Below are 40748 nucleotides of genomic sequence, written 5' to 3'. Positions count from 1 at the left end.
GCTCGCTCAAGGCATCACCCAATTCCGGCATGCCGGTGTGGCAGGACAAGCTGTTCATCGGGCTGGCTCGCACCGCTGCCGATGCGACGGAATATTTCCAGATCCCGACCGGGCGCGTGGTTGAAATTGGCACGCAGGTGGCGATCTGACACAAAAGGCCGTGCCCGAAGGCACGGCCTTTGACGTTTTGCGCTACGGCGTAGTTCTACCCAGCCAGTGCAGCCTTGTTCGTCTCCAGAAACTGCTTCAGCGGCACCGATTTGCGGCCGGAGAGTTTTTCGACGGCGTCCGTCACCATTTCGAGGTGACCGGCACGGGCGGCGGCGTCGAAGGATACCAGAACCTTGGCGAGGGGTTCGGGCAGGCCGGCCGACTTCATTCCCTCGGTCAAAGCTTCGTCGGAAAGCTGGATAATCTGGATCGGCTTGCTGGTGACTTCGGTGACGAACGCCGCGACCTAGGCAGCGGTGTGTGCCTTGGGGCCGGTCAGCGTGTAGGTGGTGCTTTCGCCTGTATCCGAAGCAAGTCCCGCAGCGATTGCCGCCGCGAAGTCGTCGCGTGAGCCATAGGAAATGGCGCCGTTGCCGGCGGATGTATACCACTGCCCCGATGCGAGGATCTGCGGCATCGCCATGAACAGGTTCTCGTCATACCAGCCGTTGCGGAAGATGGTGTAAGGGATGCCGCTCGCCTTGATCGCTTGCTCCGTGTCGTAGTGGTCGGGCGCGAAGACCACCGGGGAGCCCGGCTCCGGGTTGGGCATCGAGGTGTAGAGGAGGTGGCCGACGCCTGCCTGCCTGGCTGCGGCGACGGCTGCCAGCTGCTGTTCGCGCCGCTTCCCCCGAACCTCGACCTGGTTGGTCGAGATGATCAGCGCCCGGTCGGCGCCGGCGAAGGCCTTGGCAAGCGAGGCCTGATCGTCGAAGTCGGCCGCCCGGACGGTGACGCCGCGCGCCGCGAGATCGGCAAGGTTGTCAGGCGTGCGGGTGGTGGCGATGATCCGGTTCGCGGGAACCTTTTGCGTGTCCAGCAGGCGGTTGATGACGCTGCGGCCGAGCTGGCCGGAAGCGCCGGTGACGAGAAGGGTTGCGGTCATGGGGGATCCTGACGGTTGCGCCGGAATGGCGGGTGCTTTGGTAGTCTCAAAAAGAGACCAGCACTAAAATAGGAATTGACCCCATGCCGTAAAGAAGGCAGTTTTCCGGGAGGTAGGCACACGCAGGGAACCAGCGATGGACGGCAAGATCGTCAATCTGAAATCGAAGATCGAGATCTACAGAGCCATGACGGGCGGCGCCAATTTCTCCGATTGCCCGGTTCGTGGCGTCATCAAGGGCATCAACGGTAAATGGAGCCCATTGCTGGCGATGGCGCTGGCGGAGAAGCCGTATCGCTTCGGTGAATTGCGGCGGCTCGTGCCCGATATTTCTCAGCGTATGCTCACCCAGACACTGCTTGAGCTGCAGCGCGACGGCTATGTGCATCGCGAAGTTTTCCCGACCAAGCCGCCGAGCGTCGAATACAGCCTGACCGACCTCGGACGCTCGATGTTCGGCGCCTTGCATCAATTGATCCTGTGGGCCGAACTAAACCACGACGCGGTGCGCGAGGCGCGTGCCGGTTTTGATGCCGCCCAAGGCTGAACAGCCGAAGGGCCGCCGCGACTTGATTTCATCCGGTCGCTGAAGGATTGTCCCGGCCAGATCGGCTTGGGGGCACTGGCATTTCCTACGATATCGCAATTGCAGGCGCCGGCCCGGCGGGGCTGGCCACGGCGCTCTATCTCAAACGCGTCGGGCATAACGTCACCATCTTCGAACGCTTCAAAGAGCCGAAGCCGGTGGGCTCCGGCCTGATCCTGCAACCGACAGGGCTGAGCGTGCTCGCCGACCTCGGCCTGCTCGACGACATCTTGGCGCTGGGCAGCCGCATCGTGCGTTTGCACGGCGCCGATGCCACCACCGGCCGCACCGTGCTCGCTGTGCGTTACGATGCGCAGCCCGGCGGGCGCTTCGGGCTGGCGGTGCACCGGGCGGCGCTGTTCAATGTTTTGTTCCGCGCCGCGCAGCGCCAAGGCATCGCCATCGAAACCGGCGTCGAGATCGAGACGATGGGCGTGGGCGAGCGGGCGAACCTGGTCTTCGATACCGGGCGAGGGGCAGGGCCGTTCGACCTTGTCGTCGACGCCAGCGGGTCGCGCTCGAAGCTGCGCCGGTGCCTGAACGATCCGGCCGAGCCGCGGCCTCTTACCTACGGCGCGTTCTGGGCCTCGCTCGGCTGGCGCGACGGCTTCGACGAGAATGCGCTGCTGCAGCGCTACGACAAGGCCAGCGTGATGATCGGCGTGCTGCCGATCGGCCGGCCGCAGCCAGGCGCCGAGAAGATGGCGGCGTTCTTCTGGAGCCTGAAGCCGGCGGATGTCGAACAGGTCCGCGCGGCAGGGCTCGACGCCTGGAAGGCGAGGCTGGTCTCGCTATGGCCGGCGTGTGAGGCGTTCACCAACCAGATCGACAGTTTCGACCAGTTGTCGCTGGCCCGCTATGGCCACCACACGATGAAGCTGCCGGCGGGACGGCGCCTGGCGGTGATCGGCGACGCCGCGCATTCGACCAGCCCGCAGCTTGGCCAAGGGGCCAACATCGCGCTGCTCGATGCGGCAGCACTCAGCCATGCGCTGGCACAAGCGAGCAGCGTCGAGGCAGCGCTGGAAGCCTATGCCAAAGCGCGCCGTTGGCATGTCCGGATCTTCCAGTTGCTGTCGCTGGCCCTGACGCCGTTCTACCAGTCGGACGGAACGATGCTGCCCTTCTTCCGCGACAGGCTGGTGGCGACCATCGCGAAAGTCCCGCCCGTGCCAAGCGTGCTTGCCTCGATGGTGGCCGGAACGCTGATCGATCCGTTCAGGCGGATCGGGCTAGAGGAGGCGCACTGGCCAGATCATCCGGCGGGATCAGGGTCGACAGAAACGCCTTTTTCGAGCGCAGGAATTGACGCAGGCGCTGCGGATAGTCAGGCGCCACGGCGTCCCTGATCGAGGCGCGTTCGCTCAGCCTCTTGCGCCAGGCCTGGACCAGCGGCTTGCCGTCGAGAATGCCGAAATCGCCGATCTCATCGAAAGTGTCGAGATAGCGGAAGACCGGGCCGTAGACGGCGTCGACGAGACAGAAGCGCTCGCCGGCGAACCATGGCCCTGTCTGGTTGGCCAGTTCGTTCTCCATGCGGTCGAACATGGCCGACAGTGCGCTGGCTTCGGCAAGAAAACCCGCCTCTGTCGACGCCGAGTAGAACCGGCCTATGGTATTCAGCGTCGCCGAACCGAATTCGATACAGGCGCGATGGCGGGCGCGGGCGTAGGGATCGGCCGGGTGGAGCGGATTGGACTGCGTTTCCTCCAAAAATTCGAGGATAACGGCGGATTCGAAGATCACCGTCTCGGCGCCATTCGCCTGCACAATGAGCAAAGGCACCTTGCCCAGCGGCGAGACCGCCTTGAACCAGTCGGGCTTGTCGGCGAGGTCGATGGTGACGCGGTCGAACGGCACACCTTTTTCAGCCAGCGAGATCGCGGCGCGCTGGACATAGGGGCACAGATGATGGCTGACGAGAATGAGCTTGCCAGTCATTTCATTCTTCTCAGGCATGTCACTCACCCCAGACATAGTTCAACCCGCCGTCCTCGACGCGCGTCGACAGGAACATCAGGCGGGATGATTTTGGCGCCGGACCTTCGAGCCGCTCGCCTGATGCCATGTCGAAGGCGGCGCCGTGCCATTGGCAGACCAGCCTGCCGTCCTTGCAGTCGAGCGGCCCGCCGAAATGCAGACAGACATTGGCGGCGGCGCGGATGCGATCACCGCTGCGCCAGACATGGACCTCGCGGCCGAAGAACGGTGCGATCAGGCTGCCCGTCTGCGGGACGTCGGCGACTTTGCAGATTTCGTGTCTCATGGTTTTTCTCGGATTGATGCGATTGCATGTATATAGATGCAGGTGCATTGACTGTCAAGCTTGATGCAGTTGCATCTATCGTCTAAGATGCGGGGCATGATCGAGAAAGCCACGCCTTCACCCGAAGCCATCAAGGCCTGGGCGCGCCTGATGCGCGTTTCGCGCCAGCTCGTCGAACAGGCAGAACAGGCTTTGAAGGATAGTGGTTTGCCGCCGCTCGACTGGTACGACGTGCTGCATGAGCTGGCCGAGGCGGGCGAGGGCGGGCTGCGACCGTTCCAGCTGACCGAGCGGACCCTGTTTGCGCAGTACAACATCTCGCGCCTGCTGGCGCGGCTCGAGGCTGACGGACTGATCGAAAAGCTGAAGGTCGCCGATGATGGTCGCGGCCAGACCATCCGTATTTCTGCCAAGGGCCGCGAGACGCGCCGGCTGATGTGGTCGGTCTACGGACGCTCGATCACCGAGTTGGTCGGCGACAAGCTCTCCGGGGACGAGCTGAGCATGCTGTCGGCCTTGCTCGGCCGACTGCGCCACCCGCCGGTTAAGGACTGAGAGGACCGCGCTGCGAGCCTGACGACATTCGGCCGGCTATCAGGCCGAATGGCTGCCCCAGAGATAGGCCAGCGTCGACAGCACGCCCAATCCGGCGCGCACCAGGTGCATAGTGCCCCATTTGACGATCAGGGCTCTGGCTTGCGGATTGTCGGCGCTCGCGTCTATCGCTTCCAGCAGCTTGTTGGTCGGCATCATCACCATCAGCGTCCACGGCCAGGGCAGGATGATCAGAATCGCGCCAACGAGAAAGGCGAAACCGCCAGTCTGCCACCAGGCGATCAGGCCGAGAACGCAGGCGACAACGGCGATCGACGCCTGCATCGCCGCGCCGCGCTTGTAGGAAGGCTGCCATTCCCTGAGCAGCGCCTTGTCGTCGAGGCCAAGCCGCGCCGGCTGTTCGGCGACGCTGACATAGATAGCGGCGCCGGCAAATGCGGCGGTGACCGTCAAGGCGAGCAATCCGACCAGCATGTTCTTTCCCGAAATGAACCGTCCGAGCAGAAATAGGGCTTGCAAGGGCAAGAGCAATACGGCATAGAACGCCGAACCGTAACGTACGGTACGGCTTGGCCATTGCTGGCTAGGCCCTGACGCCGAGGAACGACTGTGTTGCAGGCAAGCGCCGACATTGACACCAGCGCGACGCTGACGGAGCGGCAGAAGGCCGTTCTGGACGCGGCCTTGCGCCTGCTGGTCGAGGAGGGCGATAATCTGACCATGACGGCGGTTGCGCGCCGCGCAAGCTGCTCCAAGGAAACGCTCTACAAATGGTTCGGCGACCGCGACGGGCTGTTGACGGCGACGGTTCAGTGGCAGGCCTCGAAAGTGCGCGTGGTGCCGGTCGACGGTGAAAAACTCGATCTTGCCTCGCTGACGGCAAGCCTCGAAGGTTTCGCCTCGGACTGGCTGAAGGTGATTTCGAGCGACACGTCGATCGCGCTGAACCGCGTCGCAGTCGGCCATGCCGGGCCAACCAAGCGTAAAGAGGGCAAGGACGATCTCGGCGCCATCGTGCTGGAGAATGGCCGCTTTGCGCTGGCCAGACGGCTGAAGCCGGTGCTGCTTGCCGGCAGGCAGGCAGGGCTGCTTGATTTCGCGGATGCCGAAACGGCGTTCCGCAGCTTTTTCGGGCTGGTCGCCCGCGACGTGCAGATCCGTCTCCTGCTCGGCGACCGGCTGGAATTGACTGAAGCGGCAATCGGCGGCGACGCCGTCCGGGCAACGCAACAGTTTCTCGCTCTTTTCGGAGCAAAAACCGGGCCGAAAGGCCTCTGATTCATAAAACGGGAAGGAAGACCAAAATGCGTGTCTATTACGATCGTGATGCCGATCTCAACCTGATCAAGGGCAAGAAGGTCGCCATCATCGGCTATGGCAGCCAGGGCCGCGCGCATGCGCTCAACCTCAAGGATTCCGGCGCCAAGGAAATCGCCATCGGTCTCAAGGCCGGCTCGCCGACCGCCAAGAAGGTCGAGGCCGACGGGCTCAAGGTGATGAGCGTGGCGGACGCCGCCAAATGGGCCGACCTGATGATGATGGCGACGCCCGACGAATTGCAGGCCGATATCTACAAGAACGAGATCGCGCCGAACATCCGCGATGGCGCCGCGATCGCCTTCGCGCACGGCCTCAACGTGCATTTCGGCCTGATCGAGCCGAAGTCGACGGTCGACGTCGTCATGATCGCGCCGAAGGGCCCCGGCCACACGGTGCGCGGCGAATACCAGAAGGGCGGCGGCGTGCCTTGCCTGGTCGCCGTCAACCAGGACGCTTCGGGCAATGCGCTCGATCTCGCTCTGTCCTACGCCTGCGGCGTCGGCGGCGGTCGTTCAGGCATCATCGAGACCAATTTCCGCGAGGAATGCGAGACCGATCTGTTCGGCGAGCAGGTCGTGCTGTGCGGCGGTCTGGTCGAGCTGATCCGTGCCGGTTTCGAGACGCTGGTGGAAGCCGGCTACGCGCCCGAAATGGCTTATTTCGAGTGCCTGCACGAGGTCAAGCTGATCGTCGATCTGATCTATGAAGGCGGCATCGCCAACATGAACTACTCGATCTCGAACACCGCCGAATGGGGCGAATACGTCTCGGGTCCGCGGATCATCACCGCCGAGACCAAGGCCGAGATGAAGCGCGTGCTGAAGGACATCCAGACCGGCAAGTTCACTTCGGAATGGATGCAGGAGTACCGCGCCGGCATGTCGCGCTTCAAGGGCATCCGCCGCAACAATGACAGCCACCAGATCGAGGAAGTCGGCGCCAAGCTGCGCGCCATGATGCCGTGGATCTCGAAGAACAAGCTGGTCGACAAGGCCAAGAACTGATCTGCGATTTCATCGTTGAACAGGAAAAGCCGGCGGAGCGACCCGCCGGTTTTTTCATGCCTGTTATCGATCAAGGCTTGTTATCGATCAGGGCCTGTTATCGATCAGGGTAAGAACGCTCAGCCATAGTGCCAGTGCGGCTTTGGTTCGGTGCCGATGAACTCGACGCCGATGCGGTCTTCTCTGCGCCAGCGCACGATGGACTTGTAGCCGATGCCGTCGACCGGCACGTACAGCAGGAATTCGTCCGGCACGCGCGCGTCGATCGGCACCTTCAGCTCGGCGCCGCCGGCATGCATGTTGCGCACCGTGCATGTGACCTCGGAATTGTTGAGGCCGGTCAGGATCGTCGCGCCTTTCAGCACGCGCTGCCGGTATTTGTTTCTCAATTCGTTGTCGGCCATGACGGCACGTCCTTCGCTGCCGGATTGGGCGCGATCGTCAGATGGGGGCACCGTATCATGGATAGACCGAGCCGATAAACAGACGGTTAGCGGCAAGAGATCCAACGCTCTCGCCCAAAAACGGAACGGCGCCGCGATGGGCGGCGCCGTCATGCATTGTCGCTTACAGCTCAGCTATAGGGCGACCAGCATTGCTGGCGCGGGCCATTATACGGCTGGAACGTGTTGTCCCAGGACCGGTAAGACCGGTAGCGGTCGTAGCACCACTGAACATGGGCGCTGGAAAGACGCTGCGTACGATAATAGCGCCGGGGCGCCGGCTGCACGTAGTAGCCGTTGTTGTAATAGCCGTTGTTATAGATGCTGCCGAGGCCGAGGCCGAGACCCAGGCCGAGAACCGCGGCGGCGCCGGTATCAAAATCGCGGCTGTGACGATGGCGATGATGGCGCCAGCGCCAGTTGTCGTCGCCATTCCAGTTGTCGTTGTTCCAGTTGCCCGACCGGGCATAGCGACGGCCGTCGTGGCGACGCCACTGCCAATCGTTGAAGGACCGGCGGTCATTGCCGCCCGCCCATTCGTCGCGAACCGGCGTGATCGTCGGGGCTGCGGTGCTTGACGGAATCGACAGGACTGGCTGCAGGATCGGGCCGGCGGCGGACGGCGCCGTGAGACCCGAGACGAGACCGAGCGCTATCAGCCCGGATTTGACCGTGGAAGAAAAGAGCGAGTTCATTGCACTCTCCAAGCGATACAGGCCCCACGCCCAGAATACCCCAGGGAAGAGGCCTATTGATGGAACTTTCCATCTGAACGGAGGATGAACAGAAAGGTTCCATCAACCGTGGCGAGCAAGGGCGAGACCCTTGTTTTCGACACCGCTTGCAGGCAAAGGTCACGGCCATGTCGCTGCGCCTCGCCACCTTCAATGTCGAAAACCTGATGAACAGGTTCGATTTCTCCGGCTACCGCAACCAGCTCAACGAAGACCGCACGCTGGCGCTTTTCGACATCCAGAGCGAGGCCGAATACAGGATGCTGGAGCAGGCGCGTGCGATCGCGCAGTCCGACGATACGCGCCAGCTGACGGCGCTGGCCATAGCCGCCACGCGCGCGGACATCATCTGTATGCAGGAGGTCGACAATATCGAGGCGCTGAAGGCCTTCGAATACGGCTATCTCTTCAAGATGGTGGGCGAGGGCTACCGGCAGAAATACACCACCGCCGGCAATGATTCGCGCGGCATCGACGTTGCCGTGATGATGCGCAACGAGACGGCGCAGGGGCAGCCGATCGAGTTCGTGCGCATGACCAGCCATGCCTATGTCACCTTCGAGCAGTTCGGCCTGTTCACGCCGGAGCTGGAGGCACTCGGAAACCAGGCCAATGAGCGGATATTCCGGCGCGACTGCCTGGAGATCGACCTCAAGGTCGGCGGCGTGCCGCTGACGCTCTATCTCGTGCATTTCAAATCGATGGGCTCGCCGCGCAACGGGCTCGACGGGCGCGAAGCGACGATGCCGATGCGCGTCGCCGAGGCGCAGGCCGTACGACACATCATCGAGGAGCGCTTCAGCAAGGATCACGCGGCCGACAAGCGCTGGGCGATCTGCGGCGACATGAACGACTACCGGCAACGGGTGAAGATCGAGGGCGACGCCGTCGACGGCTACCGCTTCCAGGTGATCGACGAGAGCCAGTCCTGCATCAACGTGCTGACCGCTGGCGGCTTTTGCGAGAACGTCGTCGAGCGTCGGCCGGAGATGGACCGCTGGAGCTTCTATCACACGCGCGGGCCGAAGGAGCGGCATCTGTGCCAGCTCGACTACATCCTGTTGTCGAAGGGGTTGGCGGCAAAGAATGCCACAGCGGTTCCCGACATCATCCGCAACGGGCAGCCCTGGCGCACCATCTTTCCGGCTGGCCAGGCGGTGGAGCGTTTTCCGCGCGCCGGCTGGGACCGGCCGAAAGCCTCGGACCATTGTCCGGTGGCGATCACGCTGGACATGGCCTGAACGTGAGCTTCGACCTGCCGCGCAACGTCATCCTGCCGGTCGACGAAATCGACGTGCGGCTCGACCCTGGCCCGCATGCGTTCGAGCGCGACAATCAGGTGGCGATCGAGGAGAATTGGCGCCGGGAAATCGCTGCCAAGCCGGCACTGTTCGACGGCACCGTGGTGCTGCTCTCGGCGCTCGCCTGGGGCGACAACCGTCTCGTCGGGCGCTGTCACGCGGTGAAGTACTCGACCTTCATGCTGTGGCGACAGAACCGGCAGGGGACTGGCGCGGAGCATGCCTATGGCCACGCCATGCTGGTCGCCGGCGACAATGCGCTGGTGGCGATCCGCATGGGGCCGCACACGGTCATGGCTGGTCGTGTCTATTTCGCCGCCGGCTCGTTCGAGCCAATCGATTTTCGCGACGGCCGCGTCGATGTCGATTTCAACATGATCCGCGAAGTGCGCGAGGAGACCGGGCTTGACCTGACGACAGCTGCGCGCGGCAGGCGCTACCACGCGCTGTCGACTTCGACCGGCACGGTTCTCTTCCGCCGCTACCACGTCGATGAGCCGGCCAGTGAGATTGCGCGGCGCATCAGCGCCTTCGTCGCCACCGAGGCCGATCCGGAGATCGAAGGACCGGTGATCATCCGCCATGCCGCGGACCTGCCGGAGGGGCTGGCGCCGCATATGAAGCCCCTGGTCGAGTGGCATTTTGCCCGCAGCGGTGAGGACCCGTGATCAGGGGAAGAGCGGCGGCAGTGTCTCCGGCGCTGTGCTTTCCCGTTCAGAGCTTGCTGCCGGTAGCGGCCGGGTCCGGGCGCCATCGTCCTTGTAGTAATAGCTGTAGCCGTTGATCGCCGGCGCGCCGCCGAGGTGTGCGTAGAGAATTCTCGACCCCTCGGGGAAGAAACCTTTGCGGGTCAGGTCGATCAGTCCCTGCATGGACTTTCCCTCATAGACCGGATCGGTGATCATCGCCTCGGTGCGGGCCGCCAGCCGGATCGCGTCGTTGGTCTCATCCGAGGGGACGCCATAGGCCGGATAGGCATAGTCGGGATTGATGACGATCTCGTCGTCGCGCACGGTGCGGCCGAGCCCGACAAGGGCGGCGGTGTCGTCGACGATGCGGCGCACCTGGGCGCGGGTCTGGTCGAGCGTGCCGGAGGCGTCAATGCCGATCACCCGGTCGGCGCGGTCTTGCGCGGCGAAGCCGACGATCATGCCGGCCTGCGTCGACCCGGTCACCACGCAGACAATGATGTAGTCGAAGGTGAAGCCGAGCTCGGCTTCCTGGCTCGCCACCTCCTCAGCGAAGCCGACATAGCCCAGCCCGCCGAACTTGTGCACCGAGGCGCCGGCCGGGATCGGGTAGGGCTTGCCGCCGGCGTCCTTCACCGACTGGATAGCGTCCTCCCAGCTCTTGCGGATGCCGATGTCGAAACCGTCATCGACCAGGCGGCTGTCCGCGCCCATCAGCCGCGTCATCAGAATGTTTCCGACCCGGTCGTAAACCGAGTCGTAGTGGGGCACCCATTTCTCCTGGATCACCACGCACTTCATGCCGATCTTGGCGGCGGTCGCAGCGACCATGCGCGTATGGTTCGACTGGACGCCGCCGATCGACACCAGCGTGTCGGCGCCGGAGGCAATGGCGTCCGGGACGATATATTCGAGCTTGCGCAATTTGTTGCCGCCCATGGCGAGACCGGAATTGCAGTCGTCGCGCTTGGCGTAGACCTGCACCTTTCCGCCCAGCGCCGCGCTCAGCCGCGGCAGATGCTCGATCGGCGTCGTGCCGAAGGTCAGAGGGTAACGTTCGAATTTTGCGAGGAGTGACATCGATCTGTCTCCGCCGTGATCGTTTTCGATCGGCGGAAGATAGGCGCAATTGTGCGAAAGGTGCTTTCGAACTTGCGCCAACGATTCTTGCATGCTTCACAGATGGGCGATCCGATTGCCAAGATCATCCATGAAAGATCATCAAAATGGAAGAAGCTTCCACGTCGGCCCTTGACCGCATCGACATGAAAATCCTGCGTGCGCTCCAGGCTGAGGGACGGCTGACCAATGCGGAGCTGGCGGCCCGCGTCAATGTCAGCGCCGCCACCTGCCATCGGCGTACGCAGCGCCTGTTTGAAGAGGGCTACATTACCGGGGTGAGGGCAGAGATCGCGCCCGTTGCGGTCGGCCTTGGCGCGCTGGTCATGGTCGGCGTCGTGCTCGACCGTTCGACACCGGAAAGCTTCGCGGCTTTCGAAGAGGCCGTGCTCGAACTCAAGGAGGTGCTGGACTGCAATCTGGTGGCCGGCGACTTCGACTATCTCCTGAAGATCAGGGTCCGCGACATGGCGGATTTCAACAAGCTGCATGGGCAGAAACTGATCGCGCTGCCGGGCGTTCGGCAAACCCGGACCTTCTTCGTCATGAAGGAGGTCAAGGAGAATGCGAGACTGCCGTTCTGACAGGTCTCAAAGCGCAAAGTCAGCGTGGCGTCTTTTGCTGCGCCGCCTTGCGGTCGCTGCGGGCTGCGGCGACAAACAGGATGACGCCGAGACCCAGCAACCCGCCCATCGCCGTCCCCATCGTCTGGCCGACTACGCCCTGAAAATCGGCTGTGACGCGATCAGGATTGGCCATGCCGTAGCGGGCCAGATACCACCAGATGCCGGCAAGGGCGCCTTCGATGATGACCATCGCCAGGATCAGCCGTGCTTTCTTGCTCATTGCCACTCCTCGACCAGAGATGCTTTGCCCTAGCATCGCAGACCGGACGACAACAGTGTTGTCGGCGTCGGCAAGCACCCAAGTTGTGGATAGCAGATTACTCGTGCCGCAGCGCGTCGATCGGATCGAGCCTGGCGCCGCGCAGCGCCGGGAAGAAGCCGAACACCATGCCGATCAGCGCCGAAAAGCCGACGGCGAGCAGAATGACCGCCGGGCTCGGCGCAAACGGTATGGCCAGCGTCGCCGAGGCGAGGCCGGCCAGCGCCAAGCCGATCAGGATGCCGATGATGCCGCCGAGCAGCGACAGCACCGTCGCCTCGACCAGGAACTGGATGAGGATGTGCTTTTCATGCGCGCCGATGGCCAGCCTGATGCCGATCTCGCGGGTGCGCTCGGTGACCGAGACCAGCATGATGTTCATGATGCCGATGCCGCCGACCAGCAGGCTGACGCCGGCGACCGCGCCCAGCATGCCGGTCATGGTGGTGGTGGCGCTGGCCATGGCGTCGGCGATCTGGGTCATGTCGCGGATCGAGAAATCGTCTTCGCGGTCGGGCGTGATGCGCCTTGTATCGCGCAAGATGTCCTCGACGCGCGGCTGCAGTTCGGTGGTCGGCGTGCGGTCGTCGGCGGCGACGTAGATGTTGTCGATGTCGCGGTTGCCGGCGATGCGGCGCTGATAGGCGGCGAGCGGCATCAGGACGACATTGTCCTGGTCCTGGCCGAAGCCGGTATAACCCTTGGGTTCGAGCAGGCCGATGATCTTGCACGAGGTGCGGTTGACGCGGATGATCTCGCCCTCGGGATCGCCGGCGCCGAAGAATTGCTGGCGCACCGTCTCGCCTATCAGGCACACGCCGGTGCCGGAGCGTGTCTCCGAATCCGAGAATGGCCGTCCCGAAACCAGCTTCCAGTCGCGCGCGTCGAGATAGGCGCTGTCGGTGCCGGTGACGCCCGAGGTCAGGCTCTCGGTGCCGAAGATGACGCGCACCTGTTTTTGCGAGGCCGGGGCAATGGCGCGCGCCCCAATGAGATGCGCGACGAGTGCCGCGACATCCTTGTCGGCCAGCGGCCGCACCGCCTGGTCGAGCCCACCCGGTCCGCCAGTCCCGGCCGGACGGCCGGAACGGACGACGAGCAGGTTGGAGCCGAGCTTGGCGATATCGGATTTGACCTTGGCCGTGGTGCCCGAGCCGATGGTCAGCATGGCGATGACGGCGGCGACGCCGATGACGATGCCGAGCAGCGTCAGGAACGAGCGCAAGACATTGCGGCGGATGGAGCGCAGGGACAGGCGGACGGTTTCCCAGATCATTGGGCTACCTCGAGATCCTTCGAATCGGAAGCGACGTGGCCGTCGAGGAAGCGGATGGTGCGTTCGGCATAATCAGCGACGTCGGCCTCGTGGGTGACCATGGCGATGGTCAGGCCAAGCTCGCGGTTCAGCCGCGTCAACAGCTCCATGATCTCATGAGTGCGGGCAGTGTCGAGATTGCCGGTCGGTTCGTCGGCAACGAGCAGCGTCGGCCGGGTGACGATTGCGCGCGCGATCGCCACGCGTTGCTGCTGGCCGCCGGAGAGTTCGGCCGGCGTGTGGTGCTCGCGGCCGACAAGGCCGACCTCGGCCAGGGCCTGCATGGCGAGGTCGCGGCGCTCGCGGGCCGGGGCGCCGCGATAGATCAGCGGCAGCTCGACATTCTCCGCCGCCGTGGTGCGCGGCAGCAGATTGTAGCCCTGGAAGACGAAGCCGATGTAAAGATTGCGCAGAAGCGCGCGGCGGTTGCGGTCGAGCCGGCCGGCATCGATGCCCATGAAGGAGTAGGTTCCAGCGGTCGGCGTGTCGAGGCAGCCGATGATGTTCATCGCCGTCGACTTGCCCGAACCGGACGGACCCATGATGGCGACGAATTCGCCACGCTGGATGGCAAGATCGACGCCGGCCAGCGCATGCACCTTGGCTTCGCCCTGGCCATAACTCTTCCAGACCGTGTCGAAGCCGATGAGGGTCGCGCCCGCGGCCACGGCGTCAGCTCCGCAGCTGCGAGGCGGTGATAACCTCTGCGCCTTCGTCGAGGCCGGACGTGATCTCGGTCAACTCGCCGTCGGTGGAGCCGATCTTGACGTTGACCGGATGTGGCCGGCCATTCTCCAACACATACAGCGTGCGCGAGCCGTCGGGGGGCGCCTTCGCCGCGTCGCGCTGCCGGTTGGGGCGGCCCATGCGGCCGGTGAACAGGTCGCTCAGGCTCCAGCTGCGGGCCGCCTGCTGTGCCGGCCGGTAGCGGAAGGCGGTGGAGGGCACGGTGAGCACGCTTTTGGCTTGCCTGGTGACGACCGAAACCGTGGCGGTCATGCCGGGCCGCAGCAGCAGCTCATTGTTGTCTACCTCGAGCCGCGCATTGTAGGTGACGACGCCGTCGGTGGTGACCGAGGCGTAGGAGATGTCGCGGATCTCGGCGTCGAACGGCCGCTCCGGAAAGGCATCGACGGTGAAGCGCGCATGCTGGCCTGATTTGACTGCGCCGATATCGGCTTCGTCGACAGCCGCCACCAGTTCCATGTTTCTCAAATCGGCGGCGATGATGAACAGCACCGGCGCCTGCAGCGAGGAGGCGACCGTCTGGCCGGGGTCGACCGAGCGCGTCAGCACGATGCCGTCGATCGGCGCATAGATGGTGCTCTTGGCAAGGTCGGTCTGCTGCGCCTTGAGGTCGGCCTGGGCGATCGCGAGATTGGCTTGCGCGCTGTCGAGCGCCGCCCTGGCGCGGTCGCGCGTGGCGGTTGCGGCTTCGAGCGACTGGTCGGTCGCCATGCCGCGTTTGGTGAGGGCTGCCGCGCGCGTCAGGGCGCTTTCGTTTTCCTGCAGTGTCACCTTGGCAGTCTCGACGGCTGCCGCAGCCGCCTTGGCCGAGGCCTCGGCGCGTTCGATCTGGACCTCGAGTTTCACCGTGTCGAGTGTCGCCAGAACGTCACCCTTCTTGACCTGCTGGTTCTCCTCGGCCGAGACCGAGCGGATGATGCCGGACAGCTCGCTCGATATATCGACCTGGGTGAGGGGCTGCAGCGTGCCGGTCGCCGACACCGCGACGGTGAGGTCGGCAATTGTGGCCGGCGTGGAGGTGTAGTCGATCTTGGCGGGAGAGCCGGCATACCATTGGTAGCCCGCGAGGCCCCCGGCAAAGGCGATCAGCGCCAGCAGGGCGTAAAGCCAGAAGCGGCGGCGCGTCTTGCGCACGCCGCTTCGGTCCAGTCCAAGCGCCGCCTCGATGGCGGAATCCGATTCCGTCTTTGGCAGATTGACAAGCTGGTCCACGCCGGACCCCTATGAAAGCGCAATGTCCCTATATGTGCACAGATCAGGCTTGGTGGTTCGAATATCAAATTAAATTTCGGCCATGTTCGGATTGAGGCGGAAGGTTTTCCAAGATGCAGACGCGCAATTACTTGCTCTACGATGTGTTTACGACCGAACGGCTGGCCGGAAATCCGCTGGCTGTCGTGCTCGACAGCAAGGGGCTGGACACAGCGGCCATGCAGGCCATCGCCCGCGAGTTCAACCTCTCCGAATCGGTTTTCGTGCTGCCGCCGGACGATCCAAAACATCGCAACCGTATCCGCATCTTCACGCCCGACTATGAAATGCCGTTTGCCGGTCACCCGACCGTCGGCGCGGCGATTGCGCTGGCCGAACTCTCAGGCGAGGGCGACGCCGGAATCTTCGTGCTGGAGGAGAACATCGGCCCGGTGCGCTGCGCGGTCAGCAAGCATGATGGCGCCACCTTTGCCGAGTTCGACCTGGCCAAGTTGCCGGAGCCGTTGAAGCTGGAGGCCGACCCGCATGCGATTGGTGCTGCCCTTGGCCTGGCGCCGCACGAAATCGGCTTCGAGAATCACCTGGTATCGTTCTGGTCCGCCGGCGTGCCCTACGTCACCATTCCCGTCGCCAACCTGGAGGTGGCGGGCCGGATCAAGCTGGACAACCAGGCCTGGTCCGAACTGGCGCCGCGCAAGAGCGAATGGGCTTTCGCCAGCCCGTATGCCTATTGCCGCCAGACGGTGAACCACGACAGCGCCTTCCACGTCCGCATGATCGTGCCGGGCACGCCTTCCTATGAAGACCCGGCAACTGGTTCGGCGGCAGCCGCCTTTGCCGGCGCCATCATGCATTTCGATGGCCCGACCGACGGCATTTCACAGCTGTGGATCGAGCAGGGACTGGAGATGGGCCGCTCGTCGCGCATCCGGCTCGAACTCACTGTCGAGGCCGGAAAACTGGCCTCCGCGCGCATCGGTGGCCATGCCATCAAGGTGGCGGAAGGCAAGCTGTTCGTTTGACCATCTGCGGCACTTCGGCGTTTTGTCGGGAAATGATTCCGGCAGGGCTGGACAGGACCGGTATCGGCGGCTATATGCCCGCCAACACCGGTTTTGCCGGTCGAGTGGGTGCGTAGCTCAGTTGGTAGAGCAGCTGACTCTTAATCAGCGGGTCCACAGTTCAATCCTGTGCGCACCCACCAAATTCCTCAAGGAATTCAGTGGGATATTATTTCGGAGCCGAAACGTTCGGTTGTCCGAAAAGCCATTTGGGCACGTTTTCGGGCACGAAGCCGGTCAAGGTGTTCCGCCCGTTCGTCGCCGGTCGATACCGGCATAGTCAGGAATGCAGGTGAAGAACACGGGCCACTGATCCCGGCCGGCCGATTTGCGTCGCAATCCCTAGATGCGCGTAGCGCTATTTTCCCGGCTACCAAAATGTCGCGTCGGCGCCGGCCGATCGGCGCTTCGCTCTTGGTCTGATCGGCCGCCCACCTCAATGATTCCGACCAGTGCGCGAACAAACTGAACCATATCGTTTGCCGTGATGGCTGCCTCGTCAGGACTTTGCCCAATGTGCTCGGCGGCTGCGCAACATGACAGGCGGATGAGATCGTAGTGTGAATCCCTTTCATCCTCCGGAAACGCCGCTATTTTAAGGGCTCGGCGATGAATCAACCGCAGCAATTGTTCGAGAGCTGCTCCGACGACACTCATGCGTTTGCTCCGCATTGGTCGAGCGTTTTCCGGCGCTCCAGGGCGCGCGTTGTAACGTCGATGAGGGAGGTGGTTTCCCGTCCCCGTGATGTGGAGGGTGCGTCACAGCCGTTAATATATCGTTTCCTTCTAATATAAGACGCATCGCACAAGCCGCCCTGCAACTAGGCTGGGGCCGGGCGCCTCCTCAGAAATCGTTCGTGCAAGCATCATTGTAAAGCAGGCGCCGGCTCACAAAAAAAGAGCCCGGAAGCCGTAGCCGCCGGGCCAATTCATTGGCGCGCTCATCATGGAAGCCACCCGGCAGTAGCAGCTGAGACGACGATGGCGAAGCCGGTGAGGCGCAGGTACGTCAAAGGTTGAAGTCGGTTCGCCCTATGGCGATCTCGCTGGGGCAAGCGATCTGAGCGACGCTTAATGTCAGCACCACCGAGTTTTGAGTTGCTGTTATGCGTTTTGAATCTCTGACCATTGGAGACAGCCGTTCCGAGCTTCATCGACTTGTGCGTCTTCGCTTTCGGATTATGCGGCGCCTTGATGAGGTCGACCGCTCGGCAGACCTTGTCCTGTCGGCTGCGGCCGAGTTGATCGAAGCTGTCAAAGTTGAGCAGGCCAAGAAGGTCAGGGAAGCCTTGCCGGAAAGCTGGACTTTGGGGCTGTGACGCAGGAGCAAGAGCACCGACGTTGGTTCTTGGCACCTCTTTCCTCCGAAGCCCTCTTGCGGCGTTGGTGACGTTCTCGACGTTTCGCGATTTTGACGGTCTAAAATCTCCTTTGCGGTAAAAAGTGTCGGTGACGGTCTCTTCTCTGTCTCCGTCTCCGTAGTAAGAAACTGTTCGGGAACTGTCCAACAACAGTTCCGAGTCATGATGCCGAACGCCTTGTCATGAAGTTCGTCCCGACGAGGCGCGAACCTCCCGCGTTCAAGGTTTCGATAGTGCTGGGGGTAGCCGTTGCGGTTATCTCCGAGCCGCACTGACAAAACGGGGCGGCCCGGATCTGGTTGCGGTGAGCGGTGTCTACTTCTCCGACACACCGGCCTCAGCAAAGCTCGCCATCCTGGCATGGCATTCCAGCGCCGAGCGCACGATGTTGACGGCAAGACAGGCGCCTGAGCCTTCGCCGAGCCGCATGCCGAGATCGAGCAGCGGCGGCAGGCCGAGCGCTTCCAGCAGGCGGCGATGGCCGGATTCGGCCGAGACATGGGCGGCGATGGTGTGGGCGAGGCCGCTTGGGTGCAGCCGTGCCAGGGGCGCTGCGGCAGCGGTGCAGACGAAGCCGTCGAGCAGCACAGGCACATTGTTGCGGCGCGCGGCGAGTGTGGCGCCGAAAATGGCGGCGAGTTCGCGGCCACCAAGGGCTGCGGCGATCTTCAGAGGGTCGGACAGTGCAGCGGCATGGCGCTCGAGGCCGGCTTCTATTGCGGTGACCTTGCGCTTCAGCCCGGCATCGTCGACGCCGGTGCCTCTGCCCGTCCATTTTTCCGCGCCGCCGCCGAACAGAGCGGTTGAAATGGCGGCCGCCGGCGTCGTGTTGCCGATGCCCATCTCGCCGAAGCAGACGAGGTCGATATCGCCGGTCACAGCGTCGTAGCCGGCGGAGACAGCGGCAAGGAAGGCTTTTTCCTCCATCGCAGGGGTTTGCGTGAAGTCGCCGGTCGGGTGGTCGAGGTCGAGCGGGATGACGTCGAGTTCCGCACCGGCGATGCGGGCAAGCTGGTTGATGGCGGCACCGCCGCCGGCGAAATTCGCCACCATCTGCACGGTCACCTCAGACGGGAAGGCCGATACGCCCTGCGCGGTCACGCCATGGTTGCCGGCGAAGACGAAGACTTTGACGCGGTCGAGCTTCGGCATGTCGCGGCCCTGCCAGCGCGCCAGCCAGGCGGCGATGGTCTCCAGCCGGCCAAGGCTGCCTTGCGGCTTGGTCAGCGTGTCCTGACGGCGGGCGACGGCATTGGCCGCCGTGTCGCTGCCGGTGGGCAAATCGAGGCAGGCTGCGCGCAGTTCATCGAGCGATTTGAAGGGCATGGGGGCAGGATCTCCAAAGATGATTCAGGAAAGGGAAACGGAAGCGACGAGCAGGACGGTGATCTCGCCAAGCTGCTGCAGGGCGCCGATCGTATCGCCGGTCTGGCCGCCGATCTGGTTGAGGCAGAGCGCGCGCAAGGCGCTGAAGACGAGGGCAAGCAGGATGAGCGCGGCAAGTCCGCCGCCGAGGCCCAGAGCCAGCAGGGCGACGGCGCCGATGGCGGCGCCGAGTACTGCGGTTTGCAGGGAGATATCGCCGGCGCCGGCCGACAGGCCGTCATGGCGCGCCGGCGCCGCCAGATGCATGAACGCGCCCAGCAGGCCGCGCGAGGCGGCATGGGCGGCAATGAGCGCAAACAGCACGCTGGTTGGATTGGCTATCTGCGACAACGCGCTCCAGCGGATGAGCAGCGACAGGCCAAGCGCCGAAGCGCCATAGGCGCCGATTCGGCTGTCGCGCATGATCTCCAGTTTTTTATCGCGGGTCTTGCCGCCACCAAAGCCGTCGGCGACATCCGACAGCCCGTCCTCGTGCAGGCAGCCAGTGGCGAGCAGCGTTGCGGCAAGGGCAAGGGCGGCCGCCGGTCCTGCGGCAAGGCCGAGCTTTACACCGATGGCGTAGACAACGGCGCCAACCAGCGCCACGGCGAGGCCGGCGATTGGCGCGGCCCAGATCGCATCGGCAAGGCTACGGCCGCGAAAGTCGAAGAGCGGGAGCGGCAGCCGTGTGAAGAAGACGAGGCAGAGCGTGACGTCGTCGAGTGCCTGCCGGGGTGAGGGGACTGTGCTCATCCGCTCCTCGCGATGGCATGGAAGAAGGTGCCGCTGACATGGCCGCGCCGGTAGCCGGAAGCGCCGAGCGGATTGCCCTGGCCGTCGGCGAGGTCGGCCAGCGGCTCGTCACTGCCGGTGGCAGTCATCTGCGCATAGTGGAATTCGTGGCCGCGGATCAGCGTGCCTTCCGCGCCCAGCGGGCAAGCGGCGCGCAGCCGCGCCTCGCGGTAGCCGAGGTTCATCTTGCGCTTGGCGAAGCTGGTGGAGTGGCCGAGCAGGCCGAGCATTTTGTGCGTTTCGCCGGACGCATCCTCCAGCGCTTCGCCCAGCACCATGAAGCCGCCGCACTCGCCATGGACTGGCTTGCTCGCAGAGAAGCGCACCATGCCTGCGTGGAAATTTACTGCCGCCGCAAGGCGGCCGGCGTGAAGTTCGGGATAGCCGCCGGGCAGCCAGCAGACATCGCAATCCTGCGCCGGCGCTTCGTCTGCAAGTGGCGAGAACGGCACGATCTCCGCGCCGGCCTTGCGCCAGTGGACGGCGACATGCGGGTAGAGGAAGGTGAAGGCGGCGTCTTCCGCCAGCGCAATGCGCTGGCCCGGCGGCGGCAACGCGTCGCCGAAACTGCCCTGCGCTGGCGAAAACGGCGCCGCCAGCGCCATGATGGCGTCGAGGTCGAGCGATTTTTCGACCATGTCGGCCAGCCGATCGAGATGTGCCATCAGGTCGGCGTATTCGCCGGCCTGGACGAGGCCGAGGTGGCGCTCCGGCAGGTTCAGCGTGGGATCGCGCAATATGCTGCCGACGACCGGCAGGCCGAGTGCTTCGATGGCTTCGCTGCACAGCTTGCGGTGACGTTCGCTGCCGAAGCGGTTGAGCACGACGCCGGCCATGCGCACGGCGGGGTCGTAGGTTGCAAAACCCTTGGCCACGGCCGCCGCCGTCGTCGACTGGCCGGAGACGTCGAGCACCAGCAGCACCGGCAAATGATAGAGCCGCGCCAGGTCGGCGGCCGATCCGGTGCGGCCTTTGGCAGCCGGTATGCCGTCGAACAGGCCCATGGCGCTTTCGAGAAAAATGAAATCGGCGTCCTCGGTGGCGTTCCCCGCCAACGCGTTGAGCAGATCGGGCGACATTGCCCAGCTGTCGAGATTGACGCCGGACAGGCCGGTCGCCGCGGTGTGAAAACCGGGATCGATGTAGTCGGGACCGGATTTGGCGCCGCGCACCTTGATGCCGCGCCGGGCGAGCGCCCGCAAGATGCCGATGGTGACGCTGGTCTTGCCGGAGCCGGAGCGCGGCGCGCCGATGATGATGGCGCGGGTCATGCGTCACCCGCCAGTGCCGCGCGCATGGCGACGATGCCACCGACGACGATGAGCGCCGGTGAGGCAAGCCCGGCGGCAGCGGCCGCTTCGGCGATGGTGGCAAGTGTCGCGACGACGGTGCGCTCCTGCGGTGTCGTCGCCGAAACGATGACCGCCGCCGGCGTCGATGGCGCCAGCCCGCCTTCGAGCAGCGACGCGGCGATCACGGGCAGGTTGGCCATGCCCATATAGATGACCACAGGCTGGCCGGTGCGGGCGATTGCCGCCCAGTCGAGGTCATCATCGGTGCCGGCGGCGTGTCCGGTCGCCAGGATGACCGCCTTGTTGATGCCGCGCATGGTGGCCGGGATTCCGGTGGCGGCCAGCGCACTCAGGCCCGATGTCAGGCCGGGCAGCACGCGGAACGGGATGCCTTCCCGCGCCAGCGCCAGAGCTTCTTCGCCGCCACGGCCGAAAATATAGGGATCGCCGCCCTTCAGCCGGACGACACAGCGGCCTTCGCGCGCCAGCCGCACCAGGAGGGCGGTGATGTCGTCCTGCTTCATCGACGGTTTGCCGCCGCGTTTTCCCGCGAAGAACAACTCGGCATTCTCCGCAACGGCCACGACATCCGGCGAGACGAGCGCATCATAGACGAGGGCATCGCATTGGCCGAGCGCGGCCAGCACTTCCAGCGTCAGGCAGCCGGGATCGCCGGGGCCGGCGCCGGCCAGCCAGACATGGCCGGGCTCGAGCCGGCGCGGCTTGAACTTCAGCCGGGCGAGCGCCCGGTCGAGCGTGGCGCCGTTATCCTTGGTCTTGCCGCTCACAGTCCGTCCCGTCCGCGAAAACGCCGCTGGTAGTGGGCGTCGTACAATGAACTCTCGCCAAACCCTTGCGCTGCCAGCGAGCGGCCGACGAAGATGATCGCCGTGCGCTCCATCGGGTCGGCGGCAAGCAGCGCCTCGATGGTGGCCAGCGTGCCGGTCAGCACGCGCTCATCCGGCCACGAGGCGCGAAAGACGATCGCCACCGGGCAATCGCCGCCATAATGCGGCGTCAGCTCGGCGACGACGCGGTCGATGGCGTGGATGGCGAGATGTATGGCGAGCGTAGCGCCGGTGCGGCCAAAGCCGGCAAGCGTTTCGCCCGGCGGCATTTTCGAGGCACGACCGGAGACGCGGGTCAGCACCAGGCTTTGCGCGACTTCGGGAATGGTCAACTCGCGACGCAGGGCTGCGGCAGCAGCGGCGAAAGACGGGACGCCCGGCGTCAGCGTGTAGGGAATGCCGTGCTTTTCCAGCCGGCGGATCTGCTCGGCAACCGCGCTCCACACCGATAGGTCGCCGGAATGCAGGCGGGCGACATCGTGGCCGGCCTTGTGGGCTTCGAGGTAGGCGGCCTCGATCTCGTCGAGCGACATCGGCGCGGTGTCGATCAGTTTCGTTCCCGGCGCGCAGTGCTGCAGCAATTCGGGCGCGACGATGGAGCCGGCATGCAGGCAGACGGGGCAGCTCGCCAGCAGTCGCGCGCCGCGCAGCGTGATGAGGTCGGCGGCACCCGGACCGGCGCCGATGAAATGGACGGTCATGGCGCGTCTCCGCTGATGGCGATAGCGCAGGTGACCGGGCCGAGCACCGTGCGGGGCCCGAGCAGTTTTGCACCGGCGCCGGCGACGGCAAGGGCTGATGCCTCGGAGACGGAAGGCGTGCCGGCGCGTTCTTGCGAAACGTCGGAACGGCTGAGCACCGCCGACGAGGCGGACTGAAGGGCTGCGTCATCGACGATTATGACCGGAAGATTGAGCGTGCGGCCGGCGGCGGCGATCGCTTCTTCATCCTTCTTGAGTGCGGCTGTGGCTAGTGCGGACAGCGCCGTCATCGTCAGGCCGTGCGCTTCAACAGCGGTTTCGATCGCCGCCAGCACATCTTCGACGCTCACGCCCTTCCGGCTGCCGATGCCCGCGACCATCATGGTTTCATCCAGCTCCATTGGGTGACCGGCATGGCCGGCCGCCAGGCCTGCATCGAGCCGACAGGGGAAGCGCGGGAAATGGCGATGCGGGTGAGATCGCCGCCCCGCTTTGTGTGCTGGGCCAGTAGCAGGGCCTCCATTTCCAGCGTCACGGCATTGGCGACGAGACGGCCGCCGGATGGCAGCGCCTTGATGGCGGCATTCAGCACGCCGATGTCACTGCCGCCCCCGCCGATGAAGATCGCGTCCGGCGTGGCCAGTTTGTGAAGCGCCTTGGGTGCCGACCCTTCCACCACGACAAGGCCGGGAACGCCGCAATGCGCGGCGTTGCGGGCGATGCGGGCCGCACGGTCTTTGTCAGCCTCGATGGCGATGGCGCGCATCGAAGGGTGGGCCAGCATCCATTCGATGCCTATGGAGCCGGAGCCGGCGCCGATATCCCACAGCAATTCGCCACCCCGCGGCGCCAAAGCTGCAAGCGTCATGGCGCGGATATCGTGCTTGGTGATCTGGCCGTCATGCTCGAACAGATGATCGGCGCGGCCAGCGGTCAACGGCAGGATCCGCGCTTCCGGTGTCGATTCAAATTCGAGCGCCAGCACGTTGAGCGGATTGATATCTCCAAGATCGAAAGCATCGGCACGAGCCGAGCGCTGCTTCTCGTTTGGCCCGCCGAGCGCTTCCAGGACCGTCAGCCGCGAGGCGCCGAAATCGAGCTCAACGAGCAGGCGCGCGATCGCCGCGGGCGCGTCGCCGTCCGATGTCAGCGCCAGGATGCGCGCGTTGGGCTGCAGCAATGGCCGGATCAGGTCGAGCGGCCGGCCATGCAGCGAGATGGTCTCGATGTCCTGCAAGGGCCAGCCGAGCCGCGCCGCCGCCAGCGAAATGGCCGAGGGTGCAGGGATGACATGCATCTGCTCAGGCTTCACCTTGCGGGCCAGGGTGGCGCCGACGCCATGGAAGAATGGGTCGCCGGAGGCGAGCACGCAGACGCGCCGGCCGGCGAGCGCCAGCACGTCCGCCATGCCCGGATCGAAGGGAACCGGCCAGGAACGCGGCTCGCCCTTGGCGAGCGAAGCGACCAGTGCCAGATGCCGCTTGCCGCCGAAGATGATCTCGGCCTCCACGATCAGCCGCTTGGCCTCGTCGCCGAGACCCGCTAAACCGTCCTCGCCGATGCCGACGATGGAGAGCCATCTGGCGTCGCGCGGACCCTTAGCAGGCATGATGACCCACCGCATTCTGATCCTTGGCGGCACCAGCGAAGCCCGGCAACTCGCGGGAAAGCTGGCCGCGCGGAGCGATCTGTCTATTACCCTGTCGCTGGCAGGCCGTACCGAAAGCCCGGTGGCGCAAGGCGTGCCGGTGCGCAGCGGCGGATTTGGCGGCGCCGACGGGCTGGCCGCCTATCTCAGGGAGACGGGCACCGACCTGCTGATCGACGCGACGCATCCCTATGCCGCGCAAATCTCCGCCAATGCAGCGCAGGCCGCGCAAATGACCGGCGTGTCGATCCTGGCGCTGCGACGCCCGGGCTGGGAGCCTGTCGACGGCGACCGATGGACGCTGGTCGATACGGTGGGCGATGCGGTGCTGGCGCTGGGACTGGAGCCGTGTCGCGTCTTCCTGGCGCTCGGCCGGCAAGAGGTGGCGGCTTTCGAGGCCGCACCGCAGCACCATTATCTCATCCGCAGCGTCGATCCGGTCGAGCCGAAACTGGCGGTGCCGGATGCCACCTACCTTCTGGCGCGCGGGCCGTTTCGCGAGGCGGACGAACGCGCATTGCTCAAGGAGCACCGCATCGATGTCGTCGTGTCCAAGAACAGCGGCGGCGAAGCCACGTACGGCAAGATCGCCGCAGCGCGGACGCTTGGCATCGAGGTGGTCATGGTGCGCAGGCCCACCCTGCCTGACGTGCACTCGGCCGGAACCGTTGAAGCGTTGGCCGCGATGCTCGATCATGGTCTTGAGCCCGTCGCGGAACGCGGCGTATAGACCAGCGCCGGCTTGTCGCCGCGCTTGATGATCCTTGTTTCCGGCGAACCGATAATGATGCAGGTCGCCATATCGGCCTTTTCGGCCTCGACATCGGCCAGCAGAAACACCTCGATACGCTCATCCGGCCTGCCGGCGGCGCGGCCGAAGATCACCGGCGTGGTGCCGGGCAGGATCGCGGTGAGGCATTCGAAGGCGCGGCCAAGCTGCCACGGTCGCGCCTTGCTGATCGGGTTGTAGAGCGCGATGACGAAGCCGGCGCCGGCCGCTGCCAAAAGGCGCAGTTCGATCAGGTCCCAGGGCTTGAGATTATCGGACAGCGAGATGGCGCAGAAATCGTGACCGAGCGGGGCGCCGATCCGGGCGGCAACCGCCAGCATGGCGGTGACGCCGGGCACGACGGCGACATCGACGGCGCGCCATTCGGCCGGACCGGCCTCGATGGCCTCGCAGACGGCAGCCGCCATGGCGAACACGCCGGGATCGCCGCCGGAGACGACGGCGACATCATGGCCCTCGGCGGCCTTTGCCAGCGCGTCCCTGGAGCGGGCGAGTTCCTCACGATTGTCGGAAGCGACGCGGGTCTGGTCCGGGCGCAAGTCCAGCCGGTCGAGATAGGGTTTGTAGCCATAGAAGAACTTTGCCTCGGCGACGGCACTGCTGGCTTCCGGCGTGACCTGATCGGCATTGCCGGGCCCGAGGCCGATGACGGTCAGGCGGCCACTCATGGCTTGGCTCCCATTCCCATAACGCCAGGCCGGCCGGACCAGCCGGCGACCAGCACGATGGCGAAATAGGGCGCCTTGTCGTCAGGCTTGTCGGCGAGCTTCATCGAGACGCTGCCGGCCATGGTGCCGCGCTCGACATAGACGGCGCGGGCGAGCTTGCCGGTCGCCTCCAGCGCGCGCCTGATCTTGGGCAGGTTGCGGCCGACCTTCATGATCACGGCAGCGTCGGTATCGGCGAGACGGCGAGTCAGCTCGAACTCGCTCATCGTGCCCGGCAAGACCGTCAGCACATCGTCGCCCTGAACGATCGGCACACCGGTCTGCGACCAGCAGCCGGACATTGCGGTGACGCCGGGGACGACTTCGGTCGGAAAGCGGTGCGCGAGGCGCACATGCAGGTGCATGTAGGAGCCGTAGAACAGCGGGTCGCCTTCCGACAGCACGGCCACCATCCGGCCGGCTTCGAGGTGCTCGGCGACTTGCTCGGCCGACTGCTCGTAGAAATCGGTGATCTGTGAGCGGTAGTCGTCGTGATCCTTGTCGATCTCGGTGGTGACGGGATAGAGCAGCGGCAGTTCCAGCATGTCGGCCCGAAAGCGCGCCTCGACGATGGCGCGGGCGTTGCTGTTGTTGCCGCGCTTGGCGAAATACGCCACGACATCGGCCTCAGCCAGGACGCGCGCGGCCTTCAGCGTCAACAGTTCGGGGTCGCCGGGACCGGTGCCGACGCCGACGAGGCGGCCTTTGGGCGACCCTTCTTGGACAAGCGCGTTCACAGGCCCGGCCTCGCCAGCGAGTTCAGCGCGGCGGCGGTCATGGCGCTGCCGCCAAGCCTGCCGCGCACGATGGCACAAGGCACGCCGTAGGAATTCTCGGCCAGCGCATCCTTGGATTCGGCCGCACCGACGAAACCCACCGGCATGCCGATGATGGCAGCCGGCTTGGGCGCACCGTCGCGCAGTTTTTCCAGGAGATAGAACAGTGCCGTCGGGGCGTTGCCGATGGCAACGACCGAACCCGCCATGCGCTCGCCCCACAGGTCTATTGCCGCGGCCGAGCGGGTGTTGCCGATCTTCCTGGCGATGTCGTGCGTGCGTGCGTCGCGCAGCGTGCAAATCACCTCATTGCCGGCCGGCAGCCGGGCGCGGGTAACGCCGTGGGAAACCATTTCCGCGTCGCAGAAGATCGGCGCGCCGGCTGAAAGCGCGGTGCGGGCGGCGGCGACGAAATCGCTGGAGAAGACGAAATGGCTGGCGGCTTCGACCTGGCCGCAGGCGTGGATCATGCGGATGGCGACATCGGCTTCGGCGTCCGAAAAGCGCGACAGGTCCGCCTCGGCGCGGATGATGGCGAAGGAGCGCTCGTAGATCGCGTTGCCGTCATGGATGTAGTCGTAGGCGGCCATGCTCATTTCCGTTTTTTAGTTTGGGCCTGTCGGTAAGCCTCGGCGATTGCCGCCGGCCCGAGCCTTGTCAGGCAGGCGGCGGCGGTTTCGCCTTGATATCGTGCGCTGCGGACCATTGCGGCGATGCGACCGATGCCGCGCGCGGCGTCATAGCCCGGCCTGTAGCCCGCAGGAAGGGGCTTTGCCGTCGCGTTCACGACAAGTCCGGCTCCGTTTTCGCCGCCGACCAACGTTAGCGCAGCCGGGCCGGGGTGCGCGCAGCCCTTGGCGCAACCGGAAATGTGCAAGGTGAAGTCGAGGATGTCAGCGTTTTGCGCGGCGATCGTCTCGGCGATGTCGCGGGTGGCGATGCGGCCGGAGGCGCAGGCCGGCGTGCCGGGGCAAGCGGCGATGCGGATGCGCGGGTCGGTGGCGGTGGTGACGAAGCCGAGGGATTTTGCTTTGGCTTCGAGGAGGTGGTTGGCGGCGGCTGGCTGGCCGAGGAAGAGGAGAGCACGACCCGGGGCGAGGCGGATTGCTGATGTGCCGAGGGTGAGGGCCTGTTGGGCAAGCGCGATGAGCTTGTCGGCCGGCATGCTGCCGTAGGGGAGGCCGAGGCCGAGGGCGGTGGCGTTTGCGGTCAGGTCGAAAGTTCCGATAGGTCGGCGATCCTGCACACCCCCCTCTGTCCTGCCGGACATCTCCCCCGCAAGGGGGGAGATTGAGCTGTCGTTGCCGCGTTCGCCAATCACAAGCGTGGCGTCATTTCTAGCTGAGAGGGAGGCGCCAGCGGCGGAGCTGCCGATCTCCCCCCTTGTGGGGGAGATGTCCGGCAGGACAGAGGGGGGCGCGACAGAGTGCCAACCCGCGAGAGAAGCCAATTGCCTCTCTAGCAAGTCCCTCGCGTGAGCTTCACGCCCTTTCTCGGCGACCATCCGAAGCACCGCGACGGCAATGTCGCGTGCGGCATCTTCCTCGACCGTTGCAAGTCGCTTCGCGCTTTGGCCGTCGCCAGCAACCGACATGGCCCACACGACTCCAGCGCCGCCTCGCACCGCACTCAGCCTGACATCCGCCGTCACCGCATCCAGCGCCAACTGCCCGCCGCCATCGACAACCACCGAAACCTTCGGCCCCAGCCGCGGCGTCAATCCCGCTTCCTCAACCGCCGCCCTGATCCGCTCGGCCAGAGCCCGCGGATCGGCGATCTCATGCGGATCGATGCCGGCCAGCGGCCCGGTCTCGACCGGCACGCCGGTGCGCACGGCAATCCCCAGCGCATCGACCTCAGCCGCCAGCAGCGCCGCACTTTCCGCCGTGAGCCCGCGTATCTGCAAACTGCCGCGCGCGGTGACTTCCATGATGCCGTTGCCGTGCCGCAGAGCGGTTTCGCAGAGTCCGATCAACGATTTGGGGGAAAGTCCTCCAGCAACCGGGTTGAGCCGCACCAGCAGGCCGTCACCGGTTTGCATCGGCGCCGACAAAGCCGGGCAGGCGCCGCGCCTTGAGAAGGCGTTCATGCGGCGACCCCGTGCGCCTCGGCCTCAGCGATCAGCGCGGCGAGATCGTCGTCGACGGAATTGCGCAGGGGATGCCAGAGACCGCGCCGGCGCGCCGACAGGAAGCGCTCGGCGATAGCCTTCGCGGCGGCGGGGTTTTCCCGCAGGATGAAGGCGCGCACCAGGGGATCGCCGACATAGGCGTCGTGCACCGCCTCGATCAGCGCGCCTGAAATGGCGTGCGTGGTTTCGGCGAAGCCGATGAGACGGTCCACCGTCTCGGCGAATTCCGATGCGCCGCGCGGGCCGTGCCGCATCTGGCCAGCGATGAAACGGGCGTTCACGGCACGCGCCCGCACCACCCGCGACACGGCTTCGCCGACCGAACGCGGCTTGGGCTTTTGCGGATCCGTGGTGTCGAGCACGATCACATCGGCATTTCGGCCCAGCGTCGCCAGGGCCGCCGAAAAGCCGCCGATGAAGGCGACATCGGCGGAACCTTCGAGAATGTCGCGGCCGGGGTCGTCGCCGGTGTGGACGAGAAGATCGGCCTCGGCGATGCGGGTCTCGAAGGCGCCGGGGGAGGCGATGCCTTCGCCGTCGGCGCCGCCATAGGCATGCGATGTGGCATCGAGATAGGCGCGGCCGATCTCTTCGCGCGCCCCCCAGTCGCCGCTCGACAACAGGTCCTCGACGCCGGCGCCATAGGTGCCGGGCGAGGTGCCGAAGATGCGCGGGCTGATCCGGCCATCGGCGCGGGTTTTTGCCGCGAGCGGGTTTTCCGAATCCTCCTCATCGCGGGCGGCGACAGCGTTGGCGGCGGCATCGATCAGTGCGATCTGGGTCGGGAACATGTCGCGGAACAGGCCCGATATACGCCACGTCACGTCGACGCGCGGGCGGCCGAGCGTGGCCGGGGGCAGCACCTCGATGCCGGTGATGCGGCCAGTGGCGGTGTCCCATAGCGGCCGGCAGCCCATCAACGCCAGGCCCTGCGCTATCTCTTCGCCGCCGGTGCGCAGCGAGGCCGAACCCCAGAGATCGATGACCAGCGAGCGCGGCCAGTCGCCATGCGACTGCATGTAGGCGCGCACGACTTCCTCTGCCGCTGCCTTGCCGAGTTCGCAGGCGGTCGGCGTCGGCATGGTGCGCGGGTCGGAGGTGAAAAGGTTGCGGCCGGTGGGGAGCACGTCGGAGCGGCCGCGCGCGGGCGCGCCGGCGGGGCCGGCCTTGACGTGGCGGCCGTCGAGGGCCGCCAGCAGCGCCGACTTCTCGGCTTGCGCGCTTTGGCGGCGCATGGCGTCGGGTTCGTCGTCGGGCGCGCGGCCATAGATGTGAAGGCCGTCCTTGACGGCGAAATCCTTGAGGTCGCAGAGCCAGGCGTCGATGCGGCGCAGCGCCTCGTCGGGTGCATCGGTCCTGGCGACACCGGCTTCGGAGGCGAGGCCGGTTTTTTGGGCGGTGTCGACGATCAGTTTTGCCAGCCGATCGCGGCGGCGGCGGTCGAGGCCGTCGGCCTGGGCATACTCGTCGACCAGCCGTTCCAGTCTGTGCTGCTCCTCGTCGAGGCCCGCGCCGGCCAGCGGCGGTGGCAGATGGCCAAGCGTGACAGCGGCGATGCGCCGCTTCGCTTGTGCGGCCTCGCCCGGGTTGGAGACGATGAAGGGATAGATGACCGGCAACGGGCCGGTGACGATTTCGGGAAAGCAGGCTTGCGACAGCGCAACTGTTTTGCCCGGCAGCCATTCCAGCGTGCCGTGCGCGCCGACATGGATGATGGCATGAACGCCGAGCGATTTGCGCAGCCACAGGCCGAAGGCGATGAGGTCGTGGCGCGGGGGCAGCGTGGGGTCGTGGTAGTCGGCGCGGCGGTCGGCGGAACGGCCGCGATCTGGGGCCAGCGCCACGGTGATGTTGCCGAAGGTCGCGGCGCGGAAGGGGAAATGTGGCGAGGTTGGCGCGTGAGCACCCCCCTCTGTCCTGCCGGACATCTCCCCCGCAAGGGGGGAGATTGTGCTGTCACCGCCGGTTTCGCCAATCTCCAACTTCGGAAGTGACGCATCGACGGCAAAGCTGCTGATCTCCCCCCTTGCGGGGGAGATGTCCGGCAGGACAGAGGGGGGTGCCTCGCGCGAACTTCTCTCTTCGGCCTTTCCCCATGCCGCCTCTACCGCAGCAATAGCTTTAACCGGCAGACCCTTCGAGAAGTGGCGATACTCCTCCACCTCCAGCCCGTCGCCACTCCGCTCCAGCAAATCCAGCAACCCTCGCGGCGTTTGTGGAATCCCTTCAACCGCATAGCCCTGCTCCTTCAGGTCATGCAGCATGGCGAGCACGCTCGACGGCACATCCAAGCCCACGGCATAGCCGGTGCGGCCGGGCGCGCTTGGATAGTCCGGAATCAGGATCGCCAGCTTGCGCTCGGCGAGAGCTGTCTCCTGCAACCGGATGAAGGCCGCTATCCTGTCCGCGACCTGCGCCACGCGATCCGGCTCCGGCCGGTTGGCGAAGGCGCGGTGGCCAAGTGCGGGATCGGTCTCGCTCTCGCCCTTGAAGGAAATCGCGCCGGCGAGGATGCGGCCGTCGAGTTCGGGCAGCACGACATGCATGGCGAGGTCGGCGGGCGCCAAGCCGCGCTGGTTCCTGTCCCAGACGTCGCGGCGTGTGGTGGCGACGATCACCTGGAAGACCGGCACGCCGGCACGGTCGAACAGGGTTTCGACGCCGGGTTCGGCGCCGGAAGCGAAGGCGGTCGCGGTGATGATGGCGGCGGGGTTTAGCGAGGCCAGTGCGGTTTCGACGAAGGCCAGCGACGTCGGGTCTTTCAGGCTTGAGACGAAGATCGGGACGGGGAGGATGCCGCGCTGGCGGAGCGCCTCATAAAGCGCGTCGATGGGCGCGACATCGGCAGCCAGCAGCATCGAGCGGTAGAAGAGGATGGGGATGATGGCGATATTGTCAGCGCCGCGTTCCCGCCCACCCCCCTCTGTCCTGCCGGACATCTCCCCCGCAGGGGGGGAGATTGAGCTCGCATCAATGGCTTCGCCTATCTCAGACGAAATAGCGCCTGCATTCGTGACGGCCGATCTCCCCCCTTGCGGGGGAGATGTCCGGCAGGACAGAGGGGGGTGTGCAGGATTGCCAATCTCAATAACCCCACGCCCCGGCTGATAATACCCCGCCTTCGGCACGCTGACCGGCTCGGCCGCCGCCACATTCGACCCAGCCAACCCCGCCAGCCGCTGCACCAGCCCGCTCATATTCGCCGGGCCGCCCTCGCGGAAATAGCCGAGCAAGGCGTCCAGCTCCGCGCGCGGCAGCGTCGAGGCTTCGATCAGCCTGAGATCCTCGTCATGGCTTTCGCCGGGCAGCAGCGCCAAGTTTATGCCCCGCTCACGAGCAGTCGCGGCAAGCTGGTCGCAGCCATAGCGCCACCAGTCATAGCCGCCGAGGATGCGCACCAAGATCACCTTGGCGTGGCGGGCGACGCTGTCGACCCAGAGGTCGACGGACATGGGGTGGCGCAGGTCGCGGAGCGCCGCCAGCCGCATCGAGGGCAGGCGGGCGGTATCGGCCTTCCATGCCGCAGCAAGGCCGGCGAGGTCGCTGTCGGTGAAGGACAGCGCCACGATATCCGCCGGCGTTTGCCTGAGATCAACTGGCTCGGCGAGATCGTCGAGCGAGGTGGATGTGGTCGTGAGTATATGCATCGCTGCCTGTGTTTTCGCGTCAGCCGGCCAGTATAGCCTCGATCGCCGGGCGGTTCAGCCCCTTCAGCCCGATGACAACGAGGCGCGAGCGGCGGTCGTCCTCGGCGGTCCAGGCGCGGTCATAGTAGTGGTTGACGCGCGGGCCGACGGCCTGCAGCAAAAGCCGCATCGGCTTGCCGCCGACATCGACGAAACCTTTGACGCGCAACACATTCTCTTCCTCGGCAACGGTGGCGACACGCTTTGCCAGGTCATCCGGATTGGCGATCGAGGGAATGTCGACAATGAAGGTGTCGAAATCGTCATGCTCGTGGTCGAAGGCGCCGTCATGATGCGACTTGCGGTTCTCGATGTCGTCCTCGACGCCGAGGCCGAGGCCGAGCAGCACCGAGGGGTCGACCTTGCCATGCGCGGTCGGCACGATTTTTACGGCACGGGCGGAGTGCTCATTGATGATGGCGTTGGCGCGGGTTGAACCGGCCGAGTCCATCAAATCGCTCTTCGACAGGATGATCAGGTCGGCGCAGGCGATCTGGTCCTCGAAGACTTCCTCGACCGGGTCGTCGTGATCGAGCGTCTCGTCAGCCACGCGCTGCGCCTGAAGCGCGTCCATGTCGTTGGCAACGCGGCCTTCGGCCAGCGCCGGGCCGTCGACCACGGCGATGACGCCATCGACGGTCACGCGGCTTTTCACCGTCGGCCATTGAAAGGCCTGGACCAGCGGCTTGGGCAGGGCCAGGCCCGATGTCTCGATCAGGATGTGGTCTACCTTCGGCGTCAACGCGAGGATCTGGTTGAGCGCCGGCACGAAATCGTCGGCGACGGTGCAACAGATGCAGCCATTGGCCAGTTCGACGATGTTTTCCTCGGGGCAGGTGTCGATGCCGCAGCCTTTCAGGATCTCGCCGTCGATGCCGATGTCGCCGAACTCGTTGACGATGATGGCAATGCGCTTGCCCCCCGCGTTTTCGAGGAGATGGCGGACCAGCGTCGTCTTGCCGGCGCCGAGGAAGCCGGTGACGACAGTGCAAGGAACACGGGAAACGGAAGCGTTCATGGTCAGTCCTTCAGCAGGTCGAGGGGTGGAATGCGGGCAACGAGGCCGCGCTTGAGGCTATCGGGCCGGCCGCGCCAGGGGATGAGGCCATCGGTGGAGGTGGCGAAGAGCTTTGCGCCGGTGACGAGGTCGGCACCACTGGCTGTGGTCAGATCGCCGAAGACATAGCTCCAGCAGCCATCGCGCAGGATGGCGGCGCTCAGTCGGCGCTTGCAATTGCCGAGGCATTCGACGGTGCGGACGCGGATGTCGTCATCGGATGCGGCGCGGCGCGTGTCGCCGGCCAGCAGTTCGCCGGCGCGGGGATGGGCGTCGGAGCCGGTCTCGTCGCGGCAGGAGGCGCAGACGACGACGGTGACGCCCGACAAGGCATCGCTATCGGCGGACGAAACATCCGCTGTGCCAGCCGAAAAACTGCTGTTCTGGTCCAAAACCGGGCTCCTTGCCCGGAAACCCGCCGGGCGATCGGATTATATAGTCGCAGACGGCAGGTCTCCTGGCTCGCGAGTCGTCGCCTTGGTTAGCCGCCTTCCCGGTGTTACCCAGTGGCTTTCGGCCCAGGCTCATCGCTTACAGTTGCGGGGACAGCCGCGGATTTGGGATTTTGTCCCGCACCGCATTCCCTCTTGGCCCTTGCCGTTGCGGGCAAGGGACCGTCTGGAGCGGATTTAGGCTTTTGCGGGCAGCGGTGTCAACGCACGGCTACGACACGGCGATGTCGGCCAGCGCCGGCCCCAGATCGCCGGCCGGCGCGATTTGCATGCTTTCCAGTTCAAGCCAGCCCTGCATCTGCTTCAATTCCTCGAAGAGCTGAGCGGCGGTGTCAGGCGGCGCGCCGCGCTCGGCGTAGGCGGCGTGGACACGCAGCACGCCTGCCGGACGATCGGCCTTGAGGTCGACGCGGGCGACGATGCGGTCGCCAAGGAGGAACGGCAGGACGTAGTAGCCATACTGCCGCTTGTCGGCCGGGGTGTAGATCTCGATCCGGTAGTGGAAATCGAACAGGCGCTCCGAGCGTGAGCGCTCGAAGACGACGGGGTCGAACGGCGCCAGCAGCGCGCGGGCCTCGATTTTTCGGGGGATGCGGGCGTCCCGGTGGAAGTAAGCCGGCTTGTCCCAGCCTTCGACGCGAACCGGCAGCAGTTCACCCAGCTCGACCAGTTCCTCCAGTCGGCCCTTCATGTCGGCCGGCGACAGGCGGAAATAGTCGCGCAGGTCGCCGGAGGTCGCGATGCCGTGGGCGCGGGCGGAAATGCGCAGCAATTCGCGATGTGCGTCCTCGGCGGCCGGCACCGGCAGATCGAGGATCGCCTGCGGCAGCACGCGCTCGGGCAGGTCGTAGAAGCGCTCAAAGCCACGGCGGTGCGCTGTGGTGATGCGGCCGGCCCAGAACAGCCATTCGAAGGCATGCTTGGCATGGCTCCAGCCCCACCAGCCGCCCGAGCCTTTTTGGCCTTCCAGGGCCGAAGCGGCGATCGGTCCGCGCTCGACGACCGCGCGATAGATCTCCTCGATATAGGCGGCGTGCTCGCGGCCCCATTTGGCCAGCCCCAGATACATTTCGTCGCCGCTCTCGGCTCGCTGCATGCGCCAGCGCATCAAAGGCCAGGTCTCGACCGGCAGGAAGGAGGCCTCATGCGCCCAGTATTCGAACACCGTGCGCTTGCGGGTGACGGCGGCATTGTCGAGCAGGGATAAGGGGTAGGACCCAAGGCGCGAATAGAGCGGCATATAGTGGGCGCGCACCACGGCGCTGACGGAATCGATCTGCAAGAGGCCGGTGCGCGAGAGCACGCGGGCGAGGTGGCGGCGGTCCGGTGTACCGCTCGGCCGCGGGTCGGTAAAACCCTGCGCGCCAAGGGCGATCCGCCTGGCCATGGCGAGCGATATTTTGTCCTTCATCAAGATACCTTTGCCCCTGGTCCTGTTGCCGTATTTTTAGCCGGTGATTCCGGCCATGCTAGCAGGCTTGTGGCGGGAGACATGTCAGGAGACAAAAGTGGAGTAGAAAGTGAAGGAAATCAAACAAGAGCGGATCGGACCAGTTTTTCCCGACCTGCCGTCCAGCACTGCGTTTTGAACAAGGTTTGACTTGCTTCGCCGAAAGCCCTGCGCTAACCCTCGCCGCGTTGCAGCATAGGCACCTAAAACGGTTCAGCGGTTAAACTGTCACGCTTCCGCATTAGGGTTGGTTGCTGTAATCAACGTGGATTGGCCGCCAAGGGAAAGCCGCAGCATGAACGCACTGCTCAGTTCGTACCTGCCCATCGTCCTCTTCATCGCCGTGGCGGCGGTCATTGGCCTGGTGCTTATCATAGCGCCGTTCCTGGTGGCCTACCGCAGTCCCGATCCCGAAAAGCTTTCCGCCTATGAGTGCGGCTTCAACTCGTTCGACGATGCCCGCATGAAGTTCGACATCCGCTTCTACCTGGTGTCGATCCTGTTCATCATCTTCGACCTGGAAGTGGCCTTCCTGTTTCCGTGGGCGGTGTCGTTTTCGAAGATCGGCATGCTCGGTTTCTGGTCGATGATGGTGTTTTTGGCGGTGCTGACCATCGGCTTTGCCTATGAATGGAAAAAAGGAGCGCTGGAATGGGATTGAACGACAGTTCCGGTACGCTCGTTGCGCCGAAGCCCAAAGGCCTGATCGACCCCAATACCGGTCGTCCGGTCGGTTCTGACGATCCGTTCTTCCTCGAGATCAACAATGAACTCGCCGACAAGGGCTTTCTGGTCACCTCGACCGAGGCGCTGATCACCTGGGCACGCAGCGGTTCGCTGATGTTCATGACCTTCGGTCTGGCGTGCTGCGCGGTCGAGATGATCCACACCTCGATGCCGCGCTACGATTCGGAGCGGTTCGGTGTTGCGCCGCGCGCGTCTCCGCGCCAGTCCGACATCATGATCGTCGCCGGCACGCTGACCAACAAGATGGCGCCGGCGCTGCGCAAGGTCTACGACCAGATGCCGGAGCCGCGCTACGTCATCTCGATGGGCTCCTGCGCCAATGGCGGCGGCTATTACCACTATTCCTATTCGGTGGTGCGCGGCTGCGACCGCGTCGTGCCGGTCGACATCTATGTCCCCGGCTGCCCGCCGAGCGCCGAAGCGCTGCTCTACGGCATTCTTCTGCTGCAGAAGAAGATCCGCCGCACCGGCACGATCGAACGGTAAATCCATGGCCGCATCCCTTAGCGAACTGTCGACCTATCTCGGCGAAAAGCTGCCGCATCGCGTCCATGACCCGGTGCTGGCCTATGGCGAACTGACGATCTCGGTCGAGCCCGGCGACCTGACCGACGTGGCGACCTTCCTGCGCGACGATGCGGGCTGTCAGTTCATTTCGATCATCGATGTCTGCGGCGCCGACTACCCGTCGCGCGCCAAGCGCTTCGACGTTGTCTATCACTTGCTGTCGCCGAAGCAGAATTTGCGCATCCGCATCAAGGTCCAGGCCGACGAAGAGGCGCTGGTGCCGTCGCTGACATCAGTTTATCCCGGCGCCGACTGGTTCGAGCGCGAGACCTACGATCTCTACGGCGTGCTGTTCTCGGGCCATCCGGATCTGCGCCGCATCCTCACCGACTACGGTTTCGAGGGTCATCCGCTGCGCAAGGATTTCCCGCTGACCGGGTTTGTCGAAGTGCGCTACGACGACGAAGCCAAGCGCGTGATCTATGAGCCTGTCGAGCTGAAGCAGGAATTCCGCAATTTCGATTTTCTTTCCCCGTGGGAAGGCACCGACTACGTGCTGCCCGGGGACGAAAAAGCCAAGACGAATTGAGGCGCCAGAATGGCTGAAACCTCCGTCCGCAATTTTAACATCAACTTTGGACCTCAACACCCTGCGGCGCATGGTGTTTTGAGGTTGGTGCTTGAGTTGGACGGCGAAGTGGTCGACCGCGTCGATCCGCATATCGGCTTGCTCCACCGCGGCACCGAAAAGCTGATCGAGCACAAGACCTATCTGCAGGCGGTGCCCTATCTCGACCGGCTCGATTATTGCGCGCCGATGAACCAGGAGCATGCCTTCGCGCTTGCCGCCGAGCGGCTGCTCGGCATCGAGGTGCCGAAGCGCGGCCAGCTGATCCGCGTGCTCTATTGCGAGATCGGCCGCATCATGTCGCACATCCTCAATGTGACGACGCAGGCGCTTGATATCGGCGCGCTGACGCCGCCGCTATGGGGCTTCGTCGAACGCGAAAAGCTGATGGTTTTCTATGAGCGCGCCTCCGGTTCGCGCATGCATGCGGCCTATTTCCGCCCCGGCGGCGTCCATCAGGACTTGCCGGCGAAGCTGGTCGAGGACATCGGGAAGTGGATCGATCCGTTCCTGAAGTCGCTTGACGATCTCGACAAGCTCTTGACTGGCAACCGCATCTTCAAGCAGCGCAATGTCGACATCGGCACGGTGTCCCTGGCCGATGCCTGGGCCTGGGGTTTCTCCGGCGTCATGGTGCGCGGCTCGGGTGCGGCCTGGGATCTGCGCAAGTCGCAGCCTTATGAATGCTATTCCGAGATGGATTTCGATATCCCGATCGGCAAGAACGGCGACTGCTACGACCGTTATCTCGTGCGCATGGAAGAGATGCGCCAGTCGGCCAAGATCATGCGCCAGTGCGTCGACCTCTTGCTTGGCAAGGAGAGCACCGGCCCGGTGTCGAACCTCGACGGCAAGGTGGTGCCACCGAAGCGCCAGGCCATGAAGCGCTCGATGGAAGCGCTGATCCACCACTTCAAGCTCTACACCGAGGGCTATCGCGTGCCGGCCGGCGAGGTCTATGCGGCCGTCGAGGCGCCGAAGGGCGAGTTCGGCGTCTATCTCGTCTCCGACGGCACCAACAAGCCGTATCGCTGCAAGCTGCGCGCCCCCGGTTTCGCGCATCTGCAAGCCATGGATTTCCTCTGCCGCGGCCACATGCTGGCCGACGTCACCGCCGTGTTGGGTTCACTCGATATCGTGTTCGGGGAGGTCGATCGGTAGCAATGAATGCTCTTGTCACTGCAGCCGTTCTGGCAATGGCGGCCCAAGTTCCCGCATGGGGTCCGGATGGTCGACTTCTGTCGAGAGACTTGGTCAAAATCGGATTTGAGCTGGTCGCTGAAGGTGACTTGTTGATGGGGCGCACGTACGAGAGGCACGCGCCGATGGATCAGGATTTTGTTATTCATTCCCATCCGGCATGCCCGATTGAGACGTTCGTAGCCCAAGTGCCCGGCCGGCCGAGGCCTTATTGTGTCTCTTGGGTTGGTGATCGGTATGATGAATATGTCCGCCTGAAACGCGGCAAAGAAGAGTTTGTGTGCGTGTTAGGGCAATCTGAGAACTGCTATCGAGTCTCCAGTTCGGTTCAATAAGAAAACATAAAAGCGAAAATCCATGTCAGTCCGCCGTCTCGCAGAAGCCAGCGTCCAGCCAGCCTCCTTCGCCTTCAACCGGGCGAATGCGGCGGCCGCCAAGCAATGGATCAAGAAATATCCGAAGGGCCGCGAACAGTCGGCGATCATTCCCCTGCTGATGATCGCGCAGGAGCAGGAGGGCTGGGTCACCAAGGCGGCGATCGAGACGATTTCCGACATGCTCGGCATGCCGCGCATTCGCGGGCTCGAGGTCGCGACCTTCTACACGCAGTACCAGCTCAATCCGGTCGGCACCCGTGCCCATATCCAGGTCTGCGGCACCACACCCTGCATGCTGCGCGGCTCGGAAGCGCTGATGGACGTGTGCCGCTCCAAAATCCATCACGACCAGTTCCACACCAATGACAAGGGCACACTGTCGTGGGAGGAGGTCGAGTGCCTTGGCGCCTGCGTCAACGCACCGATGGTCATGGTCTTCAAGGACACGTTCGAGGATCTGACGCCGGAACGGCTGGCCGAAATCATCGATCTCTACGATGCCGGCAAGGGTGCCACGGTCCCCACAGGACCGCAGAACGGTCGAACCGGCTCCGAGCCGGCGCCTGGCCTGACGACGCTGACGAGCGAAAAGGCGATCCTCAAGGCGACGCGCGACAAGGAAGCCAAAGCGGCGACCAAGGCTGCCAAAGCGGCGCCAGCGGCAGTTGCGCCGGCCGCTACGGTTTCGCAGGCGCCGGCCGCAGCGCCAGTTGCGCCGTCCAAGGCCGGCAAGCCAAAGACCGATGCTCCAGAGACCAGTCCGGCTCTGAAGTCGCCATCGCCGGTCAAGGTCGCGCCCGAGGTGGAAAAAGCAGCGAGCGTTGCCGCACCGTTGCATTCGGCTGCCAATGCCAATCTGGCTGCGCCGGAAGTCGAGGAGGTCTCGAAACAGCGTAGCGGCCCCAGGAACAAGGCCGAGCCGGCGGCTGCCTTCAAGGCGCCGGAAGTCAAGATACCAGCCGCCAAGCCGGCAAAACCGTCGCTGGAAGACAAGAACCGTCCGGCCGGCATCGACAGGCCCGCAGCGGTCGACGATCTCAAGCTGATCTCGGGCGTCGGCCCGAAGATCGAGGGCATCCTGCATACGCTGGGCATCTTCACCTTCGCGCAGGTCGCTTCCTGGAAGAAGGCCGAGCGCGACTGGGTGGACGGCTATCTCGCCTTCCAAGGGCGTATCGACCGCGACGACTGGGTCGGTCAGGCCAAGGTGCTCGCCAAGGGCGGCGTCGCCGAATACATCCGCGTCTTCGGCAAGAAGCCGGTCTGAGGGACGAACAATGCTTCAGGATAAAGACCGCATCTTCAACAACATCTACGGCCTCTTCGACAAGTCGTTGGCCGGCGCCATGGCGCGCGGCGCCTGGGACAACACGCCGGGCATAATCGCCAAGGGGCGCGAGTGGATCGTCAACGAGATGAAGGCGTCGGGTCTGCGCGGCCGCGGCGGCGCCGGCTTCCCGACCGGGCTGAAATGGTCGTTCATGCCCAAGCAGAGCGACGGCCGGCCGAGTTATCTCGTTGTCAACGCCGACGAATCCGAGCCCGGCACGTGCAAGGATCGAGACATTCTACGCAACGATCCGCACACGCTGGTCGAGGGGTCGTTCATTGCCGGCTTCGCCATGGGCGCGGTCGCCGCCTACATCTATGTGCGCGGCGAGTTTGTCCGCGAGCGCGAGGCGCTGCAGCGCGCCATCGACGAAGCCTATGAGGCCAAGCTGATCGGCAAGAACAACACGTCGGGCTACGATTTCGACATCTACATGCATCACGGCGCCGGCGCCTACATCTGCGGCGAGGAGACCGCGCTGCTCGAAAGCCTGGAAGGCAAGAAGGGCCAGCCGCGCCTGAAGCCGCCATTCCCGGCCAATGTCGGCTTGTACGGTTGTCCGACAACGGT

The 40748-nt window shown here is 64.8% G+C and carries 43 protein-coding genes, 1 tRNA gene, 2 pseudogenes and 1 riboswitch (1 of these 47 cut by a window edge); of the genes and pseudogenes, 19 read left to right on the top strand and 27 right to left on the bottom strand.

All coding sequences use genetic code 11. The features are described 5' to 3' along the window. Positions 1–149: KUP/HAK/KT family potassium transporter (locus tag ACWGTO_RS25765; protein ID WP_454577612.1), on the top strand; the 149-nt coding region annotated here is incomplete at its 5' end. 56 nt (positions 150–205) lie between these two features. Here the strand turns inward: ACWGTO_RS25765 and ACWGTO_RS25760 are convergent. After that, positions 206–1096: pseudogene (locus ACWGTO_RS25760) on the bottom strand (SDR family oxidoreductase). Between the two features lie 136 nt (positions 1097–1232). On the opposite strand from ACWGTO_RS25760, the gene ACWGTO_RS25755 reads away from it, so the two are divergent. Both ACWGTO_RS25755 and ACWGTO_RS25750 read left to right on the top strand, forming a co-directional pair. Next, positions 1233–1643 (top strand): winged helix-turn-helix transcriptional regulator, encoded by a 411-nt coding sequence (locus ACWGTO_RS25755; RefSeq protein ID WP_454577607.1) that lies wholly within the window; start codon positions 1233–1235, stop codon positions 1641–1643. Between the two features lie 47 nt (positions 1644–1690). Next, a complete protein-coding gene (locus ACWGTO_RS25750; protein WP_454577606.1) occupies positions 1691–3031 on the top strand; it encodes an FAD-dependent oxidoreductase in 1341 nt (446 codons plus the stop codon). Here the strand turns inward: ACWGTO_RS25750 and ACWGTO_RS25745 are convergent. Then, a pseudogene (locus tag ACWGTO_RS25745) lies at positions 2925–3641 on the bottom strand (glutathione S-transferase family protein); the annotation flags it as partial. The gene ACWGTO_RS25750 and the pseudogene ACWGTO_RS25745 overlap by 107 nt on opposite strands. A 1-nt stretch (position 3642) precedes the next feature. Continuing rightward, positions 3643–3948, bottom strand: a complete 306-nt coding sequence (locus tag ACWGTO_RS25740; RefSeq protein WP_454577605.1) for a Rieske (2Fe-2S) protein — start codon at positions 3946–3948, stop codon at positions 3643–3645. 96 nt (positions 3949–4044) lie between these two features. Between ACWGTO_RS25740 and ACWGTO_RS25735 the strand changes: the two genes are divergently transcribed. Next, complete coding sequence (locus tag ACWGTO_RS25735; RefSeq protein ID WP_454577604.1) at positions 4045–4503, top strand: MarR family winged helix-turn-helix transcriptional regulator; 459 nt, start codon at positions 4045–4047, stop codon at positions 4501–4503. Positions 4504–4542: 39 nt separating this feature from the next. On the opposite strand, the gene ACWGTO_RS25730 is transcribed toward ACWGTO_RS25735, so the two are convergent. After that, positions 4543–4974, bottom strand: a complete 432-nt coding sequence (locus tag ACWGTO_RS25730; RefSeq protein ID WP_454577611.1) for a DUF1772 domain-containing protein — start codon at positions 4972–4974, stop codon at positions 4543–4545. A gap of 141 nt (positions 4975–5115) precedes the next feature. Here ACWGTO_RS25730 and ACWGTO_RS25725 point away from each other — a divergent pair, with 141 nt between their 5' ends. Next, positions 5116–5781, top strand: a complete 666-nt coding sequence (locus ACWGTO_RS25725) for a TetR/AcrR family transcriptional regulator (RefSeq protein WP_454577610.1) — start codon at positions 5116–5118, stop codon at positions 5779–5781. Positions 5782–5807: 26 nt separating this feature from the next. Then, positions 5808–6827: a ketol-acid reductoisomerase gene (gene ilvC, locus ACWGTO_RS25720; protein WP_454577603.1), complete on the top strand. Its 1020-nt coding sequence runs from the start codon at positions 5808–5810 to the stop codon at positions 6825–6827. A 119-nt stretch (positions 6828–6946) separates the two neighbouring features. Here the strand turns inward: ilvC and ACWGTO_RS25715 are convergent, their stop codons facing one another. Then, positions 6947–7231: a PilZ domain-containing protein gene (locus ACWGTO_RS25715; protein ID WP_454577602.1), complete on the bottom strand. Its 285-nt coding sequence runs from the start codon at positions 7229–7231 to the stop codon at positions 6947–6949. 170 nt (positions 7232–7401) lie between these two features. Then, complete coding sequence (locus ACWGTO_RS25710; protein ID WP_454577601.1) at positions 7402–7965, bottom strand: BA14K family protein; 564 nt, start codon at positions 7963–7965, stop codon at positions 7402–7404. A 167-nt stretch (positions 7966–8132) separates the two neighbouring features. On the opposite strand from ACWGTO_RS25710, the gene ACWGTO_RS25705 reads away from it, so the two are divergent. Both ACWGTO_RS25705 and ACWGTO_RS25700 read left to right on the top strand, forming a co-directional pair. Then, a complete protein-coding gene (locus ACWGTO_RS25705) occupies positions 8133–9245 on the top strand; it encodes an endonuclease/exonuclease/phosphatase family protein (RefSeq protein WP_454577600.1) in 1113 nt (370 codons plus the stop codon). Between the two features lie 2 nt (positions 9246–9247). Then, positions 9248–9973 (top strand): hypothetical protein, encoded by a 726-nt coding sequence (locus ACWGTO_RS25700; RefSeq protein WP_454577599.1) that lies wholly within the window; start codon positions 9248–9250, stop codon positions 9971–9973. On the opposite strand, the gene ACWGTO_RS25695 is transcribed toward ACWGTO_RS25700, so the two are convergent. Continuing rightward, on the bottom strand, positions 9974–11074 hold the full coding sequence (locus tag ACWGTO_RS25695; RefSeq protein WP_454577598.1) for a 1-aminocyclopropane-1-carboxylate deaminase: 1101 nt from the start codon (positions 11072–11074) through the stop codon (positions 9974–9976). It abuts the gene before it with no gap. A gap of 146 nt (positions 11075–11220) precedes the next feature. Here ACWGTO_RS25695 and ACWGTO_RS25690 point away from each other — a divergent pair, with 146 nt between their 5' ends. Beyond that, the gene (locus ACWGTO_RS25690; RefSeq protein WP_454577597.1) at positions 11221–11697 is read left to right on the top strand and encodes an Lrp/AsnC family transcriptional regulator; all 477 of its coding nucleotides are present in this window, start codon (positions 11221–11223) and stop codon (positions 11695–11697) included. 19 nt (positions 11698–11716) lie between these two features. Here ACWGTO_RS25690 and ACWGTO_RS25685 read toward each other — a convergent pair whose 3' ends face one another. The 4 genes from ACWGTO_RS25685 to ACWGTO_RS25670 all read right to left on the bottom strand — a co-directional run bounded on the left by ACWGTO_RS25685 (position 11717) and on the right by ACWGTO_RS25670 (position 15272). Further along, a complete protein-coding gene (locus ACWGTO_RS25685; protein WP_454577596.1) occupies positions 11717–11959 on the bottom strand; it encodes a hypothetical protein in 243 nt (80 codons plus the stop codon). 97 nt (positions 11960–12056) lie between these two features. Further along, on the bottom strand, positions 12057–13274 hold the full coding sequence (locus tag ACWGTO_RS25680; RefSeq protein ID WP_454577595.1) for an ABC transporter permease: 1218 nt from the start codon (positions 13272–13274) through the stop codon (positions 12057–12059). Then, entirely contained in the window at positions 13271–13981 is a 711-nt protein-coding gene (locus tag ACWGTO_RS25675) for an ABC transporter ATP-binding protein (RefSeq protein ID WP_454577594.1), read from the bottom strand. The genes ACWGTO_RS25680 and ACWGTO_RS25675 overlap by 4 nt, the downstream gene beginning before the upstream one ends. A gap of 4 nt (positions 13982–13985) precedes the next feature. Continuing rightward, the gene (locus tag ACWGTO_RS25670; RefSeq protein WP_454577593.1) at positions 13986–15272 is read right to left on the bottom strand and encodes an efflux RND transporter periplasmic adaptor subunit; all 1287 of its coding nucleotides are present in this window, start codon (positions 15270–15272) and stop codon (positions 13986–13988) included. A gap of 113 nt (positions 15273–15385) precedes the next feature. Between ACWGTO_RS25670 and ACWGTO_RS25665 the strand changes: the two genes are divergently transcribed. Both ACWGTO_RS25665 and ACWGTO_RS25660 read left to right on the top strand, forming a co-directional pair. Next, on the top strand, positions 15386–16294 hold the full coding sequence (locus ACWGTO_RS25665; protein ID WP_454577592.1) for a PhzF family phenazine biosynthesis protein: 909 nt from the start codon (positions 15386–15388) through the stop codon (positions 16292–16294). Between the two features lie 106 nt (positions 16295–16400). Beyond that, positions 16401–16476, top strand: a tRNA-Lys gene (locus tag ACWGTO_RS25660). Positions 16477–16675: 199 nt separating this feature from the next. Here the strand turns inward: ACWGTO_RS25660 and ACWGTO_RS25655 are convergent. Then, complete coding sequence (locus tag ACWGTO_RS25655) at positions 16676–16990, bottom strand: hypothetical protein (RefSeq protein WP_454577591.1); 315 nt, start codon at positions 16988–16990, stop codon at positions 16676–16678. Between the two features lie 449 nt (positions 16991–17439). Between ACWGTO_RS25655 and ACWGTO_RS25650 the strand changes: the two genes are divergently transcribed. Then, complete coding sequence (locus ACWGTO_RS25650) at positions 17440–17652, top strand: hypothetical protein (protein WP_454577590.1); 213 nt, start codon at positions 17440–17442, stop codon at positions 17650–17652. Positions 17653–18009: 357 nt separating this feature from the next. On the opposite strand, the gene cobT is transcribed toward ACWGTO_RS25650, so the two are convergent. From cobT to cbiE, 7 genes are read right to left on the bottom strand one after another with little or no spacing between them, the layout of a single operon-like run. Then, a complete protein-coding gene (cobT, locus tag ACWGTO_RS25645; protein ID WP_454577589.1) occupies positions 18010–19020 on the bottom strand; it encodes a nicotinate-nucleotide--dimethylbenzimidazole phosphoribosyltransferase in 1011 nt (336 codons plus the stop codon). A gap of 24 nt (positions 19021–19044) precedes the next feature. Next, positions 19045–19812: an adenosylcobinamide-GDP ribazoletransferase gene (locus ACWGTO_RS25640; protein ID WP_454577588.1), complete on the bottom strand. Its 768-nt coding sequence runs from the start codon at positions 19810–19812 to the stop codon at positions 19045–19047. After that, on the bottom strand, positions 19809–21122 hold the full coding sequence (locus ACWGTO_RS25635; RefSeq protein ID WP_454577587.1) for a cobyrinate a,c-diamide synthase: 1314 nt from the start codon (positions 21120–21122) through the stop codon (positions 19809–19811). The genes ACWGTO_RS25640 and ACWGTO_RS25635 overlap by 4 nt, the downstream gene beginning before the upstream one ends. After that, positions 21119–21931 (bottom strand): uroporphyrinogen-III C-methyltransferase, encoded by an 813-nt coding sequence (gene cobA / locus ACWGTO_RS25630; protein WP_454577586.1) that lies wholly within the window; start codon positions 21929–21931, stop codon positions 21119–21121. Before cobA ends, ACWGTO_RS25635 begins: the two co-directional genes overlap by 4 nt. Further along, on the bottom strand, positions 21928–22692 hold the full coding sequence (gene cobM, locus ACWGTO_RS25625) for a precorrin-4 C(11)-methyltransferase (RefSeq protein WP_454577585.1): 765 nt from the start codon (positions 22690–22692) through the stop codon (positions 21928–21930). Before cobM ends, cobA begins: the two co-directional genes overlap by 4 nt. After that, entirely contained in the window at positions 22689–23075 is a 387-nt protein-coding gene (locus ACWGTO_RS25620; RefSeq protein ID WP_454577584.1) for a cobalamin biosynthesis protein, read from the bottom strand. Before ACWGTO_RS25620 ends, cobM begins: the two co-directional genes overlap by 4 nt. Then, the gene (cbiE, locus tag ACWGTO_RS25615; RefSeq protein ID WP_454577583.1) at positions 23072–24301 is read right to left on the bottom strand and encodes a precorrin-6y C5,15-methyltransferase (decarboxylating) subunit CbiE; all 1230 of its coding nucleotides are present in this window, start codon (positions 24299–24301) and stop codon (positions 23072–23074) included. The genes ACWGTO_RS25620 and cbiE overlap by 4 nt, the downstream gene beginning before the upstream one ends. Position 24302: 1 nt before the next feature. Here cbiE and ACWGTO_RS25610 point away from each other — a divergent pair, with 1 nt between their 5' ends. Continuing rightward, positions 24303–25070 carry a cobalt-precorrin-6A reductase gene (locus ACWGTO_RS25610; protein ID WP_454577582.1) on the top strand — a complete coding sequence of 256 codons (768 nt, stop codon included), beginning with the start codon at positions 24303–24305 and terminating at the stop codon, positions 25068–25070. Here ACWGTO_RS25610 and ACWGTO_RS25605 read toward each other — a convergent pair. From ACWGTO_RS25605 to ACWGTO_RS25570, 8 genes are all read right to left on the bottom strand, one after another. Beyond that, positions 25034–25798: a precorrin-3B C(17)-methyltransferase gene (locus ACWGTO_RS25605; protein ID WP_454577581.1), complete on the bottom strand. Its 765-nt coding sequence runs from the start codon at positions 25796–25798 to the stop codon at positions 25034–25036. The genes ACWGTO_RS25610 and ACWGTO_RS25605 overlap by 37 nt on opposite strands. Beyond that, complete coding sequence (locus ACWGTO_RS25600; RefSeq protein WP_454577580.1) at positions 25795–26574, bottom strand: precorrin-2 C(20)-methyltransferase; 780 nt, start codon at positions 26572–26574, stop codon at positions 25795–25797. Before ACWGTO_RS25600 ends, ACWGTO_RS25605 begins: the two co-directional genes overlap by 4 nt. Then, positions 26571–27203, bottom strand: coding sequence for a precorrin-8X methylmutase (locus ACWGTO_RS25595; protein ID WP_454577579.1), 633 nt, complete (start codon positions 27201–27203; stop codon positions 26571–26573). Before ACWGTO_RS25595 ends, ACWGTO_RS25600 begins: the two co-directional genes overlap by 4 nt. Positions 27204–27205: 2 nt before the next feature. Then, positions 27206–28702: a precorrin-3B synthase gene (cobG, locus tag ACWGTO_RS25590; RefSeq protein WP_454577578.1), complete on the bottom strand. Its 1497-nt coding sequence runs from the start codon at positions 28700–28702 to the stop codon at positions 27206–27208. Beyond that, the gene (locus tag ACWGTO_RS25585; RefSeq protein ID WP_454577577.1) at positions 28699–32391 is read right to left on the bottom strand and encodes a cobaltochelatase subunit CobN; all 3693 of its coding nucleotides are present in this window, start codon (positions 32389–32391) and stop codon (positions 28699–28701) included. The genes cobG and ACWGTO_RS25585 overlap by 4 nt, the downstream gene beginning before the upstream one ends. Before the next feature lie 19 nt (positions 32392–32410). Beyond that, positions 32411–33448, bottom strand: coding sequence for a cobalamin biosynthesis protein CobW (gene cobW / locus ACWGTO_RS25580; RefSeq protein WP_454577576.1), 1038 nt, complete (start codon positions 33446–33448; stop codon positions 32411–32413). Positions 33449–33450: 2 nt separating this feature from the next. Beyond that, positions 33451–33879: a DUF1636 family protein gene (locus ACWGTO_RS25575; RefSeq protein WP_454577575.1), complete on the bottom strand. Its 429-nt coding sequence runs from the start codon at positions 33877–33879 to the stop codon at positions 33451–33453. Between the two features lie 38 nt (positions 33880–33917). Then, positions 33918–34121: riboswitch (cobalamin riboswitch) on the bottom strand. Between the two features lie 29 nt (positions 34122–34150). Then, the gene (locus ACWGTO_RS25570) at positions 34151–35350 is read right to left on the bottom strand and encodes a winged helix-turn-helix domain-containing protein (protein ID WP_454577574.1); all 1200 of its coding nucleotides are present in this window, start codon (positions 35348–35350) and stop codon (positions 34151–34153) included. Between the two features lie 334 nt (positions 35351–35684). On the opposite strand from ACWGTO_RS25570, the gene ACWGTO_RS25565 reads away from it, so the two are divergent. The 6 genes from ACWGTO_RS25565 to nuoF form a co-directional block, all read left to right on the top strand. Next, entirely contained in the window at positions 35685–36050 is a 366-nt protein-coding gene (locus tag ACWGTO_RS25565) for an NADH-quinone oxidoreductase subunit A (RefSeq protein WP_454577573.1), read from the top strand. Next, complete coding sequence (locus tag ACWGTO_RS25560) at positions 36041–36622, top strand: NuoB/complex I 20 kDa subunit family protein (protein WP_095087216.1); 582 nt, start codon at positions 36041–36043, stop codon at positions 36620–36622. The genes ACWGTO_RS25565 and ACWGTO_RS25560 overlap by 10 nt, the downstream gene beginning before the upstream one ends. A 4-nt stretch (positions 36623–36626) precedes the next feature. Next, positions 36627–37232 carry an NADH-quinone oxidoreductase subunit C gene (locus ACWGTO_RS25555; RefSeq protein WP_454577572.1) on the top strand — a complete coding sequence of 202 codons (606 nt, stop codon included), beginning with the start codon at positions 36627–36629 and terminating at the stop codon, positions 37230–37232. Between the two features lie 9 nt (positions 37233–37241). Next, positions 37242–38432, top strand: coding sequence for an NADH-quinone oxidoreductase subunit D (locus ACWGTO_RS25550; RefSeq protein WP_192257655.1), 1191 nt, complete (start codon positions 37242–37244; stop codon positions 38430–38432). A gap of 396 nt (positions 38433–38828) precedes the next feature. Then, a complete protein-coding gene (locus ACWGTO_RS25545; protein ID WP_454577571.1) occupies positions 38829–40115 on the top strand; it encodes an NADH-quinone oxidoreductase subunit E in 1287 nt (428 codons plus the stop codon). A gap of 10 nt (positions 40116–40125) precedes the next feature. Further along, positions 40126–40748: the start of an NADH-quinone oxidoreductase subunit NuoF gene (gene nuoF / locus ACWGTO_RS25540; protein WP_192257651.1), read on the top strand. It continues 682 nt past the right edge of the window; only the first 623 of its 1305 coding nucleotides appear in the window; its start codon is at positions 40126–40128; its stop codon lies beyond the right edge, outside the window.

This window comes from Mesorhizobium sp. PL10 (genome assembly GCF_053714315.1).
The sequence above is the reverse complement of the archived record's forward strand: the minus strand, read 5'-3'. Positions and strand labels throughout refer to the sequence as shown.

Excerpts from the sequence above, each read along its gene's own strand:
- ACWGTO_RS25565 (WP_454577573.1), top strand. The coding sequence starts at position 35,685 with ATGAACGCACTGCTCAGTTCGTACCTGCCCATCGTCCTCTTCATCGCC.
- ACWGTO_RS25650 (WP_454577590.1), top strand. The coding sequence starts at position 17,440 with ATGCGTTTTGAATCTCTGACCATTGGAGACAGCCGTTCCGAGCTTCAT.
- ACWGTO_RS25640 (WP_454577588.1), bottom strand. The coding sequence starts at position 19,812 with ATGAGCACAGTCCCCTCACCCCGGCAGGCACTCGACGACGTCACGCTC.
- cobT (WP_454577589.1), bottom strand. The coding sequence starts at position 19,020 with ATGCCCTTCAAATCGCTCGATGAACTGCGCGCAGCCTGCCTCGATTTG.
- ACWGTO_RS25695 (WP_454577598.1), bottom strand. The coding sequence starts at position 11,074 with ATGTCACTCCTCGCAAAATTCGAACGTTACCCTCTGACCTTCGGCACG.
- ACWGTO_RS25550 (WP_192257655.1), top strand. The coding sequence starts at position 37,242 with ATGGCTGAAACCTCCGTCCGCAATTTTAACATCAACTTTGGACCTCAA.
- ACWGTO_RS25620 (WP_454577584.1), bottom strand. The coding sequence starts at position 23,075 with ATGATGGTCGCGGGCATCGGCAGCCGGAAGGGCGTGAGCGTCGAAGAT.
- ACWGTO_RS25545 (WP_454577571.1), top strand. The coding sequence starts at position 38,829 with ATGTCAGTCCGCCGTCTCGCAGAAGCCAGCGTCCAGCCAGCCTCCTTC.
- ilvC (WP_454577603.1), top strand. The coding sequence starts at position 5,808 with ATGCGTGTCTATTACGATCGTGATGCCGATCTCAACCTGATCAAGGGC.
- ACWGTO_RS25555 (WP_454577572.1), top strand. The coding sequence starts at position 36,627 with ATGGCCGCATCCCTTAGCGAACTGTCGACCTATCTCGGCGAAAAGCTG.
- cobG (WP_454577578.1), bottom strand. The coding sequence starts at position 28,702 with ATGAACGCCTTCTCAAGGCGCGGCGCCTGCCCGGCTTTGTCGGCGCCG.
- ACWGTO_RS25680 (WP_454577595.1), bottom strand. The coding sequence starts at position 13,274 with ATGATCTGGGAAACCGTCCGCCTGTCCCTGCGCTCCATCCGCCGCAAT.
- ACWGTO_RS25665 (WP_454577592.1), top strand. The coding sequence starts at position 15,386 with ATGCAGACGCGCAATTACTTGCTCTACGATGTGTTTACGACCGAACGG.
- ACWGTO_RS25570 (WP_454577574.1), bottom strand. The coding sequence starts at position 35,350 with ATGAAGGACAAAATATCGCTCGCCATGGCCAGGCGGATCGCCCTTGGC.
- ACWGTO_RS25585 (WP_454577577.1), bottom strand. The coding sequence starts at position 32,391 with ATGCATATACTCACGACCACATCCACCTCGCTCGACGATCTCGCCGAG.
- ACWGTO_RS25755 (WP_454577607.1), top strand. The coding sequence starts at position 1,233 with ATGGACGGCAAGATCGTCAATCTGAAATCGAAGATCGAGATCTACAGA.
- ACWGTO_RS25740 (WP_454577605.1), bottom strand. The coding sequence starts at position 3,948 with ATGAGACACGAAATCTGCAAAGTCGCCGACGTCCCGCAGACGGGCAGC.
- cobM (WP_454577585.1), bottom strand. The coding sequence starts at position 22,692 with ATGACCGTCCATTTCATCGGCGCCGGTCCGGGTGCCGCCGACCTCATC.
- ACWGTO_RS25595 (WP_454577579.1), bottom strand. The coding sequence starts at position 27,203 with ATGGCCGCCTACGACTACATCCATGACGGCAACGCGATCTACGAGCGC.
- ACWGTO_RS25605 (WP_454577581.1), bottom strand. The coding sequence starts at position 25,798 with ATGAGTGGCCGCCTGACCGTCATCGGCCTCGGGCCCGGCAATGCCGAT.
- ACWGTO_RS25690 (WP_454577597.1), top strand. The coding sequence starts at position 11,221 with ATGGAAGAAGCTTCCACGTCGGCCCTTGACCGCATCGACATGAAAATC.
- cbiE (WP_454577583.1), bottom strand. The coding sequence starts at position 24,301 with ATGCCTGCTAAGGGTCCGCGCGACGCCAGATGGCTCTCCATCGTCGGC.
- ACWGTO_RS25610 (WP_454577582.1), top strand. The coding sequence starts at position 24,303 with ATGACCCACCGCATTCTGATCCTTGGCGGCACCAGCGAAGCCCGGCAA.
- ACWGTO_RS25710 (WP_454577601.1), bottom strand. The coding sequence starts at position 7,965 with ATGAACTCGCTCTTTTCTTCCACGGTCAAATCCGGGCTGATAGCGCTC.
- ACWGTO_RS25560 (WP_095087216.1), top strand. The coding sequence starts at position 36,041 with ATGGGATTGAACGACAGTTCCGGTACGCTCGTTGCGCCGAAGCCCAAA.
- ACWGTO_RS25655 (WP_454577591.1), bottom strand. The coding sequence starts at position 16,990 with ATGAGTGTCGTCGGAGCAGCTCTCGAACAATTGCTGCGGTTGATTCAT.
- ACWGTO_RS25685 (WP_454577596.1), bottom strand. The coding sequence starts at position 11,959 with ATGAGCAAGAAAGCACGGCTGATCCTGGCGATGGTCATCATCGAAGGC.
- ACWGTO_RS25635 (WP_454577587.1), bottom strand. The coding sequence starts at position 21,122 with ATGACCCGCGCCATCATCATCGGCGCGCCGCGCTCCGGCTCCGGCAAG.
- cobW (WP_454577576.1), bottom strand. The coding sequence starts at position 33,448 with ATGAACGCTTCCGTTTCCCGTGTTCCTTGCACTGTCGTCACCGGCTTC.
- ACWGTO_RS25735 (WP_454577604.1), top strand. The coding sequence starts at position 4,045 with ATGATCGAGAAAGCCACGCCTTCACCCGAAGCCATCAAGGCCTGGGCG.
- ACWGTO_RS25715 (WP_454577602.1), bottom strand. The coding sequence starts at position 7,231 with ATGGCCGACAACGAATTGAGAAACAAATACCGGCAGCGCGTGCTGAAA.
- ACWGTO_RS25705 (WP_454577600.1), top strand. The coding sequence starts at position 8,133 with ATGTCGCTGCGCCTCGCCACCTTCAATGTCGAAAACCTGATGAACAGG.